The following is a 57,333-nucleotide window of genomic DNA, read 5'->3' as shown; positions in this document are numbered from 1 at the left end:
GGGCTGCTGATCTGCTTGAGGTCGTTGAACGCCTCGTGCTGGGCGCGCAGCACCGGGTGGTTGTCGCGGCGCTTTTCCCACAACGCCTGATAGGTGGGAGTCAGGCACGGCGCGTCGATCGCGGACTGCGTCAGCGACAGGTTCGGCCCGATCGACTGGTCGTGGGCATCGCGGCGGCTGTTGGTTTCGCAGAAGTAGTCGTCCACCGCCGTTTCGGCCACGATCATCTTCGCCGCGGCCGTCATGCGCTCGACGTCCGCGCTTCCCGGGTGGCACAACGTGATGCCGCGTCCCGGATCGTGCTTGTAGACGCCGGCGATGTTCTCCTCGCTGCCCAAGCCGAGCTTGATGAGCCACGCGACGGAGCGGTGGTTGATCTCCGCCGCGATCTCCGGGCGTTCGGGTGGTGGCGGTGGACAGTGCAGGACGGTCGTCTTCCGCTGCCGTCCCGGTGGAACGCACGCGCTCGTTCCCTGGACGCCCCCGCTGTGCGGCAGCTGGAACGGGACTTGGGTTTCGTGCTCGACGAGCTCGATCATCAGGACTCCCGGCCGATTTCCACGTGCTCCAGCAGCCCGACCGCATCCGGGATCAGGGGGGCGACGCTGTAGTAAGCGGTCACGAGGTAGCGCAGGATGGCCTGGTCGCTGATGCCCATGAAGCGGACGTTCAAACCGGGCTGCGTTTCATCCGGCAGCGCGGCCGGCAGCAGGCCCACGACGCCCTGCCGGTCTTCACCGCGCCGCATGGCGATGATCGCTGTGGTGTTGTGGTCGCTGATGCCGATCTTGCCCAGCGGGAAGACCGGGACGCCGCGCCAGGACAGGGCCTTCGACCCGTCTTCGAGGGTGGTCGCATCCACCGCCAGCCCGCGCCGGTTGCACTCCCGCAGGAACCCCGTGATCGCCTTCGGGTGCGCGAAGAACGCATCCGTCGACCGGCGCATCGACAGCAGGTCGTCCATGTCGTCGGGTGTCGGCGGGCCGGTGCGGGTGGAGATGCGCTGGTCGTAGGAGGTGTTGTGCAGCAGCCCAAAATCCGGGTTGTGCAGCAGCTCGCGCTCCTGGGTCTCACGGATCTCCTCCACCGTGAGCCGGAGCTGTTGCTCGACCTGGTTCATCGGGTCGTTGTAGAGGTCGGCGACGCGGGTGTGGATCCGCAGGATCGTCTGGGTCAGCGACAGCTCGTACTCGCGCGGCGAGAGCTCGTAGTCGACGAAGGTCCCCGGGACCAGCGCTTCGCCTTCGTGGCCCGCGGAGAGCGCGATTTCGGCTTCGCCCCTGCGGTTCTGCGGCAGTGCGCGACGCCGCGCGAATTCCTCCAAGTGCGTGCGCAGGCCCTCCTCGCCGTTGAGGAGTTCGAGTAGGGAGTCCCAGTTCAGGACCATGATCGTGCCCGCGGTGGAGCACCGCAGCGTCGCCGACCACGTTGGATCGTCGACTCCGACGGCCTCGTCACCGACCTGGTCCCCGTCGGTGATCACCCCGAGGCGGTCGACGGTGCCGTACTCGCCGGTCGCGAGGCGCTCGACCCGGCCGTGCGCGACGACGAAGACTTCCCGGACCGGCTGGCCTTCTTCCGCCAGCACGTCGCCCTGCATGACCTGGCGGACGGTGAACAAGCCCGCGAGGCGTTCCAGGACGCCGGTGTCGTTGTAGCCCCGCAGCGCGGAGAGTTCGGTGAGGGTGTGCGGGATGATGCGGACGTCGCTGCCTTCCTGGAGGAAGGACACGCGACCTCGGCCGACCTTGACCTGCAAGCGCCGGTTCACCCGGTACGTGCCGCTGGAGACGGTGATCCACGGGAGCCGTTTGAGCAGGTTCCGCGAGCTGATGGACTGCATCTGCGGCGGCGTCTTCGTCGTGGTCGCGAGTAGCCGCGCCGCTTGGGTTTGCAGGGACAAGAACGGTTCGGCATCGGGTGACGACACGTCACGAACCTCCGGATTGGGTGCATGTCGAGGCGACTGCCGGTTGCGGGCGCGCTCGACTACGAATTCTTGCTCTCTTTTCGCGAATGCTGGAGTCGTTGCTGTGCAGAGGAAGTCGGATCAGCTGGCGTGGCTTCGTACTGCGCGGTCGTGAAGTGCTTCCACACCTGATGCTCTGGAATGTGAACTGGATCGGTGCACGAGTCTATGAGTCTGTTTAGCCGCGTCAATACGGCTAAAAGGGTGGTCGGTGCGCGGTCGGTGATGGTTCGCGAAAACGAACTGGACGACTTATTTCCTGCTCTCTTTTCGCGAATTATGAAATTTATGTCGCACAGGGGATTTCTGGTCAGCCGGCGTGATCTGCCGCTGCGTGATCAGATGTGTTGTAGATCATCTTGCTCGAGTTGGATGGTGTGCCGGGCGGAGTCGCCGAGGCAGCGGACCACGTCGTGGCAACTGTCGCCTGATGGCGGTTTCCGGATCCAGCGCGTGGTGCGAGCGAAGATATCCACGGTGGACCTCTGGCCCACTGTCCGGAGCGGTCGCACGCTGCGGGCGCTGGTGCTCGCGTTGGCCGTCGTCGTGCCACCGGGAAGCTGGAGCGACCCGGGCACGTGAGCCAGTTGGTTTCACACCGGATGGCATCGGGTACGAACTGGGCCGTCCAAGGGGCACCAGCGGGCCGCCTGGCTGCCGCTGGTCGAAGCAGCCACGGAGGTAGCAATGCGTCACACCAACCTCACCGCGGAGTCCGCCGAGTACCTCCAAGCCCGCGAAGACCTGCGCCAGGCCGAGATCGAGCTGATGCGCCACCGCGAACGGGTCGCCGACATGCGGCGCGGACTACCGCTCGGCCCCGTCGTCGACGACTACACCTTCGAGGAAGGACCCGAAGACCTCGACGCCGGTGACACCCCGACCCGGAGGGTGCGCCTGAGCGAACTGTTCACCGCACCCGGCCGGGACCTCGTCATCTACCACCTCATGTACGGGAAGCAGCAGGCCCGGCCGTGCCCGATGTGCACGATGTGGATCGACGGGCTCAACGGAGTCGCCCAGCACCTCGCGCAGAATGTCGACTTCGCCGTCGTCGCCGCGGCCGACCTGCCCGCCTTGCGGCGACACGCCAGGAACCGTGGGTGGACAAACGTGCGACTGCTCAGCGCGGGTTCGGGCACGTTCAAGTACGACCTCGCCAGTGAGGACGCCGAAGGCAACCAGGACTCGGCGGTGTCGGTCTTCGCGCGCGACGACAGCGGCGCGGTGCGCCACATCTACACGACGCACCCGCGGATGTCCGAAGACATCGACCAACGAGGCATCGACCTGCTCAGCCCGGTCTGGCACGTCCTCGACCTCACCCCGAAGGGGCGGGGCGAGTGGTTCGCATCGCTGGACTACCAGCCGTGACCGTCGCTGCGGTGCGGGAGCTCGGCCTGGTCATGATTTGGTAGACCAAACAGGTCGGGGCTTCAGCGGGGATTTGGACTCATTACGGCAGGTAGCGAGCTTCGAGCCGGAGTGGGAACCGTGGGCCAGTGCGGCGGGCTTCAGCCCGGTGGTGAGGGCCCACATGACGAAGACCGCCAAGGTCTGAAGGAGTCCTGCAACGGGCGGTCATGTTGCCCGATGTACTGATGCAGCACGCTGATCGGTGCGCCGCCAACGGAATCGGCGGGGCAGGAGCCGGATCGGAATCACCGGCATTCACGCCGGTGAGGAATTCAAAGCGGCATCGGCACGACCACGGCGGCACGCGATACTCCCGTCAGCTAGAAGCCGCTGGACTGTCCCATGTGGACTTTTGTCGCACGGGTGCTGACATCGGCCGGGAGAAGGCTGGGAACGACGCGACAAGTGCGGCGGTCGAAAGCTGTTCATCGTTGGCGATCCTGGCTCGACCAGAAGCCGGGGCTTCCCCGAGCATGGCGCACGTGCGTGTTCTAGCCGCAGACGACGGTGGCTGCATCCGAAGGCGCGCGCACTTCACGGCACCGCAAGGAGAACACCGTGGCCGACACCAACAACCCGGCTCGCAACGCGGGAAGGGGGCTTCCGGTCCGCGGGGCGAGCGATCGAACCGGACGATCTGCTTCGCGTCCACTTCCTGACGGCAGCCGGTCTGTCTCCCGATGGCAGGTTGGTCCGAGCAGTTCTCGCCATCCTTGAGGCACGAGGCGTCAACGCCGAGATGCTGCGCTTCCCGGGAACGTCCCACGCCGGCTCGCTCCCCGGGCCGGTCACCCATCGACGGGCCTAGGACGAAGCCCTGCTGGAGTGGATGAACCGCTACGTCCGTAATGACGGTCAGCGCGACGGCCAAAGGCCCGCCGAGCCGGCACCTGAGTGCGGTTGGCGGGCCTTTCGCTTTGCTGTTGATGGAAATCAGCGCACCGGCGGAGGCCAGTTGATCACCGCCTTGGGGCGCGGGGGTGCGTAAGTGCGGACCTTCGAGGTGGTCAGGCCCAGGCGCACGAGGGACTCCGCGATCGTCACGGCCGCGGTCACGCCGTCGACGACCGGGACCCCGGTGCGTTCGGCCACGCGTTCGGTGAGTCCCGACATGCCGCCGCAGCCCAGACAGATGACCTCCGCCCGGTCGTCTCGCACCGCGCGGGCCGCTTCTTCGGCGATGGCGTCCACGGCGGCCTGCGGGTTGCGTTCGAGGTCCAGCACGGACATGCCACTGGCGCGGACCGACGCGCACCGGGCGCTGAGGCCGGCGATGTGCAGCCGTTCCTCGATCAGCGGGACCGTGCGGTCCAGGCTGGTCACCACCGAGTAGGTGCGGCCGAGGAACTGGGCGGTGCTCGCGCCCGCCTCGGTGATGTCGACGACCGGGACGTCGAACAGCTCCTGCAGGCCTTCCCTGCCGTGCTCGCCGTACCCGGCCTGGATAATGGCGTCGAATGGTTCCGGATAGCCCTTGACCGTTTCCATGACGGCGATCGCCGCGAGGTAGCTCTCGTAGTTGCCCTCGACGGATTCCGCACCGAAAATCGGTGTCAGCGGGACGATCTCGGTGCTGGGGGACGCCGCACCAGCCGCCTGCTCGCCGATGGATTCGGTGATGGACGCGGTGGTGTTGACGTTCACGACCAGAATGCGCATTGCTCAACTCTCTTGGAAAGCCCGGGGTTCACGTTGGTGCTGGCCGGCCTGCGGCGGTGACCACCGCGACCGGTCCGGCGGTCTTACTCGGCGGCGACGGCGATCGCTTCGCCGTCCACGTCGGCCGCGTCGGGCTTGCGGTCCCCGATCACGGCGTAGATGACTGCGCCGAGGATCGCCCCGATGAACCAGGAGAATCCGGCGACAGAGCTGAAGATGGGCGTCAGCGCCATGATGACGGCGATCGCGGCGGCCGGCACGAACGCCGTGATGGCCTTGGGGTTGTACCCGCGCCGGTAGTGGTAGTCGCCGTTCGCGTCTTCGGTGTAGAGGGCTGGGACGTTCACGCGGGTCCTGCGCAGCAGCCAGTAGTCGGCCATGATGACGCCGAAGAGAGGGCCGAGCAGCGCACCGAGGCCGCCGAGGAAGTAGTTCACCACCACCGGGCTGTTGTAGAGGTTCCAGGGCAGGATGACAAGACCGATGATGGCGCTCACGAGGGCTGCCCGGCGGAAGTTCAGGCGCTGCGGGAAGAGGTTCACGAGCACGTAGATCGGCGCCACGAAGTTGGCGAGCAGGTTCACCGCGATCGTCAGGGCGATCAGCGAGAGCGAGGCCATCGCCAGCAGGAGCATGTTGGGGATCGACTGGACGATGTCGGTCGGGCTGGTGATGATCTTCCCGTCCAGCTTGAACTGCGCGCCGCTGAGGACGATGACGATGCCGGCGAAGAAGAGCATGTTGACCGGGATCCCGATCAGGTTGCCGCGGACGATCGACTGGCGACTCTTGGCCGAGCGCGTGAAGTCGCAGAAGTTCAGCACGAACGTCCCGTAGATGACCACCCAGAGGGCGGCGCCCTGCAGGATCTGCAGCCACATCGCGCCGCCGGTTAGCGGGTGCGTCGTGGACCAGGAGATCGAGCCGTCCGCGCGGATGAACATCCAGACCGCCAGCGCGCACATCGTGATGAGCGTGGTCGGCGCGGCGATCGCCATGTACTTGCGGATCACGTGCATGCCGTAGCTGACGATCAGGACCTGGATGACCCAGAGCGAGAGGAAGCTGATCCAGCCGAGCGTCGACAGCCCCAGCGCGTGCGTCTGCTCCAGCGCCTGCAGCGAGGGGAACATGGCCACCAGGAGGGCGTCGAGCACGGCGGACGCGAGGTAGGTCTGGATGCCGAACCAGGCGATGGCGACCAGGCCGCGAACAGCAGCCGGGATCTGCGCGCCCTTCGTTCCGAACGCGATGCGGCTCATGACGGGGAACGGCACGCCCGCCTTGTGCCCCATGTAGCCGGACAGCGTCAGCAGCAGGAACAGCAACACCGAGGCCAGGGCGAAGGCCAGCAGGATTCCCCACGCGCTCAGCCCCAAGGCGAAAAGGCCGATCGCGAACGCGTAGTTCCCGAGGCTGTGTACATCGTTGGCCCAGAGCGTGAAGACGTTGTAGGCGCCCCAGCGCCGCCCTTCCTTCTTCGTCGGGGCGAGGTCGTAGCTGTACAGGCGGGAACTGGTTCCGGCGCTGTCCACGACGGGTTGTTTCTCCGTGGCAGTCATCGACCTGCCTCCCAAGCTTTCACTCTGCAACTGTCGGCTTCCTTGTGATGTGGGCAGTGCCCGCCGCGCCGGTCGGGTCCGGCTGCCGGGCAAACGGTCTGCCGCTTAGCCGAGGAACGATGTGACTGCGGCGGGTGTGTGGCCGACGACGTCGGAAAGTTCCTCGAACCCGACGGTGCTGGCGTCCTCGCCGGGGCGGACCGGGATCCTTACGTTCACTTGGGTGGCGATGTGGAACGGGCTGACCGCGATCCGAGGGGAGCCGTGGCCGAGCCCTCCTGTTGGAGCTGCTTCATGGCCGGTGGGGCAGCGCTCGTTCGACGCATTGGGTTCTCCAGTGAACCAGGAGCGAGCATTGCTGAAAAGCGGCTCGAGATCTCCATAATATGGAAGTATACGTTTAAGATACGGAAACGATAGGCTGCCTTATCCTCTCCGTCAAGAGTGGTTCTGCAAGAAAGGACACCGAGTGCCGAGTTGCTCGGTGAGTGCCCTCCATGGTGCATCCGACCGCTTTGGGTCGAGGCCCGGGGCTCCGTGAAGTCGGGGACCGGTCCCGATGTTGCCTCGCGCGATCCGCCGCTCGCCCGGACCTACGCGCAGGGTTCCGGCGCGGGTCGGGGCGCTTGCGACACGGCGCTGGCCGCCGTTGAGCCGCTGCCACTGCTTGTAGACGTCGACGGCGGCTTGGCGGGGCTCGTACGCATCGGCAGCGGGCGCTCGTCCCAGTGCTTGGCGAACCCGCCGTAGAGGGTGTCGAGCTCGAAGTACTTGCGGTCGTCCACGTAGTGCGGTTCGTTGGCGTAGCGGGTGGTGAGGAAGACGACCTCGTCGGGACTGCAGTAATACAGCGAGCCCAGGCACATGATCGTCATGCCCAGCAGCAGGAAGATCACGTTCGGAGTTGACCCCGGTCTTGTCGTTGAAGAACGCGATCAGCACGAATGCGACAACGAAGACGACGACCGTCAGGGCGTGATCATCAGGGCTCGTGGAGCCGGTTGCGACTCCGCGCGGCACTGCGCGGCCACCGGAAGAGGTGCCGGATGGAGGCCGCTAGGACGAGGCCGCCCGCGACGAGGAGGGCGTTGCCGAGGACGAGTCCCGCCACGATCGCTGCGAGCGCGATGACCAGCACGAACCAATCGGCTGTTTGCCGGGGGATCTGCCCCGTGGGCTGTGCCCCGGTCCGCTCCGCGGGGATTGCGGGCTGCTGCGGGCCGTTGGGTGCCATGGCTGCTCCTCTCCCGATGAGCGCCCTGGATGCACGAGGGTCACGCAACGTTTTCTGGGGGATACGTTCAGCGGCTCCCTGGTCACCCGCCTGGCCGCCATTCGGGCTGGCCCCCATTTCCTGGGGCTTCTACCACGGCGCGGTCACCACACTCATCCACAACTACCTGGACCACGCCAGCGACGGCGAGCCACCGCCAAGGCCATCACCTGTCGCGAGGAGGAGATCCTCAAGCTCGTCGGCGAAGGTCACTCGTCGAGGGAAATCGCCGACATGCTCGTCATCAGCACCAAGACGGTCGAGCGGCACCGGGCCAGCCTCTTGCAGAAGCTCGGGCTCCGGGACCGCCTCGAACTCACCCGCTACGCCACCGAACCGGGCTCATTCGGGCCGTAACCGCCACGCGTCGGGCGAATCGCGGCGGTGGGTGGTCGACCACGTTCTCCGGCGAGCCCGCGGGCCGGCGTTCTGGTCCTCACCGAGGGTGGGAGATCGCGGTGAGGAGGAGTCCGTCGCGGAGCATCCAACGGCCGTGGAACTCGGCGCGTGGCCCGAACGTCTCCGCCGTCACGAGCAAACGGGCCAGGAACGCGCCCGTCTCCGGGTCGATGTCGATCGAGGCGTCCTCGAACCCCAGCCATTTCCGCGTCACCGGGAACCAGGTCTTGTAGACGGATTCCTTGGCGCTGAAGAGGATTTTGTCCCAGCAGACCTCCTCCCAGGTGTCTGCGAGGTCCTTGAGCCGGACGAGTTCTTCCGGGCGGGCTATGGCGTCCAAGACCCCGTCGGGCAGCGGTCCGGCGGGTTCGGCATCGATGCCGAGGGCCAGGAAGTCGGACTGGTGGGCCACCACGGCCGCCCGGTAACCGTCGCAGTGCGTCATGCTGCCGACGACGCCGTCGGGCCAGATCGGTGCCCCGCGCTCGCCAGTCAGCAGCGGTGCCGGTGGAAACCCCAGCGAACCCAGCGCCTTCCGCGCGCACCCGCGCGTGGTGGTGAACTCGTTGCGGCGCTTGGGCACGGCTCTGGCCACCAGCGCGAGTTCCTCGGGGAATAGCGGGGAAGCGCTGTCATCGGAGAAGGTCTCCTCTGCCACCACCCCGGGCGCCAGGATCTCCTCGATCACCGCACAGCCTCCGCGGTCTCAGTGGACAGGACCTGCCGCAGCAGGCCGTGCGGGTGGCCGTGCCGGCGCCATTCCCTGGGATAGCCGATGGAGACCTCGTGGAAGGGAACTCCGTCGTGGTGCGTTATCCGGGGGATGTGCAGGTGCCCGTACACCACGCAGCGGGCGCGGAACCGCAAGTGCCAGTCGGCGGTGCGCTCGGTGCCGCACCACTGGGCGAACTCCGGGTGGTAGAGCACGTCCGTCGGCGTCCGGACCAGTGGGTAGTGGTTGACCAGCACGGTCGGCAGATCGTCGTCGAGCGCGGTGAGTCGGGCCTCGGTCTCGGTGATGCGGGCGTGGCACCACGCTTCCCGGCTGGGGTGCGGATCGGGATGCAGCAGGAACTCGTCGCTGCACACCACGCCTGCGTTGTAAGCCCGGCGCAGGGCCTCGTCTTTGTTCTGCGTGCCAGACGGTCGGAACGTGTAGTCGTAGAGCAGGAAGAGCGGCACGATCCGTACCGGCCCGCCGATGCCGCGCCAGATCGGGTACGGGTCCTCCGGAGTCAGCACGCCCAGCTTCCGGCAGCTCTCCACCAGCAGGCGGTAGCGCTCCTCACCACGGGCCTTGACCTGGTCGTGTTCAGGGGTCCACAGCTCATGGTTGCCGGGGACCCAGACGACCTGGGCGAACCGCTGGCTGAGCAGGTCGAGGGTGTCTTCGATCTCCGCGACGCGTTCGGCCACGTCGCCTGCCACGATCAGCCAGTCGGAGTCCGTCGTTGGCCGGATGCGGTCCACGACGGACTTGTTCTCGGCGTACCTGACGTGCAGGTCGCTCACCGCGAGCAGTCGGCCGGTGGTTTCGTCAGACATCCGTGCTGCCAACTCCATACGTGATCCTTCGGTTGTGCGGGAAACTAGCGTATAGGATAGGCAAATGGCAGCTTGATATATGGGCTCCAGGTGTCTTCTCGTCGAAGGTCGACTCTAGTTCTTCCGCTTGGGAATGTGAAGAACCGAGGCGAGCTCGATGCGTGCCTGTTCGCGCCCTGTATCGAGTGGTTCTCACATTTGCCGCATTGCGGCATTCGGCGTAGCAGCTTCGCGGCGAGCGTGACATCCCGGCCTGTGGGATCGGAATCGCCGGAGTGATCCACGACGTGCCCGTCCTGTCGGCCCCGTTCGCGGCGACGTGGACCGCGACCGGCGGCGGGCCCGGTTGTTGAGCAGGGCAGCTTCACGTACTTGTCATTCCTGCTCCACACCCAGCGCCCCGAGGAGCGCTACGGCTTTCCCGCCCACGGGATCCTTTGCCGGGTCGGCGATGGCGGCGACGCCGGTGGGTAGGAGAACGTGATCACCGATGTGGCAATCGAAAAGCCATCCCAGCAGCGGAAAACTTCCTGCTTGGGCCGCTGGGTTGGTGGTCGGCAACTGCCCGGCCGCCATCTGTCCACAAAGGTCTGCGTGGGACAATCGCAGGTGATCCGGCACGGACCGGCTGGCGTTTGGGATCGATGCTGCTGTGGATCTACCGGGGCCGTCCCCTGTGGGGCATTTCCGTGATTTCCATTTGAAATGAGCCGAGAAGGCCGCTGAGAACCCGCGGCGGTGCGAGCTGCGGATTAGTCAAGACGAAAACGCACAATCGAAGGTTCGATTTCAATGGAAATTGCGGTACCGCGAGAGCCGGGTATGACTCAGCTGGCCGAGATGAAGCGGACCGTTAGCTGCGCGGGGCTCGAGTTGGCCGTTGAGCGTCCTCAATGGACTTTGTTGTGATCGGAGCTTGCCCTGTTCGAGTTCGACAGATTGGAAGGCTCGTCGTCGGGTCCCGGCCTCGACGTTGTGCTTTGATTAATATTTTCAGTATTGAATAAATTCACCCTGGTGCGCGAAGGCCCTTGGGCTCTTTCCCAGCGCGCATCGGCGGCGGACCGTGCACTTCGGGGTCTCCGTGAAGCAGAGAGAGCGAACGGTCCGTGCGCGACCAACCGAGGGTGTGATCGAAGTGTCCAAGTACCTGGTGCGGGCGGCCTACACCGCAGAGGGTGTCAGGGGCCTGCAGAAGAAAGGCGGCACGGCCCGGGTGGAGGCGGTGCGAAACGCGGTCGCCAAGCTCGGTGGCGAGGTCGAATCGTTCTACTTCGCCTTCGGCGACTACGACACCTACGTCGTAGTCGACCTGCCGGACAACGCCTCGGCGGCGTCGCTGGGCCTAGCGATCAGCGGCTCCGGCGGTGTACGCACGGGAACGGTAGTCCTGCTGACGCCGGCCGAGGTGGACGACGCGGTGTCGAAGGAGCTCGACTACCGAGCACCGGGCGATTAACGCTGGAGATCGGTTCGCTGGACTCCCGCGTCCATCGGCCCGGGCCGGCAGCGCCGGCGCTGCCTTGAGCGGGGGAAGGTTTGGGCAGGCGGCATCAGACATGCCCCCGCGAACTCGGTTCCGGGGTGCCGAAACACAGGTGGAGCGGGTCGGAGCGGCGTTTGCCCCGAGGCCGACGAGTTCCGTTCACCGACGAGGTGAGGACGCGCTCGAGCTGTTCTTCGTGCGACGAGCCTGACCACGCCCAGATTTCTATCCCGTGGCTAACCGCGGAGTTTGAGCCGGGCGTTGGGGAGTTCGGGGGCGGGCAGGGTTTCGCGCCACTGGTCGGGGAACGGCCCGTACTGGGGCGTCTCGTCGCTGTCCTGCCGCCCGCGTTCGTGCTGCCACTGCGAGCGGAACGCGGCGATCTCCTCGTGGCTGCGTCCGATGAAGTTCCACCACATCACGATCTGCTCGCCGAGCGGTTGCCCGCCGAGCAGCAGGATGCGCGCCTCCCGATCCGCCGCCACCAGGTCGAGGTGTTCCGCACCGGTCTGCTGGTAGACGAGCTGCCCCTCGGTCGCGTCGACCCCGGCGGCGGTCACCTCGCCGGTGTCGACGAGCACGCCGTGCTCGAACTCGGGAGCGACGTCCAGCCGCAACGACTGGCCCGCGCGCAGTGTGATTTCCGCACCGAGCAGCGGCGTGTAGGTCTGCACGGGAGAAGTGTGGCCTAGCAGGCTGCCCAGGAAGACGAGCACGCGGGCGCCGTACACGTCCAGCGCTGGCGGTGCGTAGCTTTCGAAGTCGGGGGCGACGAAGCGATGCTGTTCGGGCAGCGCCACCCACAGCTGCGCTCCGTGTAGCACCGTCGTCTTCTGCGTCGAGTGCTCGGAGTGGGCGATGCCGGAGCCCGCGGTCATCAGGTTCACCTCGCCGGGCCGGACGAAGGCGTGGTTGCCGACAGTGTCGAGGTGCTCGATTTCGCCGCTGAAGAGCCACGACACCGTCTGCAAGCCGGTGTGCGGGTGTCCGTCGACGCGCATGCCGCCGGTCGAGGAGACCTCGTCGGGCCCGTAGTGGTCGACGAAGCACCAGGCTCCGATCAGCGACTGCGCCCGCTGCGGCAGCGTGCGGCGCACCGTCATCGCACGTGGACCGCCGAGGGGAACCAGCCGCGGCTTTAGAACCCGTCCGCGCACGGTCGGGGTCTCGCCGGTGTTCTCGCAGGTCAGCTCGGCGGGCGCCGTTTCGAGGTTGCTCATCGGAGCATCCACCTCCGTTGCGGTTTCACGTAGACGTTTATACGCCAGGGCCGTGGGCATAATGGCGGGATGATCGAAGGGGACGATGAGATGGGCACTGGGCAGCTCGTGCGGAACGCGGTCGAACGCCACCGCTACGAGATCAGCGTCGATGACGAGCTCGCGGGGTTCACCGAGTACGTCGACCGCGACGGGCAGCGGGTGTTCTACCACACCGAGATCGACGACCGGTTCGCCGGACGCGGGCTGGCCACCGCGCTGATCTCCGATGCGTTGAGCGACACCCGCGCCGAGGGCAAGCGGATCGTCCCGGTCTGCCCGTTCGTCGCCAAGTACCTCCGAAAGCACGACGAATTCGCCGACATCGCAGATCGGGTGACGCGGGAAGTGCTGGCCGAGATCCGCGGGCTGAACCAGCGGCAAGGCTGAGCACCGCCATCTGGACAGGGTGTTGCGGATCGGCTGCAGCCTCGCGAAACCGGCCAGGACGGCGTCGTGGTTGCGGGCGAGCAGCATCCGGCGGGGGTGTTGGTGACCCGATTCGCATCCGACGGGTGAACTGGGGGTGGACCTGGGCTGGGCCGCGATGAATCGTTCCAGGCGGGTGGCTCTTGCCGTTGTCGATGCTGCTCGCCGACATCGTCAGCCGTGTCATCGTCCAGCCCGAAGAGGTGCAGGTCGGTGTCGTCACGGCGGTGATCGGGGCACCGGTGTTCATCCACCTGGTTAGACGTGGCAGGAAGGTGCCCGTCTGATGTTCTTCTCAAGCAGCATCGGTAGTGGTGTTGGTCCTGTTGTCGGGTTAGTAGGGCTGGCGGGTGCGCGGCAGTCTGGGCAGGACGTTGATGCGGCGTCGTGCGAGCGCGATGAGGGCTTGGCGGTGTCGTTCGCCTTCGGGGCGTTTGCGACGGTTGAAGGCGTTGCTGGCGGGGTCGCTGCGGAGACCTCGTGCTAGATCGCGGCGGTGACCTCACCATGTTCTGCGCCGGTCTGGCGCAGCACGTCGATTAAGCTGCCGATACTGTCGGGTCGTTGTCGATGCGTTGGGAGACAATGGTTTTCCCGGTTCCGGCCACGACGATCGCGACTTGGTGGAACTCTTTGGCGACGTCGATTCCTACCGATACTGCCATCGGTCCTGCGGTCGCTGGGACGGTGTGGTGCTGGTCCTCGTTCCGCCGTCAACGCCCTGCGCGGCGATCGGTCGCAGTGTGTCTAATCAGCGGTCGGAATAAGGGGGCGGGACAGGGGGCAGAGCCACCTGGGCGATCGAGGGCAACCTGCATGAAGGCCAGCCCCGCCACGCCCAAACATCCCGTTTCCGCCACGACCGGGCGCACGCCTGAAAGGTAGGGCCGCATGACGGCTCTGGTCGCGGTCGGCCGCCGCAACAGATTCCGGTACTCGGTCGTCCTGGCGGGACTCGTGCTCGCCGTGGCCGGGGTGCTGCTCGCGGTCCTGTGCCTCGGCGCTATCCGATCGGGGTGTCCGATGTGGTCGGTTCGCTGCTCGGGCAGGGTAGTCCGCAAGTGGATTACGTCGTCCTGCGGCTGCGGTTGCCCCGGGCGTTGACGGGCTTGCTGGTCGGGGGTTGGCGCTTGGCCTAGCCGGCGCCGTCTTCCAGCACCTGCTGCGGAATCCGCTGGCGAGTCCGGACGTGATCGGCGTGACGTCGGGGTCGAGCCTGGCAGCCCTGCTGTGCATCTCCGTGTTCGGCGCTTCCGGGTTCGTGCTGTCGGCGGCGGCGCTGGTGGGTGGGCTGGCCACGGCCGGGCTGATTTACCTCTTGGCGTGGACAGCTTCCGCAACATCTCCGGCACCCCCGCATGGGCATGCTCTTCGCGGTGCCGGGCGTCGACCACGTGCTGCCCCTCAAGGGGCGCGCGAGGATCGTGCGCCCGGCGCGATTCTTCGCCGGACTCGCCGCACGCGATCTCGAACCCGTGCTGGCGGTGGTAGTCGAGATCGAGGAGCTGTTCGTGCACTGCGGAAGGGCGTTCCGCCGCTGCGACGCACGGGATACCGAGACCTGGCCCGAACCGGAGACCCTGCCGACATCCGGGCAGCTGTTCAAGAGCCAACTCTTAGCAGCCCGTTTTCGTCCATCACCGATAGATCGCCGCACTCGTGGTGGGCCGTGCCGCCTGGTGTCGGGCCGCGCCGAACACGTGGGAGTCCTGCAGCTGCGGACCCTGCCGGACGCGGCAGAAGTGAAAGCAGGCATTTTCGGGGACCCTGCCGCCTGTCTCCTGCCATGGTGGGTCGGTGGTCTGGACACCCATTCGTCCAGTGCAGACATGGCGCAGGAATCGGGACCGGACAGCAGCGCCCACGTCGAATGACAGGCGAACGCACGGCTCGTCGCTGACCGAGGCCCGCAGCGGTGGCGAAAGTCCCTTCAGCGCAGCGAATTCGATCGATTACGACGAGTAACGACGCTGATCGTCATTGCCTGCCGGGAATTCCGAGGAAACTGGTGAGTCCCGCCACATCCGTCCGAAGTGGCGGTGTTCGAAGCGGGTGCGCGCACGATCGTCGGCTTCTTCGTGGGGCCTTGGTCGTTGGACCGTTGTAGCTGCCCAAAGCACTCGCGGACCCGGGTGGGAGGTGCTGCGCAGGCTGCCGGTGCGGGCCTGCGACGACGCCTCCGGAGGCAGTCGGTGATCGAGCCGGGTGTGCTCGTGGCGGTAATTCGGTGGAACATCCGCGGGTCAGGTGGGCAGACTGAATTGGTCACGATCCGAGTGCGAGGAACGTCGTCATGAAGTCGCCAGCAGCATTGATCAGTTCATCTCGTCCGTCAGATGTCGAAGTCTGCAGGCAGTTGTGATCGCCTGACGACAGTGGTCGTTTCCTCCTGAGACCACGACTGGGCCGTTGGTCGATGACGTCACGGCCCCGCCGGGCGGTCCGGGCTGGGGAGTTCAGCGGATCGGCGGTGGGGTGTACGGCCAAGGCATGACACCCGCGCCGCTCTCGGGATGGTCACGACAAGCCTGCCGATCGTCGCTCGTCGGGGAGGGGCCCGGCCCCGATCCCTGCGTTTGTCGGTGGCATCGGGGACACTCTTCCCCGGCGGAGCAAGCCGGTCACCGGAGTGCGGGGCAGCAGCGCCAGGACCCAGCCCGACGGCGCCACATCTGCTCTCCGCGAACACGCGTTCCAACGCTTCGGTGCGCGTGCGGACTCGAAATTCCGATCTTGTGCTCGATGACGAGCAGCGGCTCCACTTGGGCCGCGCCGGCGGTCGAGCTCGACCTACATCTGCGAGGTGTCCCCAAACCATGAGCGACTCCGTGAGCACCGCGACCGCGGACTCCGAACGCGACCCAGCGCCGCCGCAAGTTCCCGTGCTGATCGCAGTGCTGGTTGCTTCGGCGTTCGTGATGATCCTCAACGAGACGATCCTGAGCGTCGCGCTGCGCGACCTCACCGTCGACCTCGAGGTCTCCACCACGACAGTGCAGTGGCTGACCAGCGGTTTCCTGCTGACGATGGCCGTGGTCATCCCCACCACCGGCTTCCTGCTGGAACGCTTCACGCCGCGCCAGATCTTCCTGGCCTCGTTGACGCTGTTCAGCGCGGGCACGCTGCTCAGCGGGCTCGCCCCGGGTTTCGCGGTGCTGCTGGTCGGGCGCGTGGTGCAGGCGTGCGGCACCGCGGTCATGCTGCCGCTGCTGATGACCTCGGTGATGCGCCTCGTGCCGTCCGAGAAGCGCGGCGCGACGATGGGCACGATCACGATCGTCATCGCCGTCGCTCCCGCCGTGGGGCCTACGATCGGCGGTGCGGCGTTGGCGTCCTTGGGGTGGCGCTGGATGTTCTGGATCGTGCTGCCGCTGGCGGTCTTAGCACTGGCCATCGGAGCGGTCTGGATGCGGTTGGACAGTGAGACTCGCTCGGTGCCGCTTGACCTGGTCTCGGTGCTGCTGTCGGCCATGGGCTTCGGCGGTCTCCTCTACGGCCTGTCGGCCATCGGGGAGTCCGGAGGGGAGCACCTGGTTTCGGTGTGGATCCCCATCGTGGTCGGCGTCGTGGCGCTCGGCGCGTTCGTCGCGCGCCAGATTCGCCTGCAGCGCCAGGACCGAGCCCTGCTCGACCTGCGCCCGTTCAGCAATCGCTCGTTCGTCGTGGCCTTGGTCCTCGCGGCCCTGCTGTTCATGTGCCTGCTGGGTGCCGGGGCGATTTTGCTGCCGCTGTACCTCCAGACCGTCCTGCACGCAAGCACGTTCGTCACCGGGTTGGCCGTGTTGCCCGGCGGGTTGGTCCTGGGGCTGCTCGGGCGCCCGGTGGGACGGCTGTTCGACCGCTACGGTGCGCGCCCGCTGGTGATCCCGGGCGCGCTGGCGATGGCTGTGTCGCTGCTGCTGTTCGCCATCCTCGGGCCGGGTTCGCCGTTGGCCGCCGTCATCGCCACCCACGTCCTGCTGATGGCCGGGCTCGGGCTGATGATGACGCCGCTGATGACGGAGTCCCTCAGCTCGCTGCCCCACCATCTCTACTCGCACGGCAGCGCGATCCTGGCGACCCTCCAGCAGGTCGCGGGCGCGTTCGGCACTGCGGTTTTCGTTACGGTGGCGTCCTTGGGAAGCGCCGCCGCGGCCAGCGCCCCCGATGCCGCGGGCCTGCGCAGCGGGTTCTTCATCGCTGCCGGTATCGGTGTGCTCGCGTTCATCGCATCGCTGTTCGTCAGGCGGTCCTCGGGATCCGCCGAGTCCGAGCCGGAGGGCGTCGCCGATGTCGGCCGCGAGCCGAGCGAAGCGGCTTCCCAGTCGTGAGCGTGCGGGGCTGAAATGCCGTGTTCCGCTCTGCGGATCCTCGCGTTGCGCAGGTGAAACTCCGCAACGGACACGACGATCGGAAGGGGCCCGCAGGCCTGCCGCGCAAGCGCAGGTCAGCGGGCCTGTCCTAGTTGGCTGCGGTGAGCGCAAGCGCGCACGGGAAGCCCGCTACTCGAAATGACATCGCGTTCCAGTGCCGTTTGGCGTTGTGTGGCTCGCGAATTTGCAACCGGTCGATGTGATCGAGAACGAGCACCGCGCCGTGCGGCATGGCAGCGCATCCGGCTGGCTGAGGTCAGGTCAGGTCAGGTCAGGTCAGGAAGTCCGGCGTTCGCGCCCGTCGAAGTGTCTTGCGCCCAGCGCCGGGGCCGGTAGCCCGGGAAGCCCCTCGCCGGCGTCGGCGCGTCTACGGGCATCGTTGATGAGCCTTTCGGCGTCGGCGAGGCCCTGCCAGCCACGTGCTTCGCCGCTCTTGCACGGCTCCAGCTCCTTGTAGATGTCGAAGAAGTGGCCGATCTCGTTGAGCAGGTGCTGGGGGACGTCGTTGAGGTCGCGGATGTGGTCCATGCGCGGATCATCCGTGGCCACGCACAGGATCTTGGCGTCCGGACCCTTCTCGTCGAGCATCCAGAACACCGCCACCGGTCTCACCCGGACTGTGCAGCCGGGGAAGGTGGGCTGGCCCAGCGGGACGAGCGCGTCGAGCGGTTCTTCGTCCTCGGCGACAGTGCTCGGGATGTAGCCGTAGTCGGCGGGGTACTGGGCGGCGGTGAACAGCGTGCGGTCCAAGCGGATCCGGCCGATGGCGTGGTCCATCTCGTACTTGTTCCGCGAACCCTCCGGGATCTCGACGACCATCTCCAGTTGCATGTCAGCTCCCGGTGCGAGGATGGATGGCGCTCCGCGGAACCAGGGCCCCGAACGCGGAAACCACCAGCGCCGACGCTGGCCGCGGTGACAACACCAGGGACGCCTCTACGGTAAGTCCGGAGACCGGTGGGTGCTCACGCGTGCGGGTGGGTGAGGTAGCGGACGAGCTCCAGCGCCAGGATCCGATCGAAGTGCAAGAAGGTCTCGAACTTGGCGCCGGGCCGCACGGTGGCATCGTCGGCGAGCGCTTGCAGGATCTCGACGAGCGCGCCGATGTCGAGGTGTTCGTCCAGCGAGACGTACGCCCGTTCGACGACGTGGGCGGGCATCGGCACCGACGGGTGGTCTGCCCATTCCGCCACGATGCGACGCCACCGATCCAGGACGGCATCCGCGCGGTCCAGGCGCGTGCGGGTGAGGGGCAGCGGTTGATCGTAGCGCTCGCCGAGCAGCGCGAGCCGAAGGGCGAGCGGGTCGTGCCCGTCGTCGGTTAGCCCCGCCACGAAGTCGGGCGAGCCGTGGCCGAAGTCCGTGAGCACGGGGCCGATCCAGAGCCGCAGCGGGAGGTGCAGGGTGCACGACCACTGGCTGCGCGGACTGCTTTCGTGGCCGCTTTCAAGCATCGCATCGGCCGGACCGCCGAGCAGCTGCGCGGCGTCGTCGATCGACGCGGCGCGGCTGGGCGGCGCAATCCACAGCGCGTCGAGGGCGCGTTCCCAGCCGTTTGACGGGGTCTCGATTGCCGCCGCGGTCTGTACCTGGATGCCGTAGATCTCCTCCAACAGCGGCCCGTAGATGATGTAGGAATGCCCGGTGACCCAGCCGACGTCCGCGGTGCACCAGTAGACGTCGTCCTCCGGCTTGAGGTCGAACACCGCCCAGTGCGTCCAGGCCGCGAAGGCGAGGTAGCCGCCGGTGGTGTGCAGGATTCCTAATCAGTTCTGGGAGTGAGCCATCCGGCAAACTCCTGGTTGGGCGGCTGCCAGTCGAGGACCTGCTCCCCCTCGTGAGCCCATGTGAGGCGTCGTGCGGCTTGGTCCCAAAACGGCAGCGGATCGCGTGCGGCGGTTTCGCAGACGTCGGCCGTCACGTTGGCGTTGGCGGCGAGGTCCTCCGGCGGTGGGAAGCGTCGCGTCTCGTGCAGCAGGTCGTCGAGAGCGGCGTCGTCACTCATCGCGAATTCCTTCTTCGGTTTGCATCGACCACTGCGTGCGACCGCCACGCTCACCGGCCCTCGCAGGTCTCGCACCAGGTCAGCCGGTGCACCCAACGGGGTCCGTTCGTCGCGCTCGGTCGCCTAGATGACCGTGACGGCGCACGGCACGCCGCACATGTCGCACCAGACGTCTTTGTCGAGGTGCAGGATCGCGATGCGCAGGAGCACCACCACCGGTTCGACCGCTTCTCGTTCGGCCGGTGGTCTGCGGTGCTGCCGGAACGGGAACATCCGTCGCCTCTTCCGATCGCCGGAGGCAGGAGCCATCAGCGGTTACCCGCGGTTTGCGGCGAGGCACAATCGCCACTTCACTGTTCCGCGCCCCTTACAAGGCACATGGTCGCAACGAGAAGCTGGCCAAGGTGAGACGCCTTCGCTTCTGGGGCGGTGCGTCATCCAGGCCGCGGCGGGAAGATCGAAACCGCTGTCCTGAAAGTGATCCAGTGGCCGGAACGCGACCAATGCGGACTCGGCGATACCACGCCGCGAGGCGAAGGCGGCCACCAGGAAGGCGGGGCGTGCAATGGTCGACTGCGTGCAGCAGAACGGGCAGCCACGCGAACCTCGTGTGGCTGCCCGTTGGAGCGGCTGGCAGTCAGTTGCCGTGCGCGGCCACCGGTTCCCGCCGGTGGATGACCTGGGTGGGTTCGGCCGTATCTCGCGCGGTGCTGCGGAAACCGCGCAGCCGCAGGCTGTTGCTGACCACGAACACCGAGCTGAACGCCATCGCGGCACCGGCGATCATCGGGTTGAGCAGGCCCGCCGCGGCCAGCGGGAGGGCGGCCACGTTGTAGGCGAAGGCCCAGAACAGGTTGCCCTTGATGGTCCGCAGGGTGCGGCGGGACAGCCGGATCGCGTCGACAGCGGCCCAGAGGTCGCCGCGGACCAGGGTCAGGTCGCTGGCCTCGATGGCCACGTCGGTGCCGGTTCCCATGGCCAGGCCGAGGTCGGCCGCAGCCAGGGCGGCGGCGTCGTTGACACCGTCGCCGACCATCGCCACGACCTTGCCCTCGCCCTGCAGGCGCGTGACCACGTCGACCTTGTCCTTCGGCAGCACCTCGGCGATGACCTCGTCGATGCCGACCTGCTTGGCCACGGACTTGGCGACGGCCTCGTTGTCGCCGGTGAGCAGCACCGGGGTCAGGCCGAGCTCCCGCAGCTGCGCGATGGCCTGCGCCGAGGTGGGCTTGACCGTGTCGGCGACGACCAGCACCGCCTGCGCCTGCCCGTCCCACGCAACCGCGACCGCGGTGCGGCCTTCCGCTTCCGCCGCGGTTTTCGCCTCGGCGAGCTCCGCGGTCAGCGGCTGGCTCCACTCCGCCAGCAGCGCCGAGCGGCCGACCAGGACGGCGCGTCCGTCGACGATGCCCTGCACACCCAGGCCTTCCACGTTGGTGAAGCCCTCCACGGCGGGCAGCTCGCCCACCGCCTGCTCCGCGCCGCGTGCGAGGGCGCGGGCGATGGGGTGTTCGGAGGCGTTCTCCAGCGCCCCGGCGATCCGCAGGACCTCGTCGCGGTCGGTTCCGGCGGTGAGGTGGACGTCGATCAGTTCCATCTGGCCCGTGGTGACGGTGCCGGTTTTGTCCAGGACGACGGTGTCGATGCGCCGGGTGGACTCCAGCACTTCCGGGCCCTTGATCAAGATGCCGAGCTGAGCACCCCGACCCGTGCCGACCAGCAGCGCGGTCGGTGTGGCCAGGCCCAGGGCGCACGGGCAGGCGATGATCAGCACCGCGACGGCGGCGGTGAAGGCGGCCGTCACGCCGCCCCCGGCGCCGAGCCAGAATGTGAGCGTGCCGACCGACAGGGCGATGACGATGGGGACGAACACCGCGGAGATCCGGTCGGCCAGCCGCTGCACGGCGGCCTTGCCGGTCTGCGCGTCCTCGACCAGCTTGGCCATCTGGGCGAGCTGGGTGTCTGAACCGACTCGGGCCGCCCGCACCACCAGCCGACCGCCGGCGTTGACCGTGGCACCGACGATGTTGTCGCCGGGACCGATCTCGACCGGGACGGATTCGCCGGTGAGCATGCTGGCGTCGACCGCCGAGTTGCCTTCCTCGACCAAGCCGTCGGTGGCGATCTTCTCGCCCGGCCGGACGACGAACCGGTCCCCGACGGCGAGTTCGCTGGTGGGGATGCGGACCTCGCGGCCGTCGCGGAGAACCGCGACGTCCTTCGCGCCGAGTTCAAGCAGCGCGCGCAGGGCGGCTCCGGCGCGGCGCTTCGAGCGGGCCTCGAAGTAGCGCCCGGCCAGGATGAAGGTGGTGACACCGGCCGCCACCTCGAGGTAGATCGAGCCATCCCCGCTCATGCGCTGGATCGTCAGCTCGAACGGGTGCGTCATGCCAGGAGTGCCCGCGGTGCCGAACAGCAGCGCGTACAGGGACCACAGGAACGCCGCGATGGTGCCCATAGAAACCAGGGTGTCCATCGTGGCCGCGCCGTGGCGCAGGTTCGTCCACGCGGCCTTGTGGAACGGCCAGGCGCCCCACACCAGCACCGGTGCGGCCAGCGTCAGCGAGATCCACTGCCAGTAGGTGAACTGCAGGGCCGGGATCATCGCCAACGCGACCACGGGCACGGACAGCACGGTCGAGCCGATCAGCCGCTGCCGCAGGGACCGCGTCGGGTCGTCGGGTTCTTCGTCGACCGCCGCGGTCTTGGCCTCTTCCTTCGCGGGAAGGCTGGCACCGTATCCCGCGGCCTCGACCTCCGCGATGAGCCGTTGCGGGTCGAGGCCTTCCGGGACGCTGACCTTCGCCTTCTCCGTGGCGTAGTTGACCGTGGCCGCGACGCCGTCGAGCTTGTTCAGCTTGCGTTCGATGCGCGCGGCACAGGACGCGCACGTCATACCTGAGATCGAGAGCTCCACCTCGCAGGTCGATTGCCCAGGGCTCTGCTCAGCGGCAGTCATGTCCGAAATCCTCCTCGCTGCTCTGCCGGGTCCGGCTCAGTGACCGGTGTGGCCGCTTCCGTTGTGGTGGTCGGTCGCCGGTGCGGCGGCGTTGTTCTCAGCGTCCACAGTAAACTCCGCGGTGCGCACGACGCCGTTGTGCTGGAAGTCCAGGAACAGCCGGTAGTTGCCGGCGGTGGGAACTTCCGCGACGAAGTCGATCCGCGGACCGGGCGCGGTGCGGTCGTCGCCTGGCGCTCCTAGCGGATGCACGTGCAGGTAGGCAAGATCGCCGGTGCGAAGGGACACCAGGTGCCCGTAGGCGGACAGGTAGGGCTGCAGGTCGGTGATGGCAACGCCGTCCTTGGTCACCGTGAGCCGCACCGGGGACGCCTGGCCCGGAACGAGTTCGCCGTCCAGCCGCACCTGGTAACCATCTACTTCGGACAGCCGCGAGGGAGCGAAGGTGCGGGGCTCGAACGCGCCGCCCACCGAGATGTCCGTGCCGAGGATGGTCGAAGCGGCGCCGGTCGGGACGAAGTCGGCGAAGATCCGGTAGCTGCCGGCTTCGGGCAGGTTCAGCGGGACGGTCCAGGTGCCGTCCGTGGCCATTTCCGGGTGCAGGTGCTGGAAACCCGCAGTGTCGCGGCGCACCACGATGAGGTGCATCGGCTTGTCGTGCTCGACGTCGAAGCCGGTGACCGCGTTGCCATCCGGGCCGAGGATCCGGAAGGAGAAGGGTTCGGTGGTGCCGGTGGCCTGCGTCCTGTCGGTGGGCGCGAGGGTGTAGCCGCCCTTGGACGACGCCAGTCCGCCGGGCAGGTCGGTCTCCGCGACGGTGCCGCTGTGGGCGTCTCCGTGTCCGGCGACCTCACCGCCGGGCATGTCGCCGTGGCCGCTCTGGCCGGACATGGCGGGGAAGGGGCCGACAGCGGTACCGGCCGCCCCGGCGCCGCCGGCGACCAGGGCGAGCGCCGCGCCGTAGGCGGAGAGCTTGCCTGCTGTGTTCATGACGTTTCCTCATTGTGCTGGCCGGGCCGGGAGCCCGGGCGGGTCCCGGCCCGGTCGAGGGTGGAGGTCAGCTGGCGGCCAGCTCGTAGCCGGCCTCTTCTACGGCGGCCCGGACCTCGGCGTCGCTGATCGCCTCGGTGCTGGTCACAGTGATCGCGCCGGTGGGCAGGTCGACGGCCACGTCGGAGACGCCGCCGATCTTGCCGACCTCTTCGGCCACCGACTGCACGCAGTGCCCGCAGGTCATGCCGACAACGGTGTAGTTGGACTCGGCCATCAGATGCTCCTCGGTGTCGTGTCGCAAGGGCTGGTGCGGATCTTGTACCCCTGGGGGGTTGCGGTATCCGCACACCTACATTTATACCCCTAGGGGGTACCTGGGTCAACTTTCGATCCATCTTTTCGGGATCGTCCGTCCACATGTGCCGGGGGCCCTGCTTTGCCGCAGAGGTGGGCGTGTGCCGTGGTCGGGCGTCTTGTCTTGCGGGATCAGTGTTCGGCTGCCTCTGCTGGCCGGCGTTCGTGGCGAGGGTCGCGGCTTGCCGGGAAATATACCCATTACGGGTATGGTCCGGCTGGGCTGACGAGATCGAGGAGGAGCGGATGACAAGCCCGTGCCTGGGTCACAGTTTCAATCGAAACTGTGGCCGTTCACCGGGCGGTGCCCTGGGGTAAGTTTTTATCGGTGGAATCCGCTATCATCGTGATATGACGATGAATGGTCCGGAGGGGTGGTCGTCCAGATCGGCGGGGGACGGGTTGGATGCGGCGGTGGCGTTGTTCCACGGCTTGTCGGACGGCACCCGGTTGGCGATCACGCTTCGACTGGCCGATGGCGAAGCCCGGGTGGCGGACCTGGTGGGCGAGCTGGGGTTGGCCCAGTCCACGGTGTCGGCGCACGTGGCGTGCCTGCGGGACTGCGGACTGGTGGTCGGACGGCCCGAGGGGCGGCAGGTGTACTACTCGCTCGCGCGACCGGAGTTGCTGGAACTGCTGGCATCGGCCGAGGCGCTGCTGGCCGCGACCGGTCGTGCCGTGGCGCTGTGCCCGAACTACGGCACCGACAACGGTCCCGGCGAAGTTGCGCTGGTCAACGAGGTGCCTGGTGAGTGAGGCGGAGAAGTCGGCGGACGGCTGCGGTGAAGGGTGCTGCTCGGCATCGGCGGAGGCGAATACCGGCCTGGGAGATAAGCGTCGGGCGGTGCTGCGGCGGCGCATCCGGTGGTTCGTCGCGGCGACGATCACCTACAACGTCATCGAAGCGGTCGTAGCGATCGCGGCCGGTTCGGCTTCCTCGTCCACGGCGCTGATCGGTTTCGGGCTGGACTCGATGATCGAAGTGGCCTCGGCGGCGGCGGTGGCCTGGCAGTTCAGCGGACCGGACCCACAAGCGCGTGAGCGGATCACGCTGAAGATCATCGGCGCGTCGTTCTTCGCGCTGGCCGCGTACGTCGCGGTCGAATCCGTGCGTGGGCTGCTCGGTGGTTCGGAAGCCGAGCACTCGACGACCGGAATCGCCCTGGCGGTACTGAGCCTGGCGGTCATGCCGGTGCTGTCCTACGCCCAACGGCGCGCCGGTCGGGAACTGGGCTCCAACAGCGCCGTGGCCGATTCCAAGCAAACCTTGTTGTGCACCTACCTTTCCGGCGTGCTGCTGGTCGGCCTGCTGCTCAACAGCCTGTTCGGCTGGTACTGGGCGGACCCGGTGGTCGCACTCGTGATCGCGGCCGTGGCGGTGAAGGAAGGGCGTGAAGCCTGGCGCGGCGAGCACTGCTGCTGACCGTGGTGCTGCCACGGGATTGCTGCTGCCGCAGGGCGGACTCGTGAAAGGAGTAATTTCGTCGAAATCCTCTGCGGACAACCGCGTGCTCGAGGCAGGGGAGACGTGCGTCACATTTCTTCCTGTCACATCCCGCGGAGCTGTCGCGTCAGGTGTGTGTAAGCACCAGCAACGGCAGGGGAGATCCCATGGACGCTCGCTTGAACCTCTTCGGCAACCCGGTCGCCGCCAAGTTCCTGAAGCACATCGTGTCGGCGGGCAAGGTGGTCGCGGATACGACGCTGCCAGCCGCGACGCAGGAACTCGTGAAGATCCGAGCCAGCCAGATCAACGGCTGCGGCTTCTGCACCGACATGCACACCAAGGAGGCGGCGCATGCCGGGGAGACCTCGGTCCGCCTCAACCTGATCGCCACTTGGCGGGAGGCCACGGTGTTCACCGAAGCCGAGCGCGCGGCTCTGGAGTTGGCGGAGCAGGGCACCCGCATCGCCGACGCGGCCGGTGGCGTCACGGATGAGGCGTGGGTGAACGCCGCCAAACACTACGACGAGGACCAGCTCGCTGCCTTGGTGTCGATCATCGCCGTCATAAACGCCTTCAACCGCCTGAACGTGGTCGTCCAGCAGCCCGCCGGCGACTATCAGGTCGGCCAGTTCGGATAAGCAACGATTTACCTTGCTGGAACGGCCAATGCCGTCTCACGCCGGCAGCACACGCCCCGGGCGCCTAATCAGTTCTGGGAGTGAGCCATCCGGCAAACTCCTGGTGGTAGCCGGCCGGCAGGTGAGCACTCATGGCTCCTGGACGTTTGAGTCCTAGCGAAAGACAGTGCCCCTGCCGGTAGGCCGGGAGAGTTGATCGCTGCTGGGATGTCGTGCCCGCCCTGGTGGTGTGACGACGGCGGGCGAATCGGTTGGTGACCCGGCGTGTGCCGCCGCCCAGGTCGTCGCCGTCCCGGGCCCGACGAAATCCTCCGTTGCGGTTGCCGCTGGGTACCTACGCCGTCGCCGGCATCAGCGATCACCGTCCACCGGGAGACCCGCCAGTGATCGAGCTGGGTGGCCTGCCCGGCGGCGAAGCCGACGACCGGGCGCTTCCCCGCCGGCGTATGGCGGACTGCGCGATGCACGACGGTGACTCGGTCGGCTTCGCCGCGATCTCCCGGCCGCGAAGGAGATCTCCGACGAGCTGCTCCCGGTCGGCGTGCTGATCCCGTTGCACAATGCTACGGCCACCGTCTGGGCTGCGGGAGACCCGAATGCCCGACAGCACCCGCATCCACGCCTGGTAGTCCTCGACCGCCTGAATCGGTCGAGTGACTCGCAGTGCCGGGTGGCATCGGCTATCCGATCATGTCAACCGGGCACGCCGATTCCGGCGGATTTCCAGGGGAGTGCGAGATGACGAAGATTCAACCGGGGCCGGTGCGGCATCCGGATGTGCGCAGCTGCCCGTTCGACCCGTACGACGGGCTCAGGGAGCTGCGGGAGCAGCGGCCGCTGGCCAGGATGCACTGCCCCGACGGGCGCAACGGGTGGCTGGTGACCAGCCACGCGCTGGTCCGGGAGGTGCTGGTCGACCCGCGCTTCGGTTCGCGCCTGGACCTGCTGCGGTTCCCCTTCCCCGCCGACGCGAATTCGCAAGTTCCACCGGGGTTGTTCAGCGTGCTCGACCCGCCGGAGCACACCTGGTACCGGCGTAAGCTCGCGGGCGGGTTCAGCCCGCGCCGGATGCGGGCGCTGGAACCGCAGATCGAGCGGCTCGTTACCGAGCACCTGACGGCCATGCGGCGCGGTGGCGGCCCCGCCGACCTTGTGGCGTCCTTCGCGGTCCCGGTGTCCGGCCGGGTGATCGGCGAGCTGCTCGGCGTCCGCATTGCCGACGAGGCCGGGTTCCGCAAGGCCACCGAACAGGTGCTGGCACTCGACGATGACGAAGAAGGGGTGAGCGCAGGGTGGCGGGCCGTGTGCGACGTGCTGGCGGAGTTCGTGCGCGACAAGCGGCACCGGCCGGGCGATGACCTGCTCAGCGTGCTGACCGCGGACGACGAGCTGACCGACGACGAGATCACCACGATGGCCGCGATGCTGGTCACCGCTGCCCAGGACACGACCACGAGCATGCTCGCGCTGGGCACCTATGCGCTGCTGAGTCACCCGGGCCAGCTCGCCGCGCTGCGCGGCGATCCGTCGCTGATCGACGGCGCGGTGGATGAATTGCTGCGCTACCTGACGATCAACCACTTCGGTGCGACCCGCGCCGCCCTGGCCGACTTCGAGTTCCACGGCGAATCCATCCGCTACGGCGACCTGATGACGCTGTCGCTGCCGGCCGCCAACCGCGACCCGGCGCAATTCCAGGACCCCGATCGGCTGGACCTCGCCCGCCCGGCGGGTGGCCACATGTCGTTCGGCCACGGCGTCCACCACTGCCTCGGTGCGCAACTTGCCCGAATCGAGCTGCGCATCGGCTTCTCCGGGCTGCTGCGGGAATTCCCGACGCTGAGACTGGCGGTGCCGCCAGAGCAGATCCCGATGCGCGACAACACCATCATTTATGGCGTCCGCCGCCTCCCGGTCGACTGGGACTAATCGACCGCGCCGAGATGCGCGGAAATCGGCGTTGGCTCACGAGATCGCTCCCGCCGTCCGCTGGCATATGCCGCATCGCCACCTAGTAGTAGGAGTCGGGTGGTGAGCGGAGGTGGTCCCCGGTATTGATGTGAGCGGAGATCATCCGGGTGCGAAATGGGGAGTGCGTGATGCGGATCGGTCAGCGCCTACGCGGCGGGTGTGACTTCGTTGCCGTGCTGGGTGTTGCGCCCTGGTGCACCAGTACGTTCGGTGGAGCGCCGCTGGCCTGCTCCGGCTGACGACACCCTCGCACCAGCCCTCGGCGCAACGAGCTCTCTCGGCTCGTTGCCCGCGCCGCGCACCGACGGCATGCCAGCACGTCGTGGCTCGTCCGCGCATTCGCACGCCAGATGATTCGCCGGTCTCCTTCGACCCTTGCCAATTCGAGCGATCGTGCCACGTTCGCGCCACCGCGCCCGACCCGAGGAATCGACGATGGTGAACTCGCAGAATCCTGCTTCCGGAAACAAGGTCGCGCTCATCGGCATCGGCTGCCGGTTTCCCGGCGGCGCCTCAGATCACCGGACCTTCTGGCAGAACCTGGCCGACGGCAAGGACTGCATCGTGCCCACCCCGGTCGATCGGTACGACGTGGGGACGCTCGGCAGCCGGGACAAGACCAAGCCGGGGCGGCTGGTCGGTGGGCGCGGCGGGTACATCGACGGGTTCGACGAGTTCGACCCGGCGTTCTTCGGGATCAGCCCGCGCGAGGCGGAGCACATGGACCCGCAGCAGCGCAAGCTGCTGGAGGTCGCGTGGGAGGCCCTGGAGGACGGCGGGCAGAAGCCCGCCGAACTGGCCGGCCGTGACGTCGGTGTCTTCGTCGGTGCGTTCACGCTGGACTACAAGATCCTCCAGTTCGCCGATCTCGGCTTCGAAACGCTGGCCGCGCACACCGCCACCGGCACGATGATGACGATGGCGTCCAACCGCATCTCCTACTGCCTGGACCTGCGAGGGCCGAGTGTCTCCATCGACACCGCCTGCAGTTCCTCGCTGGTGGCGGTGCACCTGGCGTGCCAGAGCCTGCGCCGTGGTGAGAGCAGCCTCGCGCTGGCCGGCGGCACGCTGCTGCACATGGCGCCGCAGTACACGATCGCGGAGACGAAGGGCGGTTTCCTCTCCTCGGATGGCCGTTCCCGCACCTTCGACGCCGCGGCGAACGGTTACGTGCGGGCCGAAGGGGTCGCGGTTGTCGCGCTGAAACTCCTCGACGACGCGCTGCGCGACGGCGACCCGATCCACGCGGTGATCACCGCCAGCGGGGTCAACCAGGACGGCCGCACCAACGGCATCACGGTGCCGAACGCGGACGCGCAGATCGAGCTGATCGCGCAGGTCTGCGCCGAGGCAGGCATCAGCCCCGGCGCGCTCCAGTACGTCGAGGCGCACGGGACTTCCACCCCGGTGGGCGATCCGATCGAGGCCAACGCGCTCGGGCAGGCGCTGTCGATCGGGCGGAAACCGGGGGAGAAGTGCTACATCGGCTCGGTCAAGACGAACATCGGGCACACCGAGTCGGCGGCCGGGATGGCCGGGCTGATCAAAACCGCGCTGTCGCTGGAGAACGGCAAGATCGCACCGCACATTAACCTCACGCGCATAAATCCCGGCATCGACCTGGCGGCCCAGCCGTACGAGATCCCGGATCGGCTGATCGATTGGCCCGGGCACGAAGGCCCGGCCCGCGCCGGTGTGAACTCGTTCGGCTTCGGAGGCACCAACGCCCACGTCGTGCTGGAGGAAGCGCCACCACGATCGAAGGCCGAGCGCCCGCTCGCGCACCGCACGCACCGCATCCTGCCGCTGACGGCGCAGGATCCGGCGGCACTCCCACAACTCGCGGCACGCATCGCTGACCGGCTCGACGAGGTCGACCTGACCGACCTCGGACACACCCTGGCGCACCGCCGCCAGCACCACGACCACCGTTTGTCCATTGTGTACTCGTCGAAGGAGGAGCTTGCCCGGCGGCTGGCCGAATGCGCCCGGGGTGATGCGCATCCGAGCGTGCTTTCCGGCCAGCTGCGCGAGGAGCGGCGGCTGGTGTGGGTGTTCACCGGCATGGGGCCGCAGTGGTGGGCCATGGGACGGCAGCTGCTGGCTACCGAGCCCATCTTCCGGGAGGTGGTCGAACGCTGCGACCGGGAGATCAACCGCATCGCAGGCTGGTCACTGCTCACCGAACTCACCGCCGACGAGGTGGACTCGCAGATGGCTGAGACGTGGCTGGCGCAGCCGGCGAACTTCGCCGTTCAGGTCGGGTTGGCCGCGCTGTGGCGGCACTGCGGAGTGCGACCGGACGCGATCGTCGGGCACAGCACCGGCGAAGTCGCGGCGTTCTACGAAGCCGGGGTCTACAGCCTGGCCGACGCGGTGCGGATCATCGTCCACCGCAGCCGGCTCCAGCAGAAGCTCGTCGGCACGGGCACGATGCTCGCCGTTGGCGTCGCCGAGGCCGATGCGCAGCGGCGGGTACGGTCCTTCGGGGACCGGGTGTCGGTGGCGGCGATCAACGGTCCCACCACGTGCACCCTCGCCGGGGACGAGGATGCGCTCGCGCAGCTCGCCGGCGAGCTGCGCGAGGAGCAGATCTTCGCGAAATTCCTGGATGTCCGCGTGCCCTACCACAGCGCGCGCATGGAGCTGATCAAGGACGAACTGCTGTCCTCTTTGGATGGGCTGCGGCCGAATCCGGCGCTGGTCCCGCTCTACCTGACCGGCCAGGAGGGCATCGCGGACGGCACCGAGCTGGACGTCGGTTACTGGTGGCACAACGTCCGCGACAGCGTCCGCTTCCGGGCAGCGGTGGACCGCCTCGCCGAGGACGGGTACCGGCTGTTCCTGGAGATCGGCCCGCATCCTGTTCTGGCGCACTCGATCCGGGAATGCCTGTTGGACAAGCAGATCGAAGGCACCTCGGTGCCGTCCATCCGCCGCGGGGAAGACGAGGCCGAGCGGTTCGCAGCGTCCCTGGCGACCCTGCACAACCTCGGTGTCGACATCGACTGGGACGTGCTCGAACCCGACGGCCGGGCGGTTTCGCTGCCGACCTACCCGTGGCGTCGCGACCGCTACTGGGTGGAGCCCGCGCCGGTCGCGCAGGTGCGGCTCGGACGCGTCGACCACCCGCTGCTCGGGCGGCGCCTGCTCACCGCGAACCCCGGCTGGGAGGCGAGCCTCGACATCGAGTCGACGCCTTACCTGCGGGACCACCGCATCCAGGGAGACGTGGTGTTCCCCGCAGCCGGCTACGTGGAAATGGCGGCGCAAGCGGTGCGGGCCATGACCGGCGGCACGGCGGTCGCGTTGGCCGACATCGAACTGCGGAAGGCGCTGTTCCTGCCGGAGAACGAGGCGAAGCGGGTGCAGCTGTCCTGCTCCGAGGACGCCGCGTTCACCATCGCGACGGTGAACGGCGAGGACCGCCGTGCTGTGCACGCCACCGGGGCGTTGCGCGCCGTCCAACCGAGCTTGCCGGGTGCGACGCTGGACGCGGACGCGATCCGAGCGCGATGCCCGAGGCACCTCGACAGCCCGGACTGCTACGCGGCTTTGGCCGGGCTCGGCTACCACTACGGCCCGGCTTTCCAGGCCATCGAGCAGGTCTGGATCGGGCCGGGTGAAGCGCTCGCCCGCATCCGGCCGACCGAAGCGCTCGGCGACACCGCGGGCCACCACTTCCACCCGGCGCTGCTGGATGCGTGCTTCCAGACGTTGCTGACCCCGTTGATCGCCGAAGACGTCGCGGGAACCGGCGTCCGGCTGCCGCTGTCCATCGCCGAAGTGCGGACCGTACCGATCGGCGACCAACCGATCTGGGCGCACGCCACGATCGTGCGCCGCGACGGCGACGAACTCGTCGGCGACCTCACCGTGCACGCCGATGACGGAACAGTGCTCGGCCACATCGGGGGATTCCGCGCCGCCGACATCGAGCAGGTGTCGGCCGGCGTCGCACCAACCACAATGGACAATTGGCTGCTCGCGCCGACCTGGGTGCCAGTCCCGGACTTGCCCGGGCGCGCCGATGCGCCCGGTGACATGCTGATCCTCGCCGATTCGCAGGGCATCGGTGACGAACTCGCCGCGCAGGCGCGCGCCCGGGGAGGGCGCTGCCACCTGGTGCGCGTGGGGGAGGAGTACCGGCGAGGCGAGCGTGAATCGACGGTCGTGCCGGGCAATGCAGCCGACCTGCGGCGCCTACTCGCCGAACTGCCCAGTTCCTTCGACGCCGTGGTGCACCTGTGGAACCTGGACTGCCCGGCCTTCGGGTCCGCCGACGGCTCCGAACGCGCGCGGCAGCACACGACGGGGACCCTCTCGCTGCTGGCTCTCGCGCAAGCGCTACACGCCGAACAGGCCCGGGCCAGGCTGCACGTCGTGACGCGCGGTGCCCAGGCGGTGTCCGGCGGTGCCGAGGTCGAGCCGCTGGGCGCACCGGCCTGGGGCATCGGCCGGGTGCTGTGGCAGCAGGAACTCACCGCGAACCGGGGCAAGCTGATCGATTTCGACCTCGCCGGAACGGACGTGGTCGCCGATGCAGCCGCGCTCCTGCGCGAGATCGCCGTTGCCGACGAGGAGGAGATCGCTCTTCGCGGCGACCGCAGGCACACCAGCCGCCTCGCCCGGCCCGACGGCCTGCTCAACCCGCTTCCGCTGCGCCTGCGGGCCGACGGCAGCTACCTGGTCACCGGCGCGTTCGGCGCGCTCGGTCGGCTCGTGTGCCGGACGCTGGCCAAGCGGGGAGCCCGCCGCCTGATCCTGGTCGGCCGCACCGAACTGCCCGCCCGGGACCGGTGGTGCGACATCGACCCGGACACCCCGACCGGCCGGAAGGTGTCCCTGGTCAGAGATTTGGAGGCACTCGGTTCGCAACCGGTCCCGGTGTCGCTGGACGTTGCCGACGAGACCGCCTTCGGTGCTTGGCTCGCCGACCACCGGCGGCACGGCCTGCCGCCCATCCGCGGGGTTTTCCACCTCGCGGGCAACGTCGAAGACGTGCTGCTGCCGGAGATGGACCGGCTGACCTTCGACACCGTGCACGATCCGAAGACCGTCGGTGCCACCGTGCTGCACCGGCAGCTGCGCGCCGAACCGCTCGACCACTTCGTGCTTTTCTCCTCGATCGCCTCGGTGCTGACGACTGCTGGCCAGACGAACTACGCGGCCGGCAACGCGTTCCTCGACGCGCTTGCCCACCACCGGCGGTCGCTCGGACTCCCAGCGCTGAGCATCGACTGGGGGCCGTGGGCGACCGGAATGATCGCCGAACTCGGCCTGGTCGAGCACTACCGCAACAGCCGGGGCATGAGCTCGCTGTCGCCGGAGGCCGGGATGGCCGTGCTCGAACGAGTCATCGGCCAGGACCGCGCCCAGCTGCTGGTCGCCACGATCGTGGACTGGCCGACTTTCCTGTCCTGGTACCCCGCGCCGCCGCTGCTGGTCGCCGATCTCGCCGCCGAAGCGGCCACGGAGCCCGATGTGGACGGAAGTTTCCTGGAGGAGTTCCACGGCGCCGCGCCGGATCGCCGCCGACAGCTGCTCGCCGGGCACTTCTGCGAGCTGGTCGCCACCGTGCTCCGGGTTCAGCCCGCTCAGGTCGACGAGACGGCGAGCCTCAACGCGTTGGGACTGGACTCGCTGCTGGCGATGGAACTCCGTGCCCGCATGCAAACCGAGTTCGGCGTCGCGCTGCCGGTGGTGGCGCTGCTGGGAAGCGCGCCGGTCGGCGAACTGGTCGACCGGCTGCACGATCAGCTGGCCGCCGCGGGCAACGACGCGGGCACCGGCGCGGAGGTCGAGGAGTTCCACGACCAGCGGCAGTACCCGTTGACGCAGAACCAGCAGGCCCTGTGGTTCCTCAAGCAGCTCAACCCGGACGGCTTCGCCTACAACATCGGCGGCGCGGTGGAGGTGCGCACCGAGCTCGACCCGGACCTGATGTTCGAGGCTTACCGGGCGATGCTGGAACGGCACCCCAGCCTGCGGGCGAACTTCGTCCTGGTCGACGGCGAACCGGTGCAGCGGATCTCCTCGGCGATCAAGCCGGACATCGAGCTGTTCGACGTCAGCGACGAGTCCTGGGACGACATCTACCAGCTGATCATCCGCGAGTACCGCAAGCCGTACGACCTCGAGAACGACCCGCTGGTGCGCTTCCGGCTGTTCCGGCGGGGCCCGGACCGTTGGGTGATCACCAAGGCCGTGCACCACATCGTCTCCGACGCGATCTCGACGTTCACCTTCATCGAAGAACTGCTCGCGGTCTACGAGGCGCTGCGTGCTGGCCGCCGCGCCGAACTGCCCCCGGCGACCGCCACCTACCTGGACTTCCTCAACTGGCAGAACCGGTTCCTGGCCAGCCAGGACGCGCAGCGGATGCTCGACTACTGGCGGCAGGCCCTGCCCGCCGAACCGCCAGTGCTGAACCTGCCCACCGACAAGCCGCGCCCGGCAGTGCAGACCAACAACGGTGCCTCCGAGTTCTTCGTCCTCGACGAGGAGCTGACGGCGCGGGTGCACGCGCTGGCGCGCGAGCACGACGTGACAGTGTTCGTGGTCCTGCTCGCCGCCTACTACCTGCTGCTGCACAGCTACTCGGGGCAGGACGACGTGATCGTCGGCAGCCCGGTGAGCGGCCGTACGCAGGACGAGTTCGCCTCGGTTTACGGCTACTTCATCAACCCGCTGCCGTTGCACGTGAACCTGTCCGGGCAGCCGACCGTAGGAGAACTGCTGGTCCGCACCCGGGACACCGTCCTCAACGGGCTGGACAACCAGGAGTACCCGTTCGTGCTGCTGGTCGACGAGCTGGGCGGGGCGCACGACCCGAGCCGGTCGGCACTGTTCCAGGCCATGTTCATCCTGCTCACCCACAAGGTTGCCACCGAGAAGTACGGCTACCGACTGGAGTACGTCGAACTGCCGGAGGAGGAAGGGCAGTTCGACATCACGCTGTCGGCCTACGAGGACGAGGCGGACCGGCGCTTGCACTGCGTCTTCAAGTACAACTCCGACCTGTTCCGCCCCGAGACGATCCGGCGGCTGGCCGCGCACTACCGCAACCTGGTCGACTCGCTGACCCGCACTCCCGCCGCCGAACCCATCACGCACGTGCGGATGCTCGACGCCGCCGAATCCGAGCAATTGCTGGAGAAGTTCAGCGGCGGCGACCGGCAGGTGACCGGTGATGTGCCGGTGCACCGGCTGATCAGCGAGGTGGCGGCGGAGCGGCCTGATGAGATCGCCGTTTCGGTGCCGTCGGAAAGCGGAGAGGTACGGCGACTCAGCTACGCGGAGCTCGAACGAGAGTCCCGGGGCATCGCGCATCGGTTGCGCGAACTCGGTGTCTCCGACGGCGCGGTCGTTGCGCTGTGCATGGACAAATCACCCGAGCTGATCGTCACGCTGCTCGCGGTGCTGCGCGCCGGCGCCGCGTATCTGCCGCTGGATCCCGGCTACCCGGCGGAGCGGCTCGCCGACATGGTGCGCGGCGCGGGCGTCGGCCTGGCCGTCGTCGACGACGCTCACCGGGACCGGCTGGCCGGAGTGGACGTCGTGCTGACACCGGCAGAGCTGCGGTGCGAGGCGGGGGCGGAAGTCTCGGACGGCCAGACCGACCTCGATTCGACCGCCTACGTCATCTACACCTCCGGTTCGACGGGCCGCCCGAAGGCCGTTCGGGTCAGCCACCGCAACCTTTCCTCGGCGTACCGGGCGTGGCACGCGGAATACCGCCTCGACGACGTCCACGTGCACCTGCAGCTGGCGAGCTTCGCTTTCGACGTGTTCACCGGCGATCTGGTGCGAGCGCTGTGCTCCGGCGGAACCCTGGTGCTGATCAGCCGCGGTCTGCTGTTCAACACCGCCCGGCTTCACGAGACGATGCGCGCGGAGCGCGTCGACTGCGCCGAATTCGTGCCCGCCGTCGTACGCGGCCTGATGAGGCACTGCGAGCGGACCGGCGGACGCCTCGACTTCATGCGCCTGCTGGTCGTCGGCTCCGACGCGTGGAAGGTCGAGGAGTACCAGCGGTTGCGCGAGCTGTGCGGCCCGGCCACCCGCGTGATCAACTCCTACGGGCTCAGCGAGGCCACCATCGACAGTGCCTTCTTCGAAGGCCCGGCCGACCACCTCGCGCCGGGCCAGCTGGTCCCCATCGGCCGGCCGCTGCCCAACAGCAGGCTCTACATCCTCGACCGGCACGACCGGCCGGTGCCGCCAGGCGTGCCCGGTGAGCTGTGGGTCGGCGGCGACGGCGTGGCCGTCGGCTACCTCGGCGACGACGAGCAGACCGCGCAGCGGTTCGTCACCCACACCTTCGGGCCGGGACCGGTGCGGCTGTACCGCACCGGCGATCTGGCCCGCTGGGACGCCGACGGCACCGTGCACCTGCTCGGGCGCGCCGACGCGCAGATCAAGGTGCACGGCCACCGCATCGAGACCGGCGAGATCGAGGCACGGCTGGTGGCCTGGCCGGAACTCGCGCAGTCGGTCGTCACGGCACGGCCGGACGCCGACGGGAACAGCGTGCTGTGCGCCTACTGCGTACCCGCCGACGGCGCGACGCTGGACCGCCGGGCACTGCGCAGGCACCTCGCCGAATACCTGCCGACGTTCATGATCCCGTCGCACCTCGTCGAGGTCGCCGCCTTGCCGCTCACCCCCAACGGCAAGGTCGACATCGCCGCGCTGCCCGAGCCCCGACCCGCCCAGGACGAAGCCGACGAAGAGCCGGTGACCCTGTTCGAGGAGCGCATGGCCGAGCACTGGAAGTCAGTGCTGGGTCTGGAGCAGGTCGGGCTTCGGGACGACTTCTTCGAGGTCGGCGGCAGTTCGATCAGGCTGATCGAGCTCATCCACCACCTGCAGGCCGAGTTCAACATCAGCATCCCGGTCAGCCTGCTGTTCAAGGGCACCACGCTGCACGGCATGGCGACCACGCTGGAGCACATCATCACCGGCCGGATCGGCGGGGCCAAGCCGTACCTGACCTTCAACACCGGCGGCGACCCGCTGTTCTGCTTCCCGCCGGCCGGTGGGCACGGCCTGGTCTACCGGCGGTTCGCCGCGCACCTGCCGGCTCGCCGCATCGTCGCGTTCAACTACCTGACCGGCGACGACAAGGTGCGCCGCTACGCGGACCTGGTCGAGGACGACCAGCCCGATGGCAGGTGCGTCCTGCTCGGCTACTCGCTGGGCGGCAACCTCGCCTTCGAGGTGGCCGGGGAGCTGGAGCGGCGCGGCCGCGAAGTGTCCGATGTGCTCATCATGGACTCCTACCGGATCGGCGAGTCCTTCCAGTTCGGCGAGGAACACCTCGAAGCGTTCGAGCACGAGCTCGCCGAACACCTTCGCAAACACACCGGATCCGAGGTGGTCGCCGAGGAAACCCGCGAACAAGCCAGGGATTACCTGCACTACTGCAGCCGAACACCGAACACCGGGACGGTCCGGGCCGCGGTGAGCGTGATCTGCGACCACGACAAGGCCGAGTACTACGCCGCCGACGCCCCGGGCAGCTGGCACGGCAGCTCCGCCACGCGCAGCGACGTGCGCCGAGGCTCCGGCAGCCACGCGGAAATGCTCGACGAGGCGCACCTACCGGCAAACGCGGGCCTGGTGCGCGAGATCCTGGCGGGAGGTGCGGGCGATGACGCGTGACCACGTTGCGGGCGGCAAGCCGAGCGTCATCATCATCGGTGGAGGTATCGCGGGTCTGGCGGCCGGCTGCTACGCGCAGATGAGCGGGATGGACACCCGCATCCTGGAGAAGCACGTGCTGCCCGGAGGCTGCTGCACGGCGTGGTCGCGCGAGGGCTACATCCTCGACTACTGCATCGAGTGGCTGATCGGCACCGCGCTTGGCAACGAAGCCAACCAGATCTGGCGTGAGCTCGGCGCGCTCGACGGCAAGGCGATCACCAACTTCGAGATGTTCAACCGCGTCGTGGACGAGAACGAACGCGAGGTGACCTTCTACAACGACCCGGACCGGCTCCAGCGGCACCTGCTGGAGATCTCGCCCGCCGACGCGCCGCTGATCAAGTCGTTCTGCCGGGACCTGCGGCGCTTCCTGCGGCTCGACGTCTTCCCGTTCCTGAAGCCGCCGCCGCTGAGAACGCTGCCCGAGAAACTGGACGTGCTGCGGAAGGTGCTCCCGGCGTTCTTCCTCTTCTGGCGCACCTCGGCGACGCGGATGGATGACTTCACCGCGAAGTTCCGGGATCCGCTGCTGCGTCGGGCGTTCCCCAACGTCTTCTTCCAGGACCACGAACGCTTCCCGGTGCTGCCGTACCTGTACAACATCGCCTGCGCCTACCACGGAAACGCGGGCTTCCCGCAGGGCGGCTCCCTGGGGCTGGCGCGGTCCATCGAGAACCGGTACGCCGAGCTCGGCGGCGAGATCAGCTACCGCGCCCGCGTGGCGCGCGTTCTGGTCGATGACGACCGGGCCGTCGGCGTGGAACTGAACAACGGCGACCGGGTCTACGCCGATCACGTCATCTCGGCCTGCGACGGGAACACCACGATCTACCGCTTCCTGGACGGCAAGTACACCAGCCCGGCCATCGACAAGCTCTACACCGAGATGCTCGGCAAACCGGGCTTCGTGTACCCGAGCATGATCTCGGTGTTCGTCGGCGTCGACGGAGATCTGCCACCCGAAGCCCCGCACAGCACCACCTACCTGCTGTCCGAACAGGACGCCGCGGCACTGCCGTGCGTCCTGCAGGACAGCCTCGTGGTGCAGCTGCGCTCCCGCTACTGGCCCGGGTGCGCGCCGCCGGGCAAATCACTGTTCCACTGCACCTACTTCAGCGAATTCGGGTACTGGCGTGAGCTGCGCACCCGCAACCGCCGCGCGTACTGGGCGGATAAGCGCAAGGTGGCCGAGTTCGTGCGGGGATTCCTGGAGAAGCGCTATCCCGGCGTCGGCGGGCGCATCGAGGTCATCGACGTGGCCACGCCGACGACCAACTACCGCTACACCGGCAACCACAACGGCAGCATCCTCGGCTGGATGGGCTTCACCGAAGCCGATGACTTGGCGACCGAACTGGTCGAAAAGCAGCGGATGCGGCTGCCGGGGCTGGCAGGTTTCTCGATGGCGGGCCAATGGGTCGGCGGCGGCGGGCTGATCAAGGCCGCCGCCAGCGGGCGATTCGTCACCCAGTACCTGTGCGAGGAGCTCGGCATCCCGTTTCAGGCATGGGAAAGCACCGGTGGCCGGGCCTGGTGCCCGGACATGCTCGGCCACCTGCCCCAACTCGACGTCCGGCCCATGCAGTTGACCGAGGAGGCCTGAACATGTCTCGGCGAAGCGTGATCATCATCGGCGGCGGGCTCGGCGGCCTGTCCACCGGCTGCTACGCGCAGATGAACGGCTACCGCAGCCGGATCTTCGAGATGCACGAGATCCCAGGTGGCTGCTGCACCGCCTGGGACAAGGGTGATTTCACGTTCGATTGCTGCGTGAGCTGGCTGCTCGGCAACGGTCCGGGCAACGAGATGCACCAGATCTGGCTGGAACTCGGTGCCCTGCAGGGCAAGCAGATGCGCCACTTCGACGTCTTCAACATCGTGCGCGGCCGCGACGGCCGCGCCGTCTACTTCTACTCCGACCCGGACCGGTTGCAGGAGCACCTGCTCGACCTCTCGCCGATCGACGCGCGGCTGATCCGGGACTTCTGCAACGGGCTGCGCAAGTTCCGCAAGCTGCTCTCGGTCTACCCCTTCCTGAAGCCGGTCGGCCTGATGGGGACCTTCGAACGCTGGCGGATGCTGGCGTCCTTCGCGCCCTATTTCAACCTCATCCGCAAGTCCATCGGCACGCTGATGACGGACTACTCCGCGAGGTTCCGCGATCCGCTGCTGCGGGAGGCGTTCAACTTCATCCTCTACGAGAAGCATCCGGCGTTCCCGGTGCTGCCGTTCTACTTCCAGCTGGCGGCACACGCGAACGGGTCGGCCGGGGTGCCCGAGGGCGGATCGCTGGGCCTGGCGGAGTCGATCGAGCGGCGCTACCGCCGACTCGGCGGCGAGATCACCTACCACGCGAAGGTCGAGGAGGTGCTGGTCGAAGACGACCGCGCGGTGGGGGTGCGGCTCAGCGACGGGTCCGAGTTCCGGTCCGACATCGTGGTGTCGGCCTGCGACGGCCACACCACGACGATGAAGCTGCTCGGCGGCCGCTACCTGACCGACACCCACCGCGAGCTCTACACCAGGACGATCAACGAGCCGGGCATGATTTTCCCGGGGTATTTCGCGCTCTTCCTCGGCCTGGACCGGCCCTTCCTGGACGGCGAGCCGTGCACCACCCACCTGCTCGACGGGGAGGTGGCCGGCGAGCTGATCGGCATTCGGCACCCCAGCATCAACGTCCAGTTCCGCAGCTCGCACTACCCGGAGCTGGCACCGCGGGGGAAGACCATCGTCTACGCGACGTACTTCTGCGACATCGAGCCGTGGCGCGCGCTGTCCACCGGCCCGGAGCAGGCCACCCGGATGCGCAAGGGGGAGCCGCGGCACACCCTCTCGGTGCGCCGCGGTACCGCGTACTACGCGGCGAAGCGCCAGGTGAAGAACGCGATCGTGGACTTCCTGGACCAGCGCTACCCGGGCCTGAAGGACGCGGTGGTCGTCCGCGACATCTCCACACCGCTGACCCAGGTCCGCTACACCGGCAACTACGACGGCACGGTGCTCGGCTGGCAGCCGTTCGTCGAGGGGGGCGAGACGATGGAGAAGGTGATCAAGGAGCATGGGCCGCGACTGCCCGGGCTGGAGAACTTCTACTTGTCCGGGGTCTGGGCCACCACCGGCGGCCTCATCCGGGCCGCGGCGGCGGGCCGGCAGGTGATGCAGTTCGTCTGCCGAGACGACGGCAGGGAGTTCACCGCGAGCATCGACGACAGCGCCCCCGCACCGACCCACCTGGTGATCCCGGTCGGGTCGGACGCCGCTGCGTGGTCGGCCGAGCAGGAGCGCACCGCCGGCCATGACGTGACAGCGCGCCCCCAGCAGGGGGCGCGTCCGCCATATCGGATCACCACATGACCGGAAGCGAATCCAGGCCGTGGGTCAGGTGGCCGGAGCGGAACTCGGGCTCGGCGGCCAGCCGCAGCCCGGGGAACCGGCCGAGCAGAGCGGGAAGCGCGATCCGCATCTGCAAGCGGGCCAGCGGCGCACCGATGCAGTGATGCGGTCCGTGGCCGAACGCGACGTGCCGCGACGCCGGGCGGGTGATGTCCAGGTCGTCCGGCCGCACTACGAAGTCCGGGTCGCGGTTGGCGGCGGGCAGCGAGCACATCACGAGGTCACCGGCGTTGATCGTTCGCCCGGCGATCTGCACCTGTCGGGTGGCGACCTTGGCGGTGGTGTTGTGGAGGATGGACAACCAGCGCAGCAGCTCTTCGATCGCGGCGTCGACCAGCCCAGGGTCCCGCCGCAGCACGCCGAGCTGCTCGGGGTGCCGCAGCAGGGCGAACGTACCTAGTGCGAGCATGTTCGACGTGGTCTCGGACCCGGCCAGCAGGAGCAGGCTGGCCAGGCCGACGAGTTCGGCGTCGTCGAGCTCCGTACCGTGCCGGCTCGCCAGCCGTCCCAGCAGCCCGTCGCCGGGCTCAACCCTGTTGCGGGCGACGAGCTTTGCCATGTAGGCGTGCGATTCGGCCTGCAGCGCGGCGCGTTCCGCATTGGACGTGGTGATGTCGAGAAAGCCGTCGGTGCGCTTCTGGAAGTCGTCGCGGTCCTCGTGCGGGACGCCTAGGAGCTCGCTGATGACCAGCACTGGAACTGGGTTGGTGAAGGCGGGAACGAGGTCGCCTGGTGCCCCGGAGCGTTCCAGGGCGTCGAGGTGCTCGTTGACGATCCGGTCGATCCGCGGCTCCAGTCGGCGCAGCCGACGGGCCGTGAACTCCGGTGCGATCCTCCGGCGCAGCTGGGTGTGCTCGGGCGGGTCGGAAGCGAGCAGGTTGAGCGTTGCGCGAATGGCGCTCGCATCGTCGCCGGGTTCCGGTGCTTCGGACTCCAGGGTGCCGGCCTGCATGGTGTTGCTGAAGCTCTCCCAGTCGGAAAGCACGCTGCGGACGTCCGCGTAGCGGGTGATCAGCCAGGTGTCCAGGCCGAAGCCGCTGGTGATCCGGACGATGCCGTCGTGCTGTCGGAGCGAGCTGAGTTCGGGAACCGGGTCGAATCCGGTCCGCCGCATGTGGATCGGAATTTCCTGCGATCGTTGCACCGCATCTCCTTCTGCCGGGGGGTCGTCGCGAACATAGCGAAGCGGGCGCGCCTCGACATCTACAGTGGACACTTATGGGTAGACAACGCGGATTTCCCTTGCAGGCACACGAATCCGGCTGCAAGACTCGCGCGGGACACAACTTTTTCCGATGGAGTGGAGGCGGGCGTGGGAAACGGTGCGACCCGGACCGCGGTGGGCCCGATCGCCTTCGTCGCGGTCGATCAGCGTGACGACAACCCGCTGGTGCGCGACGAACTGGCCCACCGGTTCCTGCCCGCCGGGTTGCGACCGATCGTGGCGCTGACCAGGTTCCGGCCGGTCCGCCGATGGCTGATCAACGCGACCGAGCGGAAGATGCCGGGCATCTGGGCGAGCACACTGTGCCGGAAGTGCTACATCGATGACAGGTTCGCGGACGCCGTGAGCGCGGGCTTCGAGGCCGTGGTGATCCTCGGAGCGGGCTTCGACACCCGCGCCCACCGGCGACCCGATCCGCAGCGCACCCGGATCTACGAGGTGGACCTGCCCGAGAACATCGACCGCAAGCGGAACCGGCTGCGCGGACGGCTCGGCGAATCCGTGGCGCTGGTGGCGGTCGATCTCGAATCCGGTGAGCTGCCGGCGGCGCTCTCGGCGCACGGTTTCCGTCTCGAGCGGCCGACGTTGTTCATCGCGGAAGCCGTCACGCCCTACATGGCCGGGGAGTCGGTGCGCGCGATGTTCGAGTTCCTGGCGTCGGCAGCCGCCGGCAGCCGGCTCGTGTGCACCTTCCTACGCGAGGATTTCCTCGACGGGACATCGCTGCGCGGTGGGGAGGCGCTGCACGAGGAGTACGTGGTCAGGCGCAAGCTCTGGCGATTCGGGCTCGACCCCGAGCAGATCGGAGGCTTCCTCGCGGGCTACGGCTGGCGGCAGGTCGAGCAGCTGGGCCCGCGGGAGTACGCCGACCGCTACCTCGCACCGGCCGGTCGGAGCCTGCCCGTTGCTGCACTCGAAACCGCCGTCTACGCCGAGAAGGGCTGAGCGCCAAATCCGGAACCGAACCGGCATGCGACTCGACCGGAGGCACTACCTCCGCGCCGATGGACCTGTATCGATTTAGTTCTCGGCCTGGAACTCGGTTGGCCAGGGAGTGTGGTGAATGCTTCCGGCGGTCGGCCGCGTGCGTTCGGGCCTGAGGTGACCCCCGGATTTGCATGGTCATTCATTACGATGCATACTTTCTCTCATGTCCAAGGTTCTCACCTCCCTGCCTGTCGGCGAGCGCGTCGGCATCGCCTTCTCCGGCGGCCTCGACACTTCGGTCGCGGTCGCGTGGATGCGCGACAAGGGTGCCGTCCCGTGCACCTACACCGCCGACATCGGCCAGTACGACGAGCCCGACATCGCCTCGGTGCCAGGCCGCGCGCTGACCTACGGTGCCGAGATCGCGCGCTTGGTCGACTGCCGCGCGGCGCTGGTTGAGGAGGGCCTGGCCGCGCTGACCTGCGGTGCGTTCCACATCCGCTCCGGCGGGCGCCCGTACTTCAACACCACGCCGCTCGGTCGCGCCGTCACGGGGACCCTGCTGGTCCGGGCGATGCTCGAGGACAACGTGCAGATCTGGGGCGACGGATCGACGTTCAAGGGCAACGACATCGAGCGGTTCTATCGGTACGGCCTGCTCGCGAACCCGCACCTGCGCATCTACAAGCCCTGGCTCGACGCCGACTTCGTCTCCGAGCTCGGCGGCCGCAAGGAGATGTCGGAGTGGCTGCTCGCGCACGACCTGCCCTACCGCGACAGCACCGAGAAGGCCTACTCGACCGACGCCAACATCTGGGGTGCCACCCACGAGGCCAAGACCCTGGAGCACCTCGACACCGGCATCGAGACCGTGGACCCGATCATGGGCGTGCGGTTCTGGGACCCCGAGGTCGAGATCGCCACCGAGGATGTGACCATCGGCTTCCAGCAGGGCCGCCCGGTGACGATCAACGGCAAGGAGTTCGCCACCCCGGTCGACCTGGTGATGGAGGCGAACGCGATCGGTGGCCGGCACGGCCTGGGCATGTCGGACCAGATCGAGAACCGGGTGATCGAGGCCAAGAGCCGCGGCATCTACGAGGCCCCCGGCATGGCGCTGCTGCACGCCGCGTACGAGCGGCTGGTCAACGCGATCCACAACGAGGACACCCTGGCGGCCTACCACAACGAGGGGCGGCGGCTCGGTCGGCTGATGTACGAGGGCCGCTGGCTCGACCCGCAGGCGCTGATGCTGCGTGAGTCGCTGCAGCGCTGGGTTGGCATGGCGGTCACCGGCGAGGTTGTCCTGCGGCTGCGGCGCGGCGAGGACTACTCGATCCTGAACACCTCCGGTCCCGCCTTCAGCTACCACCCGGACAAGCTGTCGATGGAGCGCACCGAGGACGCGGCGTTCGGCCCGGTGGACCGGATCGGCCAGCTCACCATGCGCAACCTGGATATCGCCGACTCGCGCGCCAAGCTGGAGCAGTACGCGGGTCTCGGCATGGTTGGCACCAGCCCCGCGTTCATCGGTGCCGCCCAGGCGGCATCGACCGGGCTGATCGGTGCGATGCCTCAGGGCGGAGCCGAGGCCATCGCCGCGCGCGGCGAGGTTCCGGTCTCCGGCGAAGGCGAGACGCTCGACCGCGCCGCGATGGAGTTCGGCACCGACTGACCGGCCCGCGGTCGGCAACCCGCTGGTCACCGTCCACATCGGACGCGATGCCGCAGAGCGCCTGCTCTGCGGCATCTTCGCTGTACGCCCGGCATGGGCGATTGCTTGGGGGTGTGAGTCCCCTGGAGGAAGAGGTGGTGGTAACTCCGAGCCGGAGGCAACTGCGTCGTCGTGAGGCGGGGTGGGAAGGAAGCCCGAGGCGAAACTCTGCACCGAGGAACACGAACCGTGTATAAGGCATGTCGGTTGGGGTGAGTCGGCAGCATACGACGAAGCCCGTCACCGCCAAGACGGCCGGTGTGTAGACGCGGCGGGCGTAGAGGGAAAGTGATCGTTCTTATCCGGGGAGGTCTGTCCGGGTGTCGGCTGTGCTTGACGGTGGTCGCCGCGCCGACGGCTGTGGCTGTGCGGTCGGGGCTGACCGGGCAGAAGTCGTCGCGGGCCCATTTCCTGGCTCGTTCGGTGGAGCGTGGTGGGGTCCCGGGTGGTGTCGATTTCGACGGTCCACGGGAGCGGGCATTCGTCGGTGCAGTCGATGTCGCCGTGGTAGATCCATACGGTGCTTTCGCCCGCGTACTAGCGGAAGGCTTCCGCGCTGGACGAGGAGGCGTCCCGAAAGGTGATCAGGGAGATTGGAGAACCACTGTGAGGACAACGGGCTTAGCCGGTGAGTGGCGCAAGAGCATTCGCAGCGCTTCAGCAACGGTCTCGGATGAGGCCGTGGGTGTGCGCGACTCGAAAGATCTCGATGGCGGGTTTTTCCTTGTGAGCCCAGCACAATGGAGTGCTTTCACTTTCACCACTCGGGTCAAGAGCGGGCAGTTCGATTAGCAGGCGCAGGCTCGTGACGTGAGCGTGGAGGTGGATTTAGCGGCCTTCGCGCTCACGAGTGTTCGTTGTGGGCCGATGGGGGCAGCGAGTGGGTCGGCTGACGCACCCGGGCGGCCGCTGCACCGGCGAGGTCATCCCGCTCTCCGGGCCGCCGACCGATTCCCCGGGCTGAAAGCCGGGCGCGGGTAAATCCCGCGCCCGTGCCCGGGGCGGTCAGACCTGCTGGGCGCCGCGCTGGCCGTTCTCGATGACGAAACGGGCGCGGTCGCGGACCGGCGAACCGGGCGTCTCGACGTAATCGATGACGCGGAAGTCGGCCATCCACTCCGAGTGGGTGATGGTGTTGCGGACGTAACCGCGATTGCGGTTAATGAACTTGATGTGCGGGTTCTCCTGGAGCCCGACCGCATCGGTGGGGTTCTGGTCGACGCCGTTGCCGTTCGAGGTGATCGAGGTGCCGACCAACTCGGTGGCCACGGTCGGCGATGCCGGGTCGTCGAAGTCGGCCTTGACGTCGGCGACGTAGTTGGCGTGAACGTCGCCGGTGATCACGACCGGGTTGGAGGCCGTGGCCAACTGGTCGCGCACGAGGTTGCGCTCAACTACGTAGTTGTCCCAGGCGTCATCGCTGAAGGAATCGGCGTCGCCCGCGGTGAAATCGCGCTGCGAGAAGAAGACCTGCTGCGCCAGCACGTTCCAGCTGGCGGTCTGGCCGCCCAGGTTCCCGAACAGCCAGTCGCGCTGGTCGGTGCCAAGGATCGTGCGCGCGGGGTCCAGGCGCTTGGCCTGGTCCTGGAAGTCGCGGTACTGGCGCGTGTCCAGCAGGTGGAAGTCAACCAGGTCGCCGAAGGTCAGCCGGCGGTTGATAAGGATGTTCGCGCCCGACGGGCGCTGCGTCGCGCGCAGCGGCATGTTCTCGTAATAGGCCTGGAACGCCTCGGCGCGGCGCTGGCGGAAGACCGCAGGGTCCTGGTCGGGCTCGTTATCCGGCTGGGAGCGGTCGCCGGCCCAGTTGTTCTCCACTTCGTGGTCGTCGAAGACGACCGCCCATGGGAAGGTGGCGTGCGCGGCCTGCAGATCCGGGTCGGTCTTGTACTGGGCGAGTCGCGTGCGGTAGTCGGCGAGCCCGAAGATCTCGCGCGCGGGCACGTGCGGGCGGCCGATGGTGCCCTTGGCCGGGCCCTCGTAGATGTAGTCGCCGAGGAAGGCGACCAGGTCGAGGTCTTCCTCGACCATGTGGGAGTAGGCGCTGAAGTGGCCGACGGGGTAGTTCTGGCAGCTGGCGAAGGCGAACGCGAAGCGGCCAAGCCGCGCGCCGAAGCGCGGCGCGGTCTTCGTGCGGCCGACCCGGCTGAGCTCGCCCTCGGCCCGGAAGCGGTAGAAGTACTCGGTGCCGGGTTCCAGGTGGTCGAGCTCGACGTGCACCGAGTGCGCCGATTCCGGCCGGGCCAGTTCGGTGTCGGCGGCCACGATGCGGCGGAACCGCTCATCGGTGGCGACTTGCCACTGCACCGGCACGGCCCGGTTGGGCATGCCGCCGAGCCCGTCCTCGGCGAGGGGACTCGGGGCCAACCGGGTCCACAGCACGACGCCGGAGGGCAGCGGGTCACCGGAGGCGACGCCGAGCGAGAACGGCTCGCGGATCGGCACGGCGCCCGCGCCGGGGGAGGCGCTGGCGACGGCACCAAGTCCGGTGCTGCCCAGTGCTGCCGCGCCGAGGGCTGCCGTGCCGGCTAACAAGACCTTGCGGCGGGACGGGGTTGCTTCGCTGGGGCCGGTGTTCTCTGACATGTGCCACCTATTCGGCCAGTGCGCGTTCGCACGGCGTGCGTCCACACAGGGTCGGAAATTCGGGCGAACGGTAGTTCCGCCAGATGGCCGACAGGCGAACCAGCGCTGACCCCGCGATGTACCTTGAGAGGTAGGAGACTGGGCATCGCGCCGTCAGCGGGCAACCCTCAAGATCGCCAGCGGCTCATCCGCTTGCGGGCGCGTCGAGACGCCGTTCTTGGCGCGGTCCACCGACTTCTCAGACGCGGGTCCACCGGGGTTCTCGGTGGCCAGCGCCTGGTTGAGGGCGACGAACGGGCGCATCCGCCGCTCGTAGGCAGCGAACGCGGCGATGTGATCGACGTCGGACCGGTTCACTCCTCTGCGAGCACGTAGGCACCGACCAGGGCCAGGCTGGTGCCCTGCCCGGACAGCACCGAGGCGCAGTAGCCGGCATCGCCGACCAGAGCGACCTGCCGGTCGTCCAGCGGTCCATGTGGATTTGCGCCATCGCGTCGAAGCCGAAGTTCGGCACGTCGGCCATTGCCGCTAGCGGCTTCGGAGTCTCCCATCCGAGGCCGGCCAACCGGTCGGTGACGATCTGCTCCAGGACGTCTCGGTGGTCGTAGGTGACCGGCTCGGACAGGAAGCCGAGGGTGACCCGCAGTTCCGCGTTGTCGCGCACCGGGTAGATGGCGCCGCAGGCGCCGGATTCCTCGTCGTGGAAACAGACCTGCCAGTTTTCGAGGCCCAGGAAGTTGGTCGCCGGGAAGATCGCCAGGTACTGGCCGAGGTGCTTGCTGAACTGCCGCTCCGGCCCGACGAACCAGGCGGCGCACGGCGGAGTGCGCGTCGTCCGCGCCGATCACGAAGTCGAAAGTACGGAAACCAACGCGATCGGCCTAGAAACGCGGTATCTGAGCATCGCCGACGAGCTCCGGCGCCGGATCGAACGGGGTGAACTGGCGCCGGGCGCCAAGGTGCCCTCCACCCGCCGGATTGCCGCCGAATGGGCGTCGTCATGGCCACGGCGGCCAAAGCTCTGGCCGCGGTGAGCCAAGAAGGCATGGTGCGCGCCGAACCCCGATCCGGCACCGTGGTCGCCGACAGCAGGCCCGCGCTGGACGACCTGTTCGAACTGGGACTGCGAGCGCTGCTGGAGGGCCTGGAGCTACGCCTCGGCGACCCTGCCGGTTCAGGCGATCCGGCCGGCTGACGCGGAACTGGACAGCACTTCGAATGACCGCCTTAGCCCACCTGCGCAACTGGGGCCGCCGCGGGTTCTCAGCGGTCTTCTCGCGAGGACAGCCCGGACGCCGCGCGGTCGTACACAAGTCCGGGATGCCACAGCCGAGAAGGCCGCTGAGGTTCCGCGATCCGCACCGCAACACATGAAGAGGCCGGGAAACGTTCATTGTGACCGGCTCCATCCTTTCCATTGTGGACCGCGTGGTACTGTCCGGATCGACGCTTCCTGCGGTCGAGTCGCAGGCGTGGGGTGAGTTCGTCAAGAACCGGGTTCTCCATTACGCCGGTCCGCGGGGGCGTCGGGATCAGCGAGACCCTTGAAGGGCGGGGGAGAGCTCGGGTGGCGGCGGTAGCGTCATTTTTGCCGACACGGTCGCTCGTGCGGGCATTCTAGGCTGGTCAGCTGGGGTGTCGTCTCTGTTCAACTGCGGTGTCGTCGACCGGGAAGCGTCGACGAATCTCGTTGCGCAGCCGACCGTTGGCGCATTTCCAATGGCGGTGTCGTCGGGGTGCACCGCGTGCTCGCTGCGGATATGTTCAGGAGGAGGCTTTTCGATGGATTCCGCCGAGAATTCCCTATTGCGCCCGTTCCAGGTGGACCTTGGTGGGGTTGTCGATCTGCTCAGCCGGCACATTTACTCCGGCGCGCACGTCTATCTGCGCGAGCTGCTGCAGAACGGGCGCGATGCCGTCGCCGCTCGCGCCAAGCTCCCAGGGCAGCCCGGCGGGGGACCCCTCGAGATCTACCCGGTCGGCACGGCCCCGGATGCGCCGGGGGTGTTCGTCTTCCGCGATGCCGGGCTTGGGTTGAGCGCCGCCGAGGCCTGCGAGCTGCTGGCCACGGTGGGGAAGAGCTCCAAGCGCGACGACGTGCTGAGCCTCCGCGACGAGGACTACCTGGGGCAGTTCGGCATCGGCCTGCTGAGCTGCTTCATGGTCTGCGACCGTATCGTCGTCCGGAGCCGTTCGGTGCACGGGCATCCGCCGGTGGAGTGGGAGGGATCTGCCGATGGGACCTTTTCTATCCGGGAGCTGTCCGAAGACGAGGCGAACGGGTTGCCGACCGGGACCGAGGTGCGGCTCACGCCGCGGCCGGACGACGCGGCGTTGCTGGCTGGTGAGCGGGTTGCGGAGCTGGCCCGCCGGTTCGGCCGGTATCTGCCGGTGGAGGTGCGGGTCTGGCGCGCGGACCGCAGCTGGGAGCCGGTCAACGAACCGGCGCTGTTCTTGCCACCGGACCGGCCGTCGGACGAGCGGTCGGCCGTCGAGGCACTGGAAGACCTCGGCGCGGGGCTGATCGGCAACCGTCCACTTGAGACGATCGAGCTGTCCGTGCCTGCTACCGCAACGCTCGGCGTGGCGTATGTGCTGCCGTACGCGCCGCCGCCTGGTTCTCGCCGCAGCGGTCGGCTCTATCTCGGCCGGATGCTGCTGGGCGAGGACATGTCGGAGCTGCTGCCGGACTGGGCGTACTTCGTGCGCTGCATCATCAACACCGATGGGCTGCGCCCGACGGCGTCCCGCGAGCAGTTGGTCGCCGACGAGGCGCTGGAGTACACCCGCGAGGAGCTGGGGAAGGTCCTGCGGCGGTGGATCGTGCAGCAAGCCACCACCCGGCCGGCCCGGTTCGAGCGGTTCGTCGCGGTGCACCACCTGGGGCTGAAGTCGATGGCCGTGCACGACGACGACCTGGCGGCGGCGGTGCTGCCCTGGCTGACCGTCGAGACCTCGGCCGGCCGGATGACCGTCCGCGACTACCTCGGGCAGTCCCGGCACGTCCGCTACGTGGAGACGGTCGACGAGTTCCGGCAGATCGCGGCGGTGGTCTCCACCGACCAGCCGGTGATCAACGGTGGCTACACCTATGAGTCGGACCTGCTGCGGCGCCTGCCGCACCTGATCAGCGATGTCACCGTCGAGCAGATCCAGGCCAGCTCGATCCTGGACGAGCTCGCCCCGCCGCCGCTGGACGACCGTGACCGGACGAGCCCCCTGGAGCGACGCGCCGCGGCGGCGCTTGCCGAGCTCGGCTGCGATGCGCTGGTCCGTTCGTTCCGGCCGGACAACGTGACGGCGTTGTACGTGGCCGATTCCGCCGGCATCCGCCGGATCGAGCGCACCGAAGTGCGCGACTCGGCGCCCTCGGTGTGGGCGGAAGTGCTCGGCGGCGTGGACGAGATCATGACCGGCAAGGCCGCCCTCGCCCCGCACAGCACCACCGCACAGCTCTGCCTGAACTGGTTGAACCCGCTGATCCGGCAGTTGTCCAAGGTGGATGACGAGCTCGTCTTCGACCGCAGCATCCGGCTGGTCTACATCCAGTCCCTGCTGGCCGGCCACCGGCCGCTGTCGAGGAACGACCGGACCGTGATGACCACGGCGATGAGCGACCTGATCCAGCTCAGCGTCGGCGTCACGGGCTGACGATTTTGGTTATTCCTAACTTTTCGAGCATGAGAGGTGGCACCGTTGTCTGACGCCGTGACCGAGATCGAGCGGTTGCTGGAGGAGAGCGAGGTGATTCCGTACGGCCCGGAGGAGTCGGCGATGGTCGCCGATGCCATCCGGCTCGCGCAGGACGCCGGCGAGGTCGAACTGCTCTACGTGGCGCGGATGCGGCAGATCACCAGCGCGTCGATAACCGGCGACAGCGACACCATGTTCACCGCGTTCTCCTGGTGCCTGGGCCAGCACGACTCCGACCCGGCCAGGTTCCCGAGCGAGGTCGAGGACATGGACCTGCTCTGGTACTACAAGTGGATGTCCGAGGCCGTCGCCCTGAACCCGGCCTTCCCGCAGAGCCAGGTCGACCAGGTGCTCGACGACATGGAGCGGCGGTACCGCGGCGCCGGTGTCGGGCTCTCCGGCGTCTGGCAGGCGAAGATGTCCAATGCCGCCACTGCGGGGCGGTTCAACGAAGCGGCCCGGTTCCGGGCGGCTCGCGAGGAGCTGCCGCGGGACGACTACAGCCACTGCGACGCATGCGTCCGCAGCGACGACGCCGACTTCTTCCGCCGCTTGGGCGATGAGGCGACCGCGTTGAAGTTGTTCGACGAGATCATCGAGAAGAACGTGTCGTGCGGTTCGGAGCCGGAGCGGGCGCAGGGCGCGGCGTTGCTGCCGTTGCTGCGCGCCGGGCGGTTCGACGAGGCCAAATGGCACCACTTCCGCAGCTACCGCGCGGCGGCAGCCGATCCCGACGGGTTCGGCATCCTGGCCAACCACCTGGTCTTCCTCGCGGTGACGGGAAACGCGGAACGCGGTCTGTCCCTGCTGGAGCGGCACATCGCCGACCTGCCGAAGGATCCGCTCGACGTGGCCCGGCGCTTCTACGCGCTGGTGTCCTACGGCGTGCTGCTGGACGCGGTGGCCCGGACCGGGCACGGCGAGATCGAGGTCCGGGGCAGCGATATCCCGGATGTGGCGGCGATTTTCGGTACCGAGAGCCGGCTGCACACCGTCGCTGAACTGGCCGCGGGCTCGTGGCGGGTGGCCGCCGAGATCGCCAAGGCCTTCGACGCGCGCAACGGGAACCAGTACTTCGCCTCAGAGGTCGAGCGCGCCCGCGCGTTCGCGGACGAGCACCACGACCTGCCGATCCAGCACCGGCCGTTCGTGCCGACGGAGATGACCGAGCCGGCTCAGCCGCAGACCGCGGCGGAAAGCCTGGAACTGGCGCGGGAAGCGATCATCGTCAAGAACGATCCGGATGCCGCGCTGGCGCTGCTGGGAGAGCTCGACGACCTGCCCGAGCCCGAGCTGCAACCCCGGCTCTACCGCACCGTCCTGACGATCTGCCGCGCCCGGGACGACCGGGACGGGGCGTTGGAAGCCGTCAAGGCCCGCACCAAGGCCTTGCGGGCGCAAGGCCTGGTGCAGCAAGCGGACGTCGAGGACGAGCTCGGGTTAGTGCTGTACCCGCCGTTCAACACAGACGAGGAAGCGAAGCTTCGCGCAGTACTGGACCGTGCCGACCTGGAAGCGGCGACGCGGGTCGAGGTCCTGGTCTCGTTGGCCGGGTTGCTCGGCTCCACCGAGCATCCGGACGAAGCGCTGGAGCTGGCGCGGGAAGCGGTCGAGCTGGCCGAATCCGCGGAGCTGGACCAGCTGTCGGGGGCGCGCTACCTGCTGGCCCAACTGCTGCTGCAGACCGGTCAGCCGGAGACCGCGACCGAGGCCCTGGACGCCGTGTTGGCGGTCGAGGCGGAACGAGTCTGGCGGATCCGGGTGCTCGACATGCGGGCGCGGCTCGCCGCGGGACTCGGCCAGTTCGACGCCGGTGCCCGATTGGCCGATGAGTTGCTCGACCTGCTGACCACGGCCGGATACCGCGACGGTGCGTCTGCCGCCGCCATGCTGGCCGCTCACCTGCTGGCCGACGGCGGGCAACCGGACGAGGCGGTGAACCGCGCGCAGGTCGCGGTGCGGCACGCGGAGCTCGGCGATACCGAGGGCCTCAACGGGCACCGGTTCTGGCTCGGCCGCTTCCAGCTGCAGTCCGGACAGCCGGATCTGGCGGTGGAATCGCTCAGCGATGCGGTCGCGGGTTACGACCGCGGCGAAGGCGGGGAGGCCGCCGGCCTGGAGGCGCGGTACTGGCTGGGCATCGCTGCCGGGCGGGCCCAGGACTTCCGCACCTCGTACCAGGCGCTCGTCCAGGCAGCGACCGGGGCCGAGGAGTCGGCGGAGGAGTCGCTGGTCGAGCTGGCGGCCCGGTCCTACCTGGAGCTGGGCAACCTGCTGCTGGCAGTCGAGGACGCCGACGCGGTGGACAACTACGAGACCGCGCTCCGGCTGGCCCGGAAGCACAAACGGCGCGAGCTGATGGCAGAGGCCCTGCACCAGCTCGGCCAGGCCAAGATGAAGTTCGGTGACGAGACCGGGCTGGCCGATCTCGATGTTGCGATCGCGGTCGGCCGGGAAGCGGAGCTGGACTGGTTCGTCGCCGACGTGACCGATACGAAGGCGCGAGTGTTGGCCTTGTTGGAGCGGGTGGAGGAAGCGGTCTCGCACGCGCTGACCGCAGCCGACGGCTACGCCGCGGTCGGTGACGAGGGTTCGGCGGCGATGGCCGAGCTGCTGGCGGGCCGGGTCCTCACCGAAGCCGGTCGGTCCGACGAGGCCGTGGGCTTGTACCGGGCGTCGCTGCAGCGGCTGCCGGTGGGAACCCCGGTGCACACCGGCGTGTCCCTCGAATTCGGGGAACTGCTGGAAAAGCTCGGCCAGGCGACGGAGGCCGCGAAGGTTCGTGCCGGCATCGGCGAATGATCGGCGCGCAGCGTGGGGCACCCCTCCGGGGGTTCGGAGGGGTGCCCTCAACACAGTCCACAGTGGATCAATGTATACGGAGTTTGTTATCGTTTAGGGAGTTTCGCGTCTTGATGCCTTCTGTTCACGTCTGAATCCCTGTCGTCGCAGAAGGGTTCTCCGGCACGATGCGGCTCGGTTCTGGAACGTCATCTGGCTCGTCTTCGGCGTGGCTGTCCCTGGGGGGCGGTGTTCGCGCCCGAGTTCCGGGCCGGTCGCGGACGCGGCTTTGCGCCCAGCCGAACCAGTCGAGCTGGGCGTGCTCTTCATCGGCGCGCACCCGACGACGAGGCCGGCACGCTGTCCACCCTCGGGCAGTGGAGCGAGCAGCACCACGTCAAGGCCGGTGGCATCACGACGACCCGCGGAGCGGGCGGGGGCAACGCCGTCGACTCGAAGGAAGGGCCGTCGCTGGGCCTGAACCGGGAGGCCGAGCAGCGCTGCATGGCGCGGTTCTTCCCGGCTCGGGCGGGGCCGCCCGCGGGTACGGCCTTCGCGGTCGAGGCCGACTGCTTCGACGTCAGCCCCGGCAGCGCCGTTCGAGGTGACGGCCCGCGCCACGGTTTCCGCTGGGCCCTCCGCAGGACGGCGGGAAGAGCCGGAAGGGTGGCAGATCACCGGTTGCGGCCAGCTCGGCGCGGTACCGCAGGGACAGGAGAAGCTGGTCCGGTTCAACGTGACACCGCCGGTGGACGCGGCGCCGAACACGCGCATCCGGCTGGTGGCGAGGCTGGACACTACCGATCGCGCGAGCGGGGTTTCCTCACGCGCGGTGCGGTTGGTGCCCGCGGTGCACGGCTCGGAGGGCGACGGCGAGTACACCGGCCGGGAGCTCGACCTCTCCTCGCTGTGGGAGGGAACCCCCGCCTCGGCCGACGACATCTCCGGGACCGCGAAGGTGCACAGATGACGTGCTGCACATCGTGGCGAACGTGACCGACGACGTCCTCGGCACCGTGGCGCTGCCGGGATCTGAGCGGGCCTCCGCACGAAACGGACCAAGCGCTCGCCGAGTTGCCAGCGTTGCAGGTGCGCGCGCTCGAACCGGCCTGGGCGGTACGACTCCGGGCCGACCTCACCGCATTCGCAGACGATGCGCTCGCAGTTCCGGAGGCGTCTGCCGCAGCTCAGCGTCCTCGACGGACGAAGAACCAACTACGCCGCCGACCTGCAGCCAGGGTGGTCCGCAAGTGCTTTTCAGCGCTGTAGCAACGAAAGCACTCACGGGGCCCGTCAGCAGAGCGAATCAGGACCTGGCGGGGCCGTAGGTCAGGTGCACAACCCCGTTCTGGAACGACTCCTGAGCGGCCAGGGCCAGCAGGATGCGCTGCGTGCCCTCGGGGAACAGCTTCGCCCCCGAGCCCAGGACGACCGGGTAGACCAGCAGGTGCAGTTCGTCGATCAGGCCGTCGGCCAGCAGCGCGCGCACCAGGGTGCCGCTGCCGCTGATGTAGATGCCGTCGGTCTCCTCCTTCAGCTTGCGGATCGCCTGCGCGTCGTAGGCCCCGAACACCGTCGAGTTCTGCCACTCGTCGGCGGAGGTCAGGGTGGACGACACCACGTGCTTCGGGGAGTCGTTGAAAAACGGCGCGCCTGGGTCATCCTCGGCGGTGCGGCCGGACCAGGCCGGGGCGAACATCTCGTAGGTGGTGCGTCCCAACAGGATCGCCGAGCTGGACTCCGTCAGGCGGCCGATCGACTCGCCCATCTCGTCGGTGAAGCCGTATTCGGCGGTCCAGCCCGGATTCTCGAACACGCCGTCGAGGCTGACGAACTCTTGAACACGGATTTTGCCCATCGGTGGATCTCCTGTTTCGGTGGCGACGTGCGGGTCCGGGCCGAGCGCTCCTCGCCCGGTATCGGTCCCGCAGGCGATCATCCCGTTGTTCCGGTTTGGCCGATACTGACTGAAGCAGATCCGCGAACTAATCGGTATCCGGCGAAGTTCCCGCGCGGAGTGCGCGAGGTCACTTGGGTGTCGCCAACGGCCGTCGACGGAAAATCCGCTCGGTTGAGTGGCAAGACCTTGCCACGCTGGGGGAATGCGCTCCGCTGGCGATGTTGGACGCCGCGACCGCGGGGTTGCGGGCCCCGGGCGCGCTGCCCAGGTTTGGCGAATGCGGTAGTACTCGGCGTGTCGCCGGATTCGCAGGGAGAAAGCGCATGACAGCCGCGGACGTGCCCTTCTCGATGTATCCACGGACCACCGCAGTGCGCATCCGAGATCTGATGCGACGATGCGCGATCACCCACGACCACGCCGAACGGGCCGCCTTGCTGGAGAGGCTCGCCGCCGAACTGGACCGGGCCGCGCGAGACCTGCTCGACAACGGCCCGACAGAGGAGTGCAGCCGACGTGAGCTGGCGGCGGGCCTGCACGGGCAGGCCGACATTGTCCGGTTCTTCGCCGACCTCGAACGTCGTGATCGCGCCAGGCAGGCATTTGATCCCGCGCATCCGCGGGTGCGCTACCCGTGACGCCGATCGAAGAGCCGGTGGGACCGCGTCAGCAGAAACCGCGTGGCGGCCAGAACGGTCCGGACCGGATCACCCGGCTCGGCGCACCGGGCTCATCGGGCGCGGGGAGGGCGCGAAGCGCGTCAATGGCGGCGGTCAACGAGCCCGAGGATTGCCAGACGACCCCTCCGCGCGTGCCAGGCGAGTCGACGCGCAGCCGAACCGCGAGGGCCTCGCGGCGATCGACGATCCACAGCGCGTCGCTGTACTCCGGCCAGTTCAGCACACCGACGAGCCACTCCGGGCACCCGGCCGTGTCGGTCAGGTACCAGAAGGTCCACAGGGCGTGCGAGAGCCCGATCAGGACAGCGAGCTCGGGGTAGAGCTGCAGGGCCTCGTCGATGCTGGTCACGGATCGGCATCTTTCGTGACGTTCGGGCGTCTGGGTAGCAGATTCGATGGCGCGTCGCCACCTGCCGCCCTTATGGGGGATACGCCGGAGTTCTCGATCGGCGTCGGCGGCGGGGGTCCTCGACGGTGGATCTCATGTCCGAATCTGTGGGTTATCTGACGTTGTGGTCATGGCGTCCGGTCTGGCTGCATCGATCTGGCGCTCGCGCTGGTCGAAGAAGAACACGGAGCCGACCTGGCCCGCCGCGTGGCACAGCAACTCGTCGTGTTCATGGCCCGACCAGGAGGCCAGTCGCAGGTCAGCGCCAGACTCGGCCGGAGCGAAGCGAAACGTGCCGTGGTGCGACAAGTGATGGACGCCGTCGGAGCCGATCCCGGCGCCAAGCACAACCTGGATGCCCTGGCCCGCGAAGCGGGTGTGAGCGCACGCCACTTCAGCAGGCCCTTTCGCATCGAGACGGGCATGACGTCGGGCCAGTACGTGGAGTCGCTGCGCGTGGAAGCCGCGCGTGCACTCCTCGAAGCGGGCAACGACCCGGTCGAAGCGGTCGGGAAGCAGGCGGGTTTCCCAGGTTCCACAGATCAGGTTGCTGACTAGTCCGTGAAAACGTGGGTTGATCTGCGGGAATGCTGATTGGCCCGGTGACGGGGCGTGTCACTAG

General features: G+C 68.1%; 48 protein-coding genes, 2 pseudogenes and 1 riboswitch (1 of these 51 only partly in view). Of the genes and pseudogenes, 27 read left to right on the top strand and 23 right to left on the bottom strand.

The window, feature by feature from the left end; all coding sequences use genetic code 11:
• Nucleotides 1-539, bottom strand: the 5' portion of a protein-coding gene (locus tag ACWDKQ_RS13260) for a family 2 encapsulin nanocompartment cargo protein terpene cyclase (RefSeq protein WP_450138997.1). The gene continues 523 nt to the left of window position 1, outside the view; only the first 539 of its 1,062 coding nucleotides appear in the window; it begins with the start codon at nt 537-539; the stop codon falls past the left edge of the window.
• Nucleotides 539-1,930: a family 2B encapsulin nanocompartment shell protein gene (locus ACWDKQ_RS13255; protein WP_450138996.1), complete on the bottom strand. Its 1,392-nt coding sequence runs from the start codon at nt 1,928-1,930 to the stop codon at nt 539-541. Before ACWDKQ_RS13255 ends, ACWDKQ_RS13260 begins: the two co-directional genes overlap by 1 nt.
• A gap of 726 nt (nt 1,931-2,656) precedes the next feature.
• Here ACWDKQ_RS13255 and ACWDKQ_RS13250 point away from each other — a divergent pair.
• Entirely contained in the window at nt 2,657-3,343 is a 687-nt protein-coding gene (locus tag ACWDKQ_RS13250) for a DUF899 family protein (protein ID WP_450138995.1), read from the top strand.
• 975 nt (nt 3,344-4,318) lie between these two features.
• On the opposite strand, the gene ACWDKQ_RS13245 is transcribed toward ACWDKQ_RS13250, so the two are convergent.
• From ACWDKQ_RS13245 to ACWDKQ_RS13230, 4 genes are all read right to left on the bottom strand, one after another.
• The gene (locus tag ACWDKQ_RS13245; RefSeq protein WP_450138994.1) at nt 4,319-5,044 is read right to left on the bottom strand and encodes an aspartate/glutamate racemase family protein; all 726 of its coding nucleotides are present in this window, start codon (nt 5,042-5,044) and stop codon (nt 4,319-4,321) included.
• Nucleotides 5,045-5,127: 83 nt separating this feature from the next.
• Nucleotides 5,128-6,606 (bottom strand): NCS1 family nucleobase:cation symporter-1, encoded by a 1,479-nt coding sequence (locus ACWDKQ_RS13240; RefSeq protein ID WP_450138993.1) that lies wholly within the window; start codon nt 6,604-6,606, stop codon nt 5,128-5,130.
• Between the two features lie 593 nt (nt 6,607-7,199).
• Entirely contained in the window at nt 7,200-7,502 is a 303-nt protein-coding gene (locus tag ACWDKQ_RS13235; protein ID WP_450138992.1) for a hypothetical protein, read from the bottom strand.
• 86 nt (nt 7,503-7,588) lie between these two features.
• On the bottom strand, nt 7,589-7,840 hold the full coding sequence (locus ACWDKQ_RS13230; protein ID WP_450139004.1) for a hypothetical protein: 252 nt from the start codon (nt 7,838-7,840) through the stop codon (nt 7,589-7,591).
• On the opposite strand from ACWDKQ_RS13230, the gene ACWDKQ_RS13225 reads away from it, so the two are divergent.
• Nucleotides 7,760-8,236 (top strand): response regulator transcription factor, encoded by a 477-nt coding sequence (locus ACWDKQ_RS13225; protein ID WP_450138991.1) that lies wholly within the window; start codon nt 7,760-7,762, stop codon nt 8,234-8,236. The genes ACWDKQ_RS13230 and ACWDKQ_RS13225 overlap by 81 nt on opposite strands.
• A 79-nt stretch (nt 8,237-8,315) precedes the next feature.
• On the opposite strand, the gene ACWDKQ_RS13220 is transcribed toward ACWDKQ_RS13225, so the two are convergent.
• The 3 genes from ACWDKQ_RS13220 to ACWDKQ_RS13210 all read right to left on the bottom strand — a co-directional run bounded on the left by ACWDKQ_RS13220 (nt 8,316) and on the right by ACWDKQ_RS13210 (nt 10,399).
• A complete protein-coding gene (locus tag ACWDKQ_RS13220; RefSeq protein WP_450138990.1) occupies nt 8,316-8,966 on the bottom strand; it encodes a 4'-phosphopantetheinyl transferase family protein in 651 nt (216 codons plus the stop codon).
• Nucleotides 8,963-9,823 carry a metallophosphoesterase family protein gene (locus ACWDKQ_RS13215; RefSeq protein WP_450138989.1) on the bottom strand — a complete coding sequence of 287 codons (861 nt, stop codon included), beginning with the start codon at nt 9,821-9,823 and terminating at the stop codon, nt 8,963-8,965. The genes ACWDKQ_RS13220 and ACWDKQ_RS13215 overlap by 4 nt, the downstream gene beginning before the upstream one ends.
• A 375-nt stretch (nt 9,824-10,198) precedes the next feature.
• A complete protein-coding gene (locus ACWDKQ_RS13210) occupies nt 10,199-10,399 on the bottom strand; it encodes a hypothetical protein (RefSeq protein WP_450138988.1) in 201 nt (66 codons plus the stop codon).
• Nucleotides 10,400-10,961: 562 nt separating this feature from the next.
• Between ACWDKQ_RS13210 and ACWDKQ_RS13205 the strand changes: the two genes are divergently transcribed.
• Nucleotides 10,962-11,282, top strand: a complete 321-nt coding sequence (locus ACWDKQ_RS13205; RefSeq protein ID WP_450138987.1) for a GYD domain-containing protein — start codon at nt 10,962-10,964, stop codon at nt 11,280-11,282.
• Between the two features lie 263 nt (nt 11,283-11,545).
• Here the strand turns inward: ACWDKQ_RS13205 and ACWDKQ_RS13200 are convergent, their stop codons facing one another.
• A complete protein-coding gene (locus ACWDKQ_RS13200; RefSeq protein WP_450138986.1) occupies nt 11,546-12,529 on the bottom strand; it encodes a pirin family protein in 984 nt (327 codons plus the stop codon).
• A 90-nt stretch (nt 12,530-12,619) separates the two neighbouring features.
• Between ACWDKQ_RS13200 and ACWDKQ_RS13195 the strand changes: the two genes are divergently transcribed.
• From ACWDKQ_RS13195 to ACWDKQ_RS13170, 6 genes and pseudogenes are all read left to right on the top strand, one after another.
• Nucleotides 12,620-12,958, top strand: a complete 339-nt coding sequence (locus ACWDKQ_RS13195) for a GNAT family N-acetyltransferase (protein ID WP_450138985.1) — start codon at nt 12,620-12,622, stop codon at nt 12,956-12,958.
• Between the two features lie 182 nt (nt 12,959-13,140).
• Nucleotides 13,141-13,284 carry an iron chelate uptake ABC transporter family permease subunit gene (locus tag ACWDKQ_RS13190; RefSeq protein ID WP_450138984.1) on the top strand — a complete coding sequence of 48 codons (144 nt, stop codon included), beginning with the start codon at nt 13,141-13,143 and terminating at the stop codon, nt 13,282-13,284.
• A gap of 604 nt (nt 13,285-13,888) precedes the next feature.
• The gene (locus ACWDKQ_RS13185; RefSeq protein ID WP_450138983.1) at nt 13,889-14,101 is read left to right on the top strand and encodes a hypothetical protein; all 213 of its coding nucleotides are present in this window, start codon (nt 13,889-13,891) and stop codon (nt 14,099-14,101) included.
• A gap of 19 nt (nt 14,102-14,120) precedes the next feature.
• A pseudogene (locus ACWDKQ_RS13180) lies at nt 14,121-14,279 on the top strand (iron chelate uptake ABC transporter family permease subunit); the annotation flags it as partial.
• Between the two features lie 76 nt (nt 14,280-14,355).
• A complete protein-coding gene (locus tag ACWDKQ_RS13175) occupies nt 14,356-14,871 on the top strand; it encodes a hypothetical protein (protein ID WP_450139003.1) in 516 nt (171 codons plus the stop codon).
• A gap of 942 nt (nt 14,872-15,813) precedes the next feature.
• Nucleotides 15,814-17,307, top strand: a complete 1,494-nt coding sequence (locus tag ACWDKQ_RS13170) for a DHA2 family efflux MFS transporter permease subunit (RefSeq protein WP_450138982.1) — start codon at nt 15,814-15,816, stop codon at nt 17,305-17,307.
• 318 nt (nt 17,308-17,625) lie between these two features.
• On the opposite strand, the gene ACWDKQ_RS13165 is transcribed toward ACWDKQ_RS13170, so the two are convergent.
• The 7 genes and pseudogenes from ACWDKQ_RS13165 to ACWDKQ_RS13135 all read right to left on the bottom strand — a co-directional run bounded on the left by ACWDKQ_RS13165 (nt 17,626) and on the right by ACWDKQ_RS13135 (nt 23,580).
• A complete protein-coding gene (locus ACWDKQ_RS13165; RefSeq protein WP_450138981.1) occupies nt 17,626-18,180 on the bottom strand; it encodes an inorganic diphosphatase in 555 nt (184 codons plus the stop codon).
• 713 nt (nt 18,181-18,893) lie between these two features.
• Nucleotides 18,894-19,112 (bottom strand): annotated as a pseudogene (locus ACWDKQ_RS13160) (acetyl-coenzyme A synthetase); the annotation flags it as partial.
• A complete protein-coding gene (locus tag ACWDKQ_RS13155; protein ID WP_450138980.1) occupies nt 19,112-19,354 on the bottom strand; it encodes an acetyl-coenzyme A synthetase N-terminal domain-containing protein in 243 nt (80 codons plus the stop codon). The pseudogene ACWDKQ_RS13160 and the gene ACWDKQ_RS13155, both read right to left, overlap by 1 nt.
• Before the next feature lie 123 nt (nt 19,355-19,477).
• Nucleotides 19,478-19,627, bottom strand: coding sequence for a hypothetical protein (locus ACWDKQ_RS13150; protein ID WP_450138979.1), 150 nt, complete (start codon nt 19,625-19,627; stop codon nt 19,478-19,480).
• Nucleotides 19,628-19,646: 19 nt separating this feature from the next.
• Nucleotides 19,647-19,710, bottom strand: a riboswitch (Fluoride riboswitch).
• A 281-nt stretch (nt 19,711-19,991) separates the two neighbouring features.
• On the bottom strand, nt 19,992-22,313 hold the full coding sequence (locus tag ACWDKQ_RS13145) for a heavy metal translocating P-type ATPase (protein ID WP_450138978.1): 2,322 nt from the start codon (nt 22,311-22,313) through the stop codon (nt 19,992-19,994).
• A gap of 36 nt (nt 22,314-22,349) precedes the next feature.
• Nucleotides 22,350-23,303: a hypothetical protein gene (locus ACWDKQ_RS13140; RefSeq protein ID WP_450138977.1), complete on the bottom strand. Its 954-nt coding sequence runs from the start codon at nt 23,301-23,303 to the stop codon at nt 22,350-22,352.
• Between the two features lie 67 nt (nt 23,304-23,370).
• Nucleotides 23,371-23,580, bottom strand: coding sequence for a heavy-metal-associated domain-containing protein (locus ACWDKQ_RS13135; RefSeq protein WP_450138976.1), 210 nt, complete (start codon nt 23,578-23,580; stop codon nt 23,371-23,373).
• 431 nt (nt 23,581-24,011) lie between these two features.
• On the opposite strand from ACWDKQ_RS13135, the gene ACWDKQ_RS13130 reads away from it, so the two are divergent.
• The 8 genes from ACWDKQ_RS13130 to ACWDKQ_RS13095 all read left to right on the top strand — a co-directional run bounded on the left by ACWDKQ_RS13130 (nt 24,012) and on the right by ACWDKQ_RS13095 (nt 40,781).
• Nucleotides 24,012-24,416, top strand: a complete 405-nt coding sequence (locus ACWDKQ_RS13130) for an ArsR/SmtB family transcription factor (protein WP_450138975.1) — start codon at nt 24,012-24,014, stop codon at nt 24,414-24,416.
• Nucleotides 24,409-25,083 carry a cation transporter gene (locus ACWDKQ_RS13125; protein ID WP_450138974.1) on the top strand — a complete coding sequence of 225 codons (675 nt, stop codon included), beginning with the start codon at nt 24,409-24,411 and terminating at the stop codon, nt 25,081-25,083. Before ACWDKQ_RS13130 ends, ACWDKQ_RS13125 begins: the two co-directional genes overlap by 8 nt.
• A gap of 188 nt (nt 25,084-25,271) precedes the next feature.
• Nucleotides 25,272-25,745, top strand: coding sequence for a carboxymuconolactone decarboxylase family protein (locus ACWDKQ_RS13120; RefSeq protein ID WP_450138973.1), 474 nt, complete (start codon nt 25,272-25,274; stop codon nt 25,743-25,745).
• 383 nt (nt 25,746-26,128) lie between these two features.
• Nucleotides 26,129-26,293 (top strand): hypothetical protein, encoded by a 165-nt coding sequence (locus ACWDKQ_RS13115; protein WP_450138972.1) that lies wholly within the window; start codon nt 26,129-26,131, stop codon nt 26,291-26,293.
• A 190-nt stretch (nt 26,294-26,483) separates the two neighbouring features.
• A complete protein-coding gene (locus ACWDKQ_RS13110) occupies nt 26,484-27,674 on the top strand; it encodes a cytochrome P450 (protein WP_450138971.1) in 1,191 nt (396 codons plus the stop codon).
• A 477-nt stretch (nt 27,675-28,151) separates the two neighbouring features.
• The gene (locus ACWDKQ_RS13105; RefSeq protein WP_450138970.1) at nt 28,152-37,382 is read left to right on the top strand and encodes a non-ribosomal peptide synthetase/type I polyketide synthase; all 9,231 of its coding nucleotides are present in this window, start codon (nt 28,152-28,154) and stop codon (nt 37,380-37,382) included.
• A complete protein-coding gene (locus ACWDKQ_RS13100; protein WP_450138969.1) occupies nt 37,372-39,027 on the top strand; it encodes a phytoene desaturase family protein in 1,656 nt (551 codons plus the stop codon). The genes ACWDKQ_RS13105 and ACWDKQ_RS13100 overlap by 11 nt, the downstream gene beginning before the upstream one ends.
• A gap of 2 nt (nt 39,028-39,029) precedes the next feature.
• Complete coding sequence (locus ACWDKQ_RS13095) at nt 39,030-40,781, top strand: phytoene desaturase family protein (protein ID WP_450138968.1); 1,752 nt, start codon at nt 39,030-39,032, stop codon at nt 40,779-40,781.
• Here the strand turns inward: ACWDKQ_RS13095 and ACWDKQ_RS13090 are convergent.
• On the bottom strand, nt 40,771-41,964 hold the full coding sequence (locus tag ACWDKQ_RS13090) for a cytochrome P450 (RefSeq protein ID WP_450138967.1): 1,194 nt from the start codon (nt 41,962-41,964) through the stop codon (nt 40,771-40,773). The two genes, ACWDKQ_RS13095 and ACWDKQ_RS13090, sit on opposite strands and share 11 nt — an antisense overlap.
• Nucleotides 41,965-42,132: 168 nt before the next feature.
• Here ACWDKQ_RS13090 and ACWDKQ_RS13085 point away from each other — a divergent pair, with 168 nt between their 5' ends.
• The 3 genes from ACWDKQ_RS13085 to ACWDKQ_RS13075 all read left to right on the top strand — a co-directional run bounded on the left by ACWDKQ_RS13085 (nt 42,133) and on the right by ACWDKQ_RS13075 (nt 45,478).
• A complete protein-coding gene (locus tag ACWDKQ_RS13085) occupies nt 42,133-42,990 on the top strand; it encodes an SAM-dependent methyltransferase (protein ID WP_450138966.1) in 858 nt (285 codons plus the stop codon).
• Between the two features lie 205 nt (nt 42,991-43,195).
• Nucleotides 43,196-44,647, top strand: coding sequence for an argininosuccinate synthase (argG, locus tag ACWDKQ_RS13080; protein WP_450138965.1), 1,452 nt, complete (start codon nt 43,196-43,198; stop codon nt 44,645-44,647).
• A 297-nt stretch (nt 44,648-44,944) separates the two neighbouring features.
• Nucleotides 44,945-45,478, top strand: coding sequence for a DUF397 domain-containing protein (locus tag ACWDKQ_RS13075; RefSeq protein ID WP_450138964.1), 534 nt, complete (start codon nt 44,945-44,947; stop codon nt 45,476-45,478).
• Between the two features lie 213 nt (nt 45,479-45,691).
• Here the strand turns inward: ACWDKQ_RS13075 and ACWDKQ_RS13070 are convergent, their stop codons facing one another.
• The 3 genes from ACWDKQ_RS13070 to ACWDKQ_RS13060 all read right to left on the bottom strand — a co-directional run bounded on the left by ACWDKQ_RS13070 (nt 45,692) and on the right by ACWDKQ_RS13060 (nt 47,820).
• Complete coding sequence (locus tag ACWDKQ_RS13070; protein WP_450138963.1) at nt 45,692-47,269, bottom strand: alkaline phosphatase D family protein; 1,578 nt, start codon at nt 47,267-47,269, stop codon at nt 45,692-45,694.
• 153 nt (nt 47,270-47,422) lie between these two features.
• Nucleotides 47,423-47,626, bottom strand: coding sequence for a hypothetical protein (locus tag ACWDKQ_RS13065; protein ID WP_450138962.1), 204 nt, complete (start codon nt 47,624-47,626; stop codon nt 47,423-47,425).
• Nucleotides 47,623-47,820, bottom strand: coding sequence for a hypothetical protein (locus ACWDKQ_RS13060; RefSeq protein WP_450138961.1), 198 nt, complete (start codon nt 47,818-47,820; stop codon nt 47,623-47,625). Before ACWDKQ_RS13060 ends, ACWDKQ_RS13065 begins: the two co-directional genes overlap by 4 nt.
• Before the next feature lie 120 nt (nt 47,821-47,940).
• On the opposite strand from ACWDKQ_RS13060, the gene ACWDKQ_RS13055 reads away from it, so the two are divergent.
• The 5 genes from ACWDKQ_RS13055 to ACWDKQ_RS13035 all read left to right on the top strand — a co-directional run bounded on the left by ACWDKQ_RS13055 (nt 47,941) and on the right by ACWDKQ_RS13035 (nt 54,713).
• Nucleotides 47,941-48,303, top strand: a complete 363-nt coding sequence (locus ACWDKQ_RS13055) for a GntR family transcriptional regulator (protein WP_450138960.1) — start codon at nt 47,941-47,943, stop codon at nt 48,301-48,303.
• On the top strand, nt 48,258-48,464 hold the full coding sequence (locus tag ACWDKQ_RS13050; RefSeq protein ID WP_450139002.1) for a hypothetical protein: 207 nt from the start codon (nt 48,258-48,260) through the stop codon (nt 48,462-48,464). The genes ACWDKQ_RS13055 and ACWDKQ_RS13050 overlap by 46 nt, the downstream gene beginning before the upstream one ends.
• Before the next feature lie 587 nt (nt 48,465-49,051).
• Nucleotides 49,052-50,920 (top strand): HSP90 family protein, encoded by a 1,869-nt coding sequence (locus tag ACWDKQ_RS13045; RefSeq protein WP_450138959.1) that lies wholly within the window; start codon nt 49,052-49,054, stop codon nt 50,918-50,920.
• Nucleotides 50,921-50,965: 45 nt separating this feature from the next.
• Nucleotides 50,966-53,764, top strand: a complete 2,799-nt coding sequence (locus ACWDKQ_RS13040) for a hypothetical protein (protein WP_450138958.1) — start codon at nt 50,966-50,968, stop codon at nt 53,762-53,764.
• Nucleotides 53,765-54,347: 583 nt separating this feature from the next.
• Nucleotides 54,348-54,713: a hypothetical protein gene (locus ACWDKQ_RS13035; RefSeq protein WP_450138957.1), complete on the top strand. Its 366-nt coding sequence runs from the start codon at nt 54,348-54,350 to the stop codon at nt 54,711-54,713.
• Between the two features lie 336 nt (nt 54,714-55,049).
• On the opposite strand, the gene ACWDKQ_RS13030 is transcribed toward ACWDKQ_RS13035, so the two are convergent.
• On the bottom strand, nt 55,050-55,601 hold the full coding sequence (locus ACWDKQ_RS13030; RefSeq protein ID WP_450138956.1) for a dihydrofolate reductase family protein: 552 nt from the start codon (nt 55,599-55,601) through the stop codon (nt 55,050-55,052).
• Between the two features lie 365 nt (nt 55,602-55,966).
• Between ACWDKQ_RS13030 and ACWDKQ_RS13025 the strand changes: the two genes are divergently transcribed.
• Nucleotides 55,967-56,281, top strand: coding sequence for a hypothetical protein (locus ACWDKQ_RS13025; protein ID WP_450138955.1), 315 nt, complete (start codon nt 55,967-55,969; stop codon nt 56,279-56,281).
• Nucleotides 56,282-56,309: 28 nt separating this feature from the next.
• Here ACWDKQ_RS13025 and ACWDKQ_RS13020 read toward each other — a convergent pair whose 3' ends face one another.
• Entirely contained in the window at nt 56,310-56,672 is a 363-nt protein-coding gene (locus ACWDKQ_RS13020) for a hypothetical protein (protein ID WP_450138954.1), read from the bottom strand.
• 351 nt (nt 56,673-57,023) lie between these two features.
• On the opposite strand from ACWDKQ_RS13020, the gene ACWDKQ_RS13015 reads away from it, so the two are divergent.
• A complete protein-coding gene (locus tag ACWDKQ_RS13015; RefSeq protein WP_450138953.1) occupies nt 57,024-57,269 on the top strand; it encodes a helix-turn-helix domain-containing protein in 246 nt (81 codons plus the stop codon).
• Nucleotides 57,270-57,333 lie beyond the last annotated feature (64 nt).

This window comes from Saccharopolyspora sp. NPDC000995 (assembly GCF_053599315.1).
Note: the sequence above shows the minus strand (reverse complement) of the source record. Positions and strands in the feature narration are given on the sequence as shown.

Bases quoted from the DNA above. Each gene is read 5' to 3' on its own strand.
- ACWDKQ_RS13025 (WP_450138955.1), top strand. From the start codon at position 55,967: ATGACAGCCGCGGACGTGCCCTTCTCGATGTATCCACGGACCACCGCA.
- ACWDKQ_RS13170 (WP_450138982.1), top strand. From the start codon at position 15,814: ATGAGCGACTCCGTGAGCACCGCGACCGCGGACTCCGAACGCGACCCA.
- ACWDKQ_RS13055 (WP_450138960.1), top strand. From the start codon at position 47,941: ATGGCGCCGCAGGCGCCGGATTCCTCGTCGTGGAAACAGACCTGCCAG.
- ACWDKQ_RS13070 (WP_450138963.1), bottom strand. From the start codon at position 47,269: ATGTCAGAGAACACCGGCCCCAGCGAAGCAACCCCGTCCCGCCGCAAG.
- ACWDKQ_RS13135 (WP_450138976.1), bottom strand. From the start codon at position 23,580: ATGGCCGAGTCCAACTACACCGTTGTCGGCATGACCTGCGGGCACTGC.
- ACWDKQ_RS13145 (WP_450138978.1), bottom strand. From the start codon at position 22,313: ATGACTGCCGCTGAGCAGAGCCCTGGGCAATCGACCTGCGAGGTGGAG.
- ACWDKQ_RS13130 (WP_450138975.1), top strand. From the start codon at position 24,012: ATGACGATGAATGGTCCGGAGGGGTGGTCGTCCAGATCGGCGGGGGAC.
- ACWDKQ_RS13105 (WP_450138970.1), top strand. From the start codon at position 28,152: ATGGTGAACTCGCAGAATCCTGCTTCCGGAAACAAGGTCGCGCTCATC.
- ACWDKQ_RS13050 (WP_450139002.1), top strand. From the start codon at position 48,258: ATGGGCGTCGTCATGGCCACGGCGGCCAAAGCTCTGGCCGCGGTGAGC.
- ACWDKQ_RS13150 (WP_450138979.1), bottom strand. From the start codon at position 19,627: ATGTTCCCGTTCCGGCAGCACCGCAGACCACCGGCCGAACGAGAAGCG.
- ACWDKQ_RS13245 (WP_450138994.1), bottom strand. From the start codon at position 5,044: ATGCGCATTCTGGTCGTGAACGTCAACACCACCGCGTCCATCACCGAA.
- ACWDKQ_RS13210 (WP_450138988.1), bottom strand. From the start codon at position 10,399: ATGGCGGCCGGGCAGTTGCCGACCACCAACCCAGCGGCCCAAGCAGGA.
- ACWDKQ_RS13195 (WP_450138985.1), top strand. From the start codon at position 12,620: ATGGGCACTGGGCAGCTCGTGCGGAACGCGGTCGAACGCCACCGCTAC.
- ACWDKQ_RS13140 (WP_450138977.1), bottom strand. From the start codon at position 23,303: ATGAACACAGCAGGCAAGCTCTCCGCCTACGGCGCGGCGCTCGCCCTG.
- ACWDKQ_RS13165 (WP_450138981.1), bottom strand. From the start codon at position 18,180: ATGCAACTGGAGATGGTCGTCGAGATCCCGGAGGGTTCGCGGAACAAG.
- ACWDKQ_RS13015 (WP_450138953.1), top strand. From the start codon at position 57,024: ATGGACGCCGTCGGAGCCGATCCCGGCGCCAAGCACAACCTGGATGCC.
- ACWDKQ_RS13175 (WP_450139003.1), top strand. From the start codon at position 14,356: ATGGGCATGCTCTTCGCGGTGCCGGGCGTCGACCACGTGCTGCCCCTC.
- ACWDKQ_RS13185 (WP_450138983.1), top strand. From the start codon at position 13,889: ATGACGGCTCTGGTCGCGGTCGGCCGCCGCAACAGATTCCGGTACTCG.
- ACWDKQ_RS13095 (WP_450138968.1), top strand. From the start codon at position 39,030: ATGTCTCGGCGAAGCGTGATCATCATCGGCGGCGGGCTCGGCGGCCTG.
- argG (WP_450138965.1), top strand. From the start codon at position 43,196: ATGTCCAAGGTTCTCACCTCCCTGCCTGTCGGCGAGCGCGTCGGCATC.
- ACWDKQ_RS13215 (WP_450138989.1), bottom strand. From the start codon at position 9,823: ATGTCTGACGAAACCACCGGCCGACTGCTCGCGGTGAGCGACCTGCAC.
- ACWDKQ_RS13240 (WP_450138993.1), bottom strand. From the start codon at position 6,606: ATGACTGCCACGGAGAAACAACCCGTCGTGGACAGCGCCGGAACCAGT.
- ACWDKQ_RS13045 (WP_450138959.1), top strand. From the start codon at position 49,052: ATGGATTCCGCCGAGAATTCCCTATTGCGCCCGTTCCAGGTGGACCTT.
- ACWDKQ_RS13200 (WP_450138986.1), bottom strand. From the start codon at position 12,529: ATGAGCAACCTCGAAACGGCGCCCGCCGAGCTGACCTGCGAGAACACC.
- ACWDKQ_RS13100 (WP_450138969.1), top strand. From the start codon at position 37,372: ATGACGCGTGACCACGTTGCGGGCGGCAAGCCGAGCGTCATCATCATC.
- ACWDKQ_RS13250 (WP_450138995.1), top strand. From the start codon at position 2,657: ATGCGTCACACCAACCTCACCGCGGAGTCCGCCGAGTACCTCCAAGCC.
- ACWDKQ_RS13110 (WP_450138971.1), top strand. From the start codon at position 26,484: ATGACGAAGATTCAACCGGGGCCGGTGCGGCATCCGGATGTGCGCAGC.
- ACWDKQ_RS13030 (WP_450138956.1), bottom strand. From the start codon at position 55,601: ATGGGCAAAATCCGTGTTCAAGAGTTCGTCAGCCTCGACGGCGTGTTC.
- ACWDKQ_RS13230 (WP_450139004.1), bottom strand. From the start codon at position 7,840: ATGGCACCCAACGGCCCGCAGCAGCCCGCAATCCCCGCGGAGCGGACC.
- ACWDKQ_RS13155 (WP_450138980.1), bottom strand. From the start codon at position 19,354: ATGAGTGACGACGCCGCTCTCGACGACCTGCTGCACGAGACGCGACGC.
- ACWDKQ_RS13060 (WP_450138961.1), bottom strand. From the start codon at position 47,820: ATGGGAGACTCCGAAGCCGCTAGCGGCAATGGCCGACGTGCCGAACTT.
- ACWDKQ_RS13120 (WP_450138973.1), top strand. From the start codon at position 25,272: ATGGACGCTCGCTTGAACCTCTTCGGCAACCCGGTCGCCGCCAAGTTC.